We start from the raw sequence: 57,671 nt of genomic DNA, 5'->3' as shown, positions 1-57,671 counted from the left end.
TCAATGCCTGGTTACAGTATTACGATGAAGGAACAATCCTTGGAGGATTATAGTTTTCCGGATGGCGTAATTTGGAAGGATGAAGTAATGGCCAAATAACAGGAGATCAAGTAGAATAGTAAATAAGATTAATAATCCGAAGAATAATATGTCACTTTTTAGTTTAGAAAACAAAACAGCAGTAGTCACCGGTGGCGCCAGTGGTATAGGTGAAGCTATTTCCAAAGCGTTTGCAAGGCAAGGAGCCGATGTGCACATTTTGGAATTTAATTCAGAAAATGGAGAACGTGTTGTTGGGGAAATAGAAGCTAAGGGTGGGAAGGCCACTTTTCACGCTTGTGATGTTTCCAATAATGCCCAAGTGGCGCAAATAATTTCCACTATTGGCGAAGATAGGTATATAAATATTTTGGTGAACAATGCCGGAATAGCCCACGTGGGAAATTTGGAAGGTACTGCAGTAGACGATATGGATCGCATTTACAACGTAAATGTTAAGGGGGTTTATAACTGTATGCATGCGGTTATCACCAAGATGAAGGAGAAAGGCGGGGTTATTTTAAACATGGCTTCAATTGCTTCTTCAGTAGGTATTTCGGACCGTTTTGCCTATTCCATGTCCAAGGGAGCGGTACTTACTATGAGTTATTCCGTAGCAAAGGATTATTTGGATAAAGGTATTCGGTGCAATACTATTTCTCCAGCTAGAATCCATACGCCTTTTGTAGACGGATTTATAAATAAAAATTACCCGGGAAAAGAAGCGGAAATGTTCGAGAAACTGTCCCAATCCCAACCCATAGGTAGAATGGGAAAACCTGAAGAGGTGGCTAATTTGGCAGTTTATTTATGTTCGGATGAGGCTTCCTTTATTACAGGAACCGATTTCCCAATCGATGGAGGTTATATAAAGTTGAACGGATAGATTTAATTGGCACATCTTTTTTTGGACCGATTTGAAAATGGAGCTAGATATCAATTTGATGTTTTAGTTCCATTTTACAAAAAGAGAAACCAGTAACAGACCGTTACATCAATGTTTGAAATTATGAACAATCAACTATAACTAAATGAATAGATTATTTCAATACGTAGCCATAGTATCCCTGTTGACGGCCTGTTCCCAAAAATCAGGGCCCAATGCCTTGTTGATGCCAGTGTCCAAAACAATTGAAGTCAATGAAGCGGATAGTAATGATTCCATTTTGCTAAAGGCGGCCCATGTAGTGCCAACTCCAAACCAGTATATGGCCTTACAGAACGAGTTCATAGCTTTTATTCATTTTGGTCCCAATACTTTTACCCGAATGGAGTGGGGTAATGGTATGGAGGAACCAAGCATATTTAATTTGCAAAATTTGGATACCGACCAATGGTGTAAGGCCATGAAGGATGCTGGGATGAAAATGGTAATTTTCACAGCCAAGCACCATGATGGTTTTGTACTATGGCAAAGTAGGTATACTAAACACGGTGTTATGTCCTCCCCTTTTAAGGAGGGAAAAGGTGATGTCCTTAAAGAATTGTCCGAATCCTGTAAAAAATACGGTCTTAAATTAGGGGTGTATCTTTCCCCTGCCGATTTGTTTCAAATAGAAAATAAGGATGGACTTTATGGCAATTTAAGTGAGTATACCGAGAGAACCATTCCTAGGCAAGTTGAAGGAAGACCCTTTGAAAATAAAACCACTTTTTCCTTTAAAGTTGACGATTACAATGAGTATTTCTTAAACCAATTGTTTGAGTTGCTTACGGAATATGGGCCTATACATGAAGTTTGGTTTGATGGGGCACACCCGAAAAGAAAAGGTGGGCAGACCTATAACTATCTTGCCTGGAAAGAATTGATCAGGGCATTGGCACCCAAGGCGGTTATTTTTGGAAAGGAGGATATTCGCTGGTGCGGAAACGAATCCGGCGGTACCAGGGATACGGAATGGAATGTGATTCCCTATCAGGAAGACCCCGACAAAATGAACAGCTTTCCAGATTTAACTGATGAGTCTTTGGGAAGTAGGGAAGATCTTTACAATGGAAAATATCTTCATTATCAACAGGCAGAAACCAATACTTCAATTCGCGAGGGTTGGTTTTATAGGGATGATACAGACCAGAAAGTCCGTAGTACAGATGATGTGTTCGATATTTATGAGAGATCGGTTGGTGGGAACTCTACTTTTTTGTTGAACATTCCACCCAATAGGGAAGGTAAGTTTTCGCCAAGGGATGTATTGGTATTGGAAGAGGTTGGCCAACGGATCAGCGAGACCTATGGTGTTAACTTGCTATCAGATACCAAGGGACCAAATCAGGTATTGGACAATGACCTAAGTAGTTTTCAAATCATAGGCGATGATGCCAATGAAATTATCATTGAAACCCAAAACCCGATTACCTTTAATAGACTTGCTATTCAAGAGGCTATAGACACCCACAGCGAACGGGTAGAAAAACATGCCTTGGATGCTTGGGTAGACAATGCCTGGAAAGAAATTGCCACGGCCACCAATATTGGATATAAACGAATTTTACGATTCCCTGAAGTTACTACCCATAAAGTACGGATTAGAATCTTGGAATCGCGTTTTTATCCTGCTATAGCAAACATTTCAGCACATTATTACAAGGCAAGGCCGCCACAACTTAATATCGAAAGATCGGTAGATGGTTCTGTAACAATATCGCCCAAAAAGGACAATTTTGGTTGGAAACCCCATGGGGAAGATATAGCGGGAAACATAAATTCTGGTTACAAAATTCATTATACCACTGATGGCAGCGAGCCCACCTCGGCCTCTGCAATTTACAATGAAGCTTTTAAAATACCTTCAGGAGAGGTGAAGGCAGTAGCAGAAGTGAATGGACAATTGGGCAGTATTGCTTCACAGCTTTTCGGAATTATCAAAAAGGATTGGAAAGTCCTTGGAGTGGATAGTGTTGACGGGGAATATCCGGCTAAAAATGCCTTTGATGGCGATCAAAGTACATATTGGAGTTCCGCTGCAGGTTCTAAAGCACATTATATCAATATTGACCTTGGAAAGGAATATGCTGTAACCGGTTTTTCCTATACTCCTCAAACTTCTTCATCCGAAGGGATGTTGGAAAGGGGGGTGGTAAAAATTAGTTCGGATGGAAAATCGTGGAATAACGTTACGGATTTTCGCTTTGGAAATTTAATAAACGATCCAACGACCAGAACCCATATGTTCCAATCTAAAATAAGTACCAGATATATCAGAATTGAATCCAAGGAAATTGCCGGTAATGGGAAAACTGCAGCCATTGCGGAATTGGATTTTTTATTGGATTAAGAGTTTGGATAGGATATCTTTTTAATAGTTAATGAAAAAAATAGCGCTATATAATTTTGTATTTGCCCTATCCTTAATAGGGTGCTCAACAACCGTATCAGATATTTATATAACTTCCAATGGGGAGGAATTTAAGAATGGGGAACTGGTTTTTAGTTCTATTGAAGAAGGACTCAATTCCGTGGTTCAATTAAGAAAGGAAGGGGTTAAAAATGCCTTGACCATTCACTTGATGGCGGGCGATCATAGAATAAATTCACCTATAAGGATACATCCAGAATTTGGACCTTTTAAATTGATAGGGGAAGGGGCGGAAAAGACAGTGGTAAAAGGTTCCAAAGTGCTTATATCCAAATGGGAAAAGTTCAATGATCATATTTTTGTAACACAATTGCAGAAAGAGGACAAATTTGACCAGCTTTTTGTTAATGGTAATCAGCAATTATTATCCCGTTACCCCAATTATGACGAAAATGGTGGACACTGGCAAGGACACGCTGCGGATGCCATTTCCCCAGAAAGAGTAAAAACCTGGGCCAACCCAGTAGGAGCCATAGTGCACACCATGCATAGTGGAGAGTGGGGAGGATTTCATTACGTTTCCAAAGGGGTTGATGAAAATGGAGAGCTTATGTTGGCAGGAGGACATCAAAATAATAGGCCTTCAAAAATGCACAGCAAGTATCGCATGGTAGAAAATGTATTTGAAGAATTGGATGCTCCAGGGGAGTGGTTCTTGGATAAGGACTACCGACTATATTATTGGCCCACCAAGGGAATTGATCTTGGCAATGCCTTGATCGAAGGGGTGCAGTTAAAGCATTTGGTTGAAGTTGTAGGTACTGAAGAAAATCCGGTTAGGGACATTGAAATAAGTAAAATAAAATTTGAGCATACGCAGCGCACTTTTATGGAAGAATATGAGCCATTACTAAGAAGCGATTGGACCATATATAGAGGGGCGGCCATTTTTCTTGAAGGGACGCAAAATGTGAGTGTCAACAATTGTGAATTGACTAATTTGGGCGGTAATGCTATTTTGGTCAGCAACTTCAACAGGGACGTGGCCATAAAGGATAATCATATTCATGAATGTGGGGCATCGGGCATCAGTTTTGTGGGTAGTCCCGAAGCTGTGAGATCACCTTCGTTCCAATATGACGAATTTGTTACCATGGCGGAAATGGACACTATTCGCGGACCAAAATCAAATAAGTATCCTAGTAACTCGGTGGCAGATAATAATCTTATTCATCGCACTGGAAGAGTGGAAAAGCAAACGGCTGGCGTACAGATTGCCATGGCCATGGATATTACCGTAAGCCACAACAGTATTTATGATGTACCTAGGGCAGGAATCAATATTGGTGATGGCACTTGGGGCGGACATATAATTGAACATAACGATGTTTTCAATACTGTATTGGAATCTGGAGATCATGGAGCATTTAATTCATGGGGCAGGGACCGATTTTGGCATCCGAAGCGCGACACTTTAGATCAAATTGTAGCCGCTAACCCGGAGATGCCCAAATGGGACGCCATTCATACTACGGTCATAAGAAATAATAGATTTCGCTGCGATCACGGCTGGGATATAGATTTGGACGACGGATCCTCCAATTATCATATTTACAACAATGTGTGTTTAAATGGGGGAATTAAACTAAGGGAAGGATTTTTTCGCACCGTGGAAAACAACATCATGATAAATAATGGCTTCCACCCTCATGTATGGTTTAAGAATAGTGGAGATGTTTTTAAACACAATATTGTATTTACGGAACACAAGGATATAAGATTACAGGATTGGGGCAAAGAAGTGGATTATAATCTTTTTCCAGATGAGCAAACCTTGTTGCAAACCCAGAGCAAAGGGGTGGACCAACATAGTATTTTCGGTGATGTCCTGTTTACTGATGCGAAAATTGGAAACTATTCAGTAAAAGAAGAATCACCAGCCTTCAAAATTGGATTTAAAAACTTTGATATGGACAGCTTTGGGGTTGCCAATACTGCCCTAAGGTCCCTGGCCGAAACCCCTACTATACCTGTCATGTTTTTTGGCAATACCAATGAAGAGTCGGCTACATTCAACTGGATGGGCGCTAAAATTAAAAATATTCTTACCATGGCAGAACGTTCTGCCTCCGGTCTCAATAAAACTGCTGGAGTTCTTATTCTGTCTTTGGAAAAACAAAGTGTGGCCGGAAACTCCTTACTTCAGGTTGGGGATGTTATTATATCCTCTGAAGGTGATGAAATTAATTCGGTGGCCGACTTAATGAAGTCTTATCAGAATAATAATTGGAAAGGAAAATTGAATCTTACTATATTTAGAAATCAGAAGGAAAAGGAAATATCCATTTCAACAAAAAAATAAAGACAAAGCCGTATGAAGCCATTGTATAAATATATATTAATTGCCTTGTTGATCGGTGGAGCAGTCTACGGCCTTAGTTTTGAAGGTACGGAAGAAAAGGAAAAGCGCCCTAATATTATATATGTTTTGGCCGATGATCTGGGCTATGGAGATATTAGTCTCTACAATCCGGAAGGAAAGATCAGCACGCCTAACCTGGATGCTTTGGGAGCAGCGGGAATGAAATTTACGGATGCCCATACCTCTTCTTCGGTATGTACCCCAACGCGCTATGGAATAATTACCGGACGGTATAATTGGAGAAGTCCCATTAAAAGTGGTGTGCTTACAGGAAATTCCAAAGCATTGATCCCAAAAAACAGAACTACCGTAGCCTCTTTGCTTAAAAAGGAAGGCTATGAAACTGCGTTTATTGGCAAATGGCATTTGGGATGGGACTGGGCCCTAAAGGATCCTAATGTGGAATCTGGGGAAGGTTGGAATCCAGAGGATTTTGACAATATAGATTTCTCCAAGAAAGTAGGTAACTCTCCCAATACCCTTGGATTTACATATTCATACGGACATTGTGGTTCTCTGGATATGGCGCCATATGTGTATGTGGAAAATGGAATGCCTACCATGGTACCGGATACGGTTACGGAAAGTAAGACTAAATATGGATGGTGGAGAAAGGGACCAACGGCAAGCGATTTTATTTTTGACGACGTTACCCCTAACTTTTTTAGAAAATCCTTTAATTATATCAAGAATATATCAAAGGGAAAAGATCCCTTCTTTTTGTATTTGGCGCTTCCATCGCCACACACCCCAATTCTCCCCACGGAGGAATGGCAGGGAAAAAGCGATTTAAATCCTTATGGGGATTTTATGATGATGATCGATGCCTATATGGGACAATTGGCGGCGGTTATAAAGGAAGCAGGAATTGAAGAAAATACACTTGTGATCTTTACGAGCGACAATGGTTGCTCCCCTGCGGCCGATATTAACGAAATGATAGCCAAGGGGCATAGCCCCAATGGAATTTTAAGAGGTCATAAGGCCGATATTTTTGAAGGAGGACATAGAGTTCCGTTTATGGTAAAATGGCCGGCCAAAATAAAGCCCAATTCGATATCGGATAAAACCATTTGCACAACAGATTTAATGGCTACCTGTGCAGATATAGTGGGTGTTGATTTGGCAGATACTGAAGGGGAGGATAGTTTTTCAATGGTGCCTTTGTTTAAGGACCCTACTTCCAAGGAGTATAAGAGAGAGGCTACTGTGCATCATTCGATCAACGGCAGTTTTGCGATAAGAAAGGATAATTGGAAAATGATTTTTTGCCCTGGATCTGGTGGTTGGAGTGCACCCAAACCTAATTCGGAAGGGATAGAAGATCTTCCAAAATTCCAGTTGTACGATCTAAGCAAAGATCCACAGGAAAAGAATAATGTATATGGCCAGTTTCATGAAGTGGAAAGTGCAATGACCAGATTAATGGTCTCCTATATAGAAAATGGGAGAAGCAATCCAGGAGAAAAGCAAAAGAACGACCAAGAAGGATACGGAAGTAAGGACTGGAAGCAATTGGAAGTGTTTTATAATTGATTTGAAAATTGCTTTATTTGAATGTGTATTTTATGAAATTGGAAACCGAAACAAAAATTATATATAAATAGTAACTCAATAAATAGGAACAAATGAAACTAATTAGATTTGGAGAAATAGGTAAGGAAAAACCGGGTGTTCAATTGGAAAATGGTACCCGATTGGATGTATCTGCCTTCGGAAGGGATTACAATGAGGATTTCTTTGGAACAGACGGACTTGAGCAATTAAAAAAATGGTTGGCACAAAATGAAAGTAGCTGTCCTAAGGTGGGCGATAGCGTTCGTTTAGGAGCTCCTTTGGTTAGACCGTCTAAAATTGTTTGTGTGGGTCTTAACTATGCAAAACATGCAGCTGAAAGTGGTATGGCAGTACCTAAGGAACCAGTATTGTTCTTTAAGGCTACTTCTGCCATAGTAGGTCCTAATGATGATGTTATCATTCCAAAAGGAAGTGAAAAAACTGATTGGGAAGTAGAATTGGCAGTGGTAATCGGTAAAAAGGCATCTTATGTTTCGGAAGAAAATGCTTTAGATCATGTTGCCGGATATGTGCTGCACAACGACTACAGTGAGAGAGCCTTTCAAATAGAACGTGAAGGACAATGGGTGAAGGGGAAGAGCTGCGATACATTTGCGCCAGTTGGACCTTTCATCGCTACAAAAGATGAAATTAAAGATCCCAATAACCTGAACTTATGGTTAAAATTGAATGGGGAAAAGGTACAGGACAGTTCTACTTCCGACTTTATATTTAATGTGCAGGAAGTGGTTAGTTATATTAGCCAGTTTATGACCTTGTTACCAGGGGATATTATTTCAACAGGGACTCCTTTTGGAGTGGGCCTTGGATTTAATCCACCTAAATACTTAAAAGCAGGAGATGTGGTAGAATTGGGAATTGAAGGACTTGGTACTTCCAAGCAAACGGCAAAAGCCTATAGCGGGAAATAAGAACCTTAAACCAACCAACCAATCGAACCGTCATGACTTCCAACTTCCATTTCATCGTTATATGCGCTCTGCTTTCGGTATGTAGCCATCAAGTTATAGGGCAAGAATTAAAATGGACCGAAATTGAAAATGGAATTTGGAAAGCCAGTGTTGGGGAACCAGAGGATATTAGTTTGTTAAAGGCAGTTGATGTGCAGCCCAAGAAGGACGCACTTAGTCAATTGCCTTTAGCAATTTTTCCTTTTGGAAAGGATAAAATTAAAACCAAGGTCATCGATGGAAAGACCTATTTGCAATTTCCTTTATCAAGGGAGGAGCAAATATATGGTTTGGGACTCAATTTTAAGACGGTACATCAAAGAGGTCGCATAATGCAATTACATGTGGACCATTATGGTGGAAGGGATGATGGGCGTACCCATGCCCCGGTTCCGTTTTATGTTTCCTCAAAAGGGTACGGGGTTTTAATTGATGCTGCCAGATATATTACTGTATATGCCGGGACAGGTGTCCGGGTAGATGCGGATGACAAACCCGTACTACGGGATAGGAATACCGATCGGCAGTGGCAGGCCCAACCTTATTCCGATGCGGTCGAAATTTTGGTGCCGGCCAAAGGAACCGATGTTTATGTGTATGGGGGTTCCTCACCTATGGAAGCGGTACAACGCTATAATTTATTTAACGGCGGCGGTTATATTCCTCCCAAATGGGGGCTCGGATTTACCCAGAGAGTACCTACACTATATAGTCAGTACGATATTGTTAGGGAAGTCAAGGAATTTGAAGATCACGATTTTCCCTTAGATTTTATTGGTGTGGAGCCAGGTTGGCACAGTATGTCCTATCCCTGTACCTTTGAATGGGACAAGACAAGGTTTCCAGACCCGAAAAAATTCAATAAAGAATTGCTTGATCAAGGTATTCGCACCAATTTATGGTTGAATCCCTATGTGTCCCCGGTTGGGTCATTGTATCCCAAAATGAAAGATCTTTCAGCCTCCCATACGGTTTGGAATGGCATTGTTCCCGATTTGATGCTTCAGGAAACCCGTGATATTTTTAAAGCGCACTTTGTTGAAAATCATTTAAACATAGGTGTCAGCGGTTATAAAATAGATGAGGTTGATGGCTATGACTTTTGGGTGTGGCCAGACGTAGCTACATTTCCCTCTGGTTATAGTGGTGAACAAATGAGACAGGTCTACGGCCTGCTGATCCAGGATATGACCGCTAAATGGTTCAAGGAAAAGAATCAGAGAACTTACGGTCTGGTAAGGGCTTCCAATGCTGGAGCCAGTGCATTGCCCTATGTAATTTATAACGATTATTACAGTCATAAAGATTTTATAACAGCCCTAGTAAATAGCAGTTTTATTGGAGTGTTATGGACTCCCGAGGTACGTGCTTCAAAAACAGCTGAAGAGTGGTTACGCAGAATGCAATCCGTTTGTTTTTCGCCAATGGCTATGCTGAATGCATGGGCAGATGGAACCAAACCTTGGTCCTTTCCCGAAGTGGAAGCTGCCGTTAGGGACGTGGCTAACTTAAGGATGCAATTATTGCCGTATATCTACACCGCCTTTTCCCAATATCATTTTGAAGGCTTGCCTCCATTTAGGGCCATGAATTTGGTAGAGGGCTTTTCTTATGACCAGGATGTAGCTGAAGGTCAATTGGATTCAACCGACAATCCCTATAAGGTGGCCGTTAAAAGTGAAATTAAAGATCAATACATGATGGGCGACAATATGTTGGTGGCCCCTATGTTTGAAGGGGAGAAGGAAAGGAAAGTTATCCTTCCCGCTGGCAAATGGTTCGATTTTTACGCTGGCAAATTCGTTGGAGAAAATGAGATAATTTCAGTAGCTCCCGGATTGGAAAAAATACCATTATATGTGAGGGATGGCGGTATAATTCCTATGCGACCTATTCAAAGACAAGCACCTAAATTGGGTGAGAAGGTGGACCTAATCATTCGACATTATGGTACAAAGGACGGGGAGTTTACCCTTTATGATGACGATGGCTTAAGCTTCGATTTTGAAAGGGGCCAATATTCAAAGGTAGATATTCAAGTAAAAAGAGATAAAAAAGGAAACCTAAGAGGTACTATAGACAGTCCGGAAAAAGGGAAGCCTTATGGTTACAACAAAAAAGTAATTTGGGAATTTAAAACCAAATGAAATTGACAGTTAGAACGGTTTGTGAAGAGATGATATGATAAGGAAGCAGGTATTTTTTTTACTTTTAGGAATGTTTTTAATGGGCAAATCCACAGGTGCTACCTTTCAGGATTCCGTAAAAATTGCATGTATAGGAAACAGTGTCACTTATGGCTCGAAGGTGGCCAATAAGGAAAATAATGCCTATCCAGAACAATTGCAGGCCATGTTGGGCGACCAATATCAGGTTCGCAATTTCGGGGTTAGCGGGCGTACTCTTTTAAAAAAGGGAGACAAACCATATTGGGAAACAGAGGCTTATTCCAATGCTTTGGAATTTAAGCCAGATATTGTTTTTATAAAATTGGGGACCAATGACAGTAAGTTGCAGAATCGGGGTCATTTAGACGATTTTGAGGCGGATTATATTGAATTGGTCAATAGCTTTAAAAAGGAAAATAAAAGGGCACGGATTGTTCTATTGCTTCCTGTACCAGCATTTACCACGGATACTATTGGGATTTGGAACGAGGTCATCAAAAATAAGATTACACCAATTACCCGTTCGGTTGCGTTTAAGACCAATTCGGAAGTGTTGGATTTATATCAGCTTTTTATAAATCAACCTGGTTTATTACCTGATATGGTACATCCTTCTTCTTTGGGGGCAACGGTGATTGCAAAGCGATTATATGAGTCGGTAGTGCAAAAGGAAATGGAAACCATAGATGCGCTAAAATCCAAGGAAATAAAGGTACTTGAAACCGAAAATTTTTATGGTTTTCCTCTTACTAATTTTGAATTTATGGGCGCTTCATGTAAAATTGTACGGCCCAAGAAAGTGGCACCCGGTGCGCCTTGGGTATTGCGGGCAAGATTTTGGGGACATGAGCCGCAAACGGATATTGCCTTATTGGAAAGGGGATTTCATATTGCCTATTGTGATGTTGCCAATTTGTTTGGGGGTCCAAAAGCCGTGAAGCGGTGGGATGAATTTTATAGACTAATGACCCAAACAGGACTATCAAAAAAGGTGGTATTGGAGGGTATGAGTAGAGGGGGCTTGATAATTTATAATTGGGCCGATAAAAATCCTGAAAAAGTTGCCTGTGTCTATGCCGATGCCCCTGTGTTGGATGGCAAGAGCTGGCCTGGAGGATTGGGAAAAGGTAAAGGCAGTACCTCGGATTGGGAAGCATTTAAAAAGGTTTACCACTTAAAAACCGAAAAAGATATATCCAAATTTAATGGAAACCCGATACAAAAGATAGAATCTATTGCGAAAGGTGGTTATCCCATGATGCACGTATGTGGTGCAGCCGACGCCGTGGTGCCTATCGAAGAAAACACTAAGCCTTTTGAGGATGGTATCAAAGCCCATGGGGGCACAATAGAAGTGATTTACAAGAAAGGCATTGGGCATCATCCCCATAGCTTGGAGAACCCCAGTCCGATTGTCGATTTTATCCTTAGGGCCACTGATCAAAAGTTGAATTTTGCTATAGTTCCTGCTCCGAGTGCCGAATTTCGTTCAGCAGCAGGGTGGAAAGAAGGTAAAGATTGGTGGGCTCAGGCCAATGATATTGATTCCTTGTGCCTAGCATCGAAAGAAAATGATATACTACTTATTGGGAATTCCATTACCCAAGGGTGGGGTGGAAATAGGCCTAATGTCACCTATGCCCCTGGTAAAGAAGCTGCAGATCTTTATTTTAAGGATTTAAACTGGATCGGTGCCGGCATTTCAGGGGACCGGACACAACACTTATTGTATCGCTTAAATAATGCGAACTACGAATCTGCTCAACCAAAGGTGGTAATTTTGGGCATAGGTGTCAATAATTTTGGGGAAAATACAGCGGAGGAAATTTTTGATGGGATTCGTGAGGTTTTGAAAGTTGTGCTCGAAAAATTTTCACCTTCTACAAAAATAATGTTATTTGGCCCACTGCCCACAGGTCTGGATCCAAATACGGATAGACGGGAGAAATACAATAAAATTCACTCCTTGATCAAGGACTTTGGAAACGACAAAAATGTATTCTATTACAATATAATCAATGAGTTATCTGATGAAAAGGGGTTTTTAAGGGCAGATTTATATTCCCAAGATGGGATACATTTATTGCCCGAAGGATATAAGGTTTGGGGTAAATTTATTAGGGAGAATTATTTTATAGCCACTAAATAGAAATATTATGAAAAAATTATTGGGATTACTGCTTTTGCTATCCGTAGCCAATTCTTATGGAGAAATTTGGCTTCCTTCCATTCTTTCGGATAATATGGTACTCCAACAAGAGTCGAACGTTACCATATGGGGATGGACCACGGCTACCAGTGAGGAGATTACGGTTTATGGTACTTGGAATAATGAAAAAGTGACCACCAAGGCCTTTCAAGGGGTTTGGTCATTGCAATTGCCTACACCAAAAGCTGGAGGGGCCTATAGCGTTATGGTAGAAGGCCATGAAAAATTGGAGTTAAAGAATGTTCTCCTTGGAGAGGTTTGGTTGGGATCGGGCCAAAGCAATATGCAGTGGACCCCAAAAAATGGATTGGACAATGTAGAGGAGGAAATAAAAAACGCCAACTATCCAGAGATACGCTTCTTTCAGGTAGCACAGCAGATATCGGACAATCCCCAAGATCAATTGAAAGGAAAATGGGAGGTCTGTACCCCAGAAACCATGGAGAAGTTTAGTTCCGTAGCTTATCTTTTTGGTAAGGAATTACACCAAAACTTAGCTGTTCCTATAGGTATGATTAATTCCAGTTGGGGAGGCACGCCAGTGGAGGTTTGGTTGAAAAAGGAATTGATTACTGAAGATGCGGAATTAAATGAAGCCGCGAAAAAACTGAATGAAGTTGCCTGGTGGCCCAACAATCCGGGTTTGGCCTATAATGCCATGATTCACCCTATCACCAAATTCAATATAGCCGGCTGTATTTGGTATCAAGGAGAGTCCAACAGGGTAAATCCTGTTTCCTATTATAAATCTTTTCCCTTAATGATCAAATCCTGGAGGGAGGAATGGGGCAAGGAACTACCCTTTTATTTTGTGCAGATTGCCCCGTATAAATATGACGACCCTAAAGGGACGGATGCAGCCCATGTTAGGGACGCGCAATTGTATACCATGAATAATTTAGACAATACGGGAATGGTGGTTACCAATGATATTGGAAATTTGGAAAATATACACCCTACAAACAAACAAGACGTAGGGCATCGTTTGGCGCTTTGGGCCTTGGCCAAAACCTATGGAAAAGAGGGGCTGGAATATTCGGGACCGGTCTACGAGTCTATGGAAATTAGGAACAAAAAAATAGTACTTCAATTTAATCATGCCGATAAGGGATTGAAGCAGAATGGCAAGGAGTTGCGCGAATTTTATATCGCAGGGGAAGACAAGGAATTTTATCCTGCAAAGGCTAAAATTAATGGCAATACGGTAGTGGTTTCTTCTTCGAAGGTTAAAAATCCAGTGGCGGTCCGATTTGCCTTTACCAATGGCGCATTGCCCAATCTATATAATTCTGCTGGCTTGCCCGCATCTGCCTTTAGAACGGATGATTGGGAGTTGAAATAAATTTTACTAGTAACTACTAAGAATACATGAAAAAACTGTTTACCTCTATTTTACTTTTGACCATCACGGTAAATCTTGCCCAAGAACAAGTGCAGGATACCGTTTATCACAATGAAGAGAAAATGCAATGGTTCAAGGATGCCAAATTGGGTATTTTTATCCATTGGGGTTTATATTCGGTTAATGGAATAGATGAATCCTGGTCCTTTTACAATGGGTATATATCACACGAAGATTATGTAAAGCAGACCAAGGGATTTACTGCAAAAAAATACGACCCACAAGCTTGGGCCGATTTAATTAAACGCAGCGGTGCCAAATATTCGGTAATCACCTCCAAACACCACGATGGCTTTGCACTTTGGAACACCAAATATGGCGATTTTAACGCCATTCAGAGTTCAACTGCAAAAAAGGATGTGATAACTCCGTTTGTATCCGCTCTCCGAAAAAATAATTTAAAAGTGGGCATCTATTTTTCCTTACCGGACTGGTCATATAAAGACTATACGCATTTCACTAGGGATTCGATAAGGTATAAGGCAGAGGAACAACCTGAAAGATGGAACAAATTCCTGACCTATTATCAAGGGCAATTAAAGGAATTGTCGGACAACTATAATCCTGATTTGTATTGGTTTGATGGGGATTGGGAACACAATTCAGAAGAATGGCAAGTACCAAAAGTTCGGCAAATGCTTTTTTACAGAAATCCCAATACCATTTTGAATTCCAGACTACGGGAGCAAGGCGACTATGCCACTCCGGAACAAGGTATGCCCATCACTAGACCAAAGAACAAATTTTGGGAATTATGCCTTACCATGAACGATTCCTGGGGTTTTCAAAAAAATGACCATAATTATAAGACCACCGATCAAATTATCGGGATTTTTGCGGATGTCATTGGAAATGGGGGCAACCTGTTATTGGATATAGGTCCCAAAGGTGATGGCAGTATTCCAGAGGAACAGGTAGAAATATTGGAGGGACTGGGCCGTTGGACCAACAAGCATAAAGAGGCTATCTACGGTACGCGATCAGGAATCCCAAAAGAACATTTTTATGGCCCTACTACCTTGTCCAAAGACCAGAACATCCTTTATTTGTTTGTAAAGGGTAATCCCAATGGGGAAGTAGTAATCCGTGGGCTTAAAAACAAGATCAACCGCATTTGGGTTGTAGGCGAAGGCACTAAGTTATCACATCAGGTAATTGGCAAGGTTTTCTGGAGCCATTACCCTGGGATAAATTATATAAAGGTGCCAGAACATGTTTTGGATGAAAATATGACTGTCCTTGCCGTTTTGCTCGATGGCAAAGTAGATCTTTATCGCGAAGACGGTGCAGTGATAGAGAGCAATTAAGTCATCAAAAGAAAAATTAAACAGATGAAAAAATATTTATTGTGGTGTTTAGGCATTGGCCTCCTAACATTAGGATGTAAGGACAAGGGGGTATCCTCAAAGTCCAATGAAGCCCAAACGCCAAATATTGTGCTATTTTTCGTGGATGACATGGGGTGGCAAGATACATCTGTACCTTTTTGGAGCCAAAGAACCGCTTATAATGATCTTTACCAAACCCCAAATATGGAGCGTTTGGCAAAAGAGGGCATGAAATTTACTCTGGCATACGCAACTGCGGTATGTTCACCAACCCGTGTTAGTCTTATGACTGGGATGAATGCAGCAAGGCATAGGGTTACCAACTGGACCTTGCATAAAGACAAATTGCAACCTATGGAAACCAACCATAAGACACTCCAATTTCCCGAATGGAACGTAAATGGGTTAAGTCCGGTTGCCAGTACTGAAAAAGCTGTGCATGCCACTCCCTTGCCGCAATTGTTGAAGGATGCGGGGTACTATACCATACATTCCGGTAAAGCCCATTTGGGAGCTATTGGCACCCCAGGGGCAGACCCGTTAAAGCTTGGCTTTGATGTAAATATAGCCGGACATGCTGCAGGAGCTCCAGGTAGTTATTTGGGTGCCGAAAATTTTGGAAATGGTAAACAGGGTAAGGAAGTATGGGCAGTGCCTGGATTGGAAAAATACCATGGCAAGGATATATTTTTAACCGAAGCCATTACCCGAGAGGCAAAATTGGCCATGGATTCCGCCTTGGAGAAAAACCAACCCTTCTTTTTGTATATGGCTCACTACGCAGTCCATACCCCAATTATGGCAGATAGTAGGTTTGTTCAAAAATACTACGACAAAGGTCTGGATTCCACAGAGGCAAAATATGCATCATTGGTTGAAGGGATGGATAAGAGCTTGGGTGATATTATGGACTATTTGGATGAAAAAAATCTTTCGGACAATACCATTATCCTATTCATGTCAGACAATGGTGGTCTTAGTGCTGTGGCCAGGGGAGGGGAAAAACACACCCATAACAAACCCTTGAGCAGCGGTAAGGGTTCCGCCCATGAAGGTGGGATTAGAGAGCCTATGTTGGTAAAATGGCCAGGAAAAACAGCACCTAATTCTATTACTGACCAACAAGTTATTATCGAAGATTTCTACCCATCCATTTTGGAAATGGCAGGCGTTAAGAACTATACAACTGTGCAGCCGGTAGACGGAATTAGTTTTGTACCTGTGCTTTCAGGAAGTATTGCTCAAGGTGAACGCCCTTTATTTTGGCATTATCCCAACGAATGGGGTCCATCAGGTCCCGGAATTGGAGCTTCCAGTAGTACCCGGGTGGGCGACTGGAAATTTATATATTACTATATAGACGGAAGAATGGAGTTGTTTAATATCAAGGAGGATATAGGGGAAACCAAAAATTTGGTAAATGAACAGCCGGTAAAAACATTGGAGTTGGCAAAGATATTATCGGATTATTTACGAAAAGTTGAGGCCCAGATACCCTCACAAAAAGTTACTGGGGATCAGGTCGCCTATCCGGATGAGGTTTTGAATTCCCGCAATATGTAAAATACATGAAACTAAGATTGCTCTTACTTTGTTTTTTTGGTCTTGTCTTGGGTTTTGCCCAAAATGGGGAGGACGATTTATACCTATTCGATAATTTCGGTCAGGTGTCGGGAGATAATATTTTTAAAACAGAAGGTTACTATAATTGGGGAAGTTCCATCATTAAGGAAAGGGAAGGAAAATACCATCTATTTTATTCCCGATGGAAAAAAGAATACGGTTTTAATGGATGGCTTACGCACTCCGAAATTGCCCACGCAACAAGTAAAAGTCCAGCCGGACCATGGAAATATAAGGAGACTGTGCTCCGCGGCAGTGGTCAGGGTAACTGGGATGCCATAACTGCACATAACCCAAAAATAAAATATTTTGAGGGTAAATACTATTTGTACTATATAGCTACCAATATGGGAGGCAAAGGTTATACCGATGATGAAATGGTCGAAACTGCTAAAACTGGTTATACCCACCCTAACTGGAAGATTTTACGGCCCAACCAGCGTACAGGGGTGGCCGTGTCAAATTCGCTTAATGGACCTTGGTCTCGAAACGAAAAGCCTTTGGTGGAACCCTCTGGCGCAATTACCACACTTACCGTAAATCCAGCTATTGATAGGGGGAAGGATGGCAAGTATTATTTAATTGTAAAGGGTGATAAGCCCAACGAAAAGAGATTTATTAGGAACCAGGCGGTGGCGGTTGGGGAACAACCGGACGGACCGTTTACCATTCAGGGGAAACCCGTTATAGATTATATGGATACCGAAGATATGTCTATTTGGTATGATAAAAATCGAGAGCGATTCTATGGGGTTTTTCATGCCCATAATTATATTGGCTTGGTAACTTCGGAAAATGGAACCGACTGGGAAAAGGCCAATGAGTTTGTTCTTAAAAATAAAGAAATTTTATTGGAAGATGGAACTGTCATCGTCCCGGACAGAATGGAACGTCCTTTTGTTTACCATGAGAACGGTCAGCCAAAAGTGTTGTCCGTAGCGGTAAAGAAAGGGGATGAATCCTATACCGTCTTTATACCCATAATCAAAAATGAATTCCCGGTCCCCAACAAAAGACAATTGGCATGGCAGGAGGCAGAACTTGGTGTAGTATTTCACTATGACCTCCATGTGTTCGATGGGGTTAAATATGGGCAGGGTAACAATAGAATCGACCCAGTAGAAGACTATCAAATTTTTAATCCTGAAAAATTGGATACCGATCAATGGGTAAAGGCTGCCAAGGATGCCGGAGCCAATTTTGCCATTTTAACGGCCACCCATGAGACGGGGTTTGCGTTGTTTCAATCAAAGGTAAACCCATACAGTGTTAAAGCTCTAAATTGGAAAGATGGGAAAGGGGATGTAGTGGCAGATTTTGTGGCCTCATGTAGAAAATACGGCATTAAGCCAGGGATTTATATAGGAATCAGGTGGAATTCGTTTTTGGGCGTTCATGATTTTAAGGTAAATGGGGAAGGCGATTTTAAAAAGAACCGACAACAATGGTATAATAAGATGGTAGAGGGAATGGTCAAGGAAATTTGTACCAATTATGGGGAACTGTTCGAAATTTGGTTCGATGGCGGTGCGGACCATCCAAAAAATGGTGCCCCGGATGTATTGCCCATTGTAAGGCAGTATCAACCTAATTGTTTGTTCTATCATAATGGGCAATTGGCAGAAGCCCGTTGGGGCGGTTCCGAATCCGGAACGGTGGCCTATCCCAATTGGTCTACCTTTCCTTATAGGGCTACTGGAGCTGGGGAAAGTGCCAAAAGGAATATAGCCGATAACAATTTTCAATTGCTGAAAGAAGGGGATGTCAAGGGTAAGTTTTGGGTGCCTGCAATGGCGGATGCTCCTTTGAGAGGCTATAATGGCCGGCATGAATGGTTTTGGGAACCAGGGGATGAGGCCCACATATTTCCTTTGGAAAATTTAATGGATATGTACTATAAATCCGTTGGAAGAAACGCCACTTTGATCATGGGGCTTACCCCTGACCCGGAAGGAGTACTTCCAGAGCCAGATGTTCAGCGCTTAAAGGAGTGGGGAGATGAGATAAAAAGAAGATTTGCGAATCCGTTGTCAAGTACAAATGGGGAAGGGAGATTGTTGGAGTTAAGATTGAAGAAACCCATGGAAGTAAACCATGTAATACTTCAGGAGGATATTGCAAAGGGAGAAAGAATTAGGAAGTATCAAATTGAAGGTTATTCAAATGGTCGTTGGAATGTCTTGGCAAGTGGGGAGAGCATTGGCAACAAAAGAATTGAAAAATTTGATGCTATAAAATTAAGTAGATTACGAATAAAAATTATAGATTCGGACGGTTTAGGACAGATTAAGAATATGAGCGCCTATTTTGTTGAGGAATAGGGCCGTTAAATAATTAGAAAATGGATTTACAACTCAAGGATAAAATAATATTAGTTACAGGGGGGTCTAAAGGAATCGGTCTTGGTATAAGCGAACTATTGGCAGCTGAAGGTGCTATCCCGGTCATAATAGGTAGGGATAAAAAAAGTATGTTGGAGGTGGTTGCGGATATCGAAAGAAGTGGGGGAAAAGCTTCATTTGCAATGGCAGAACTTACAGATCCGGAGCAATGCAAGTTAGCCGTGGAAAGTACAGTTGAAAAATATGGAAAGATTGATGGTGTGGTCAATAACGCCGGTATCAATGACGGAGTTGGACTTGAAAATGGGAATTATGAAGATTTTTTAAGGTCTATTAATCGTAACCTTACCCACTATTATTTAATGGCCCATTATGCTTTGCCAGAACTAAAGAAAACCCAGGGGTCTATAGTAAATATAGGCTCTAAGACCTCTGTGACGGGACAAGGGGGTACTTCGGGCTATGCCGCTGCCAATGGAGGGCGCAATGCCATTACAAGGGAATGGGCCGTGGAGCTATTGCCATATAATATACGGGTAAATGCAGTTATAGTAGCTGAATGCTATACCCCGTTATACGATCGATGGATCAAAACTTTTGACAATCCAGATGAAAAATTAAAGAGTATCACCGATAAGATTCCGTTGGGACAAAGAATGACCACGGCCGAGGAAATTGCCAGTACCGTAGCCTTTTTGCTTTCCAATAGATCTAGTCACACTACCGGGCAATTGCTCTTTGTGGATGGGGGTTATACCCATTTGGACCGATCAATATCATAAAACCTTAAATAATTATTTTAAAAAAATATTTAGTATAATATAATAATCAACAATCCAATGAAAGACCAAAAACCACCAGTAGTATCTAAAAAGGTACTTATTCCCTTTATTTTAATCACCTCCTTATTTGCTCTTTGGGGGTTTGCCAATGCTGTTACCGATCCTATGGTACAAGCCTTTAAAAAGGTATTGGAACTCTCCAATTCCCAAGCTGCTTGGGTACAAATGGCATTTTATGGAGGCTACTTCTGTATGGCTCTGCCAGCCGCACTTTTTGTGCGTAAATATTCCTATAAAGTAGGCGTATTAATTGGTTTGGCCTTGTACGCTGGAGGGGCTCTATTATTTTATCCGGCTGCTATAACCGAGCAGTTCTGGTTCTTCTGTTTGGGGCTTTACGTCCTTACTTTTGGTTTGGCCTTTTTGGAAACTACTGCCAATCCCTATATTCTGGCTATGGGCGCTCCCGAAACGGCTACACAACGTCTAAATTTGGCCCAGGCCTTCAATCCCGTGGGATTATTGTTGGGATTATTGGTTGCACAGCAATTTGTACTTAAAAAATTGCAGTCAGATGATATCGCAGATTATGCTGCTTTGGATGAAGCCAAAAAAGCCTTGATCAGGACAACAGATTTAATGGTTATTCGCGATCCTTATGTTATTTTGGGACTCGTAATTTTGGCCGTCTTTGTTTTAATTGTAATTAGTAAAATGCCGCAGGCCAAGGGAGAAGGTGGTATCCCAAGTTTGGGGGATACCTTTAGCGGCTTGTTAAAGAACAAAAAATATGTGCTGGGCGTAGTGGCTCAAATTTTTTATGTGGGGGCACAGATTATGTGCTGGACGTATATTTATCAGTATGCCGAGGCCATAGGGATGTCTAGCGAGGATGCAGCCACTTACCAATTTGCGGCCTTTATCCTGTTCTTGGTGGGTAGAGCCATTGGAACCTATATGTTACGATTCATGAGCCCTGGAAAACTATTGATGTACTTTGCCATTTTTGCAACTCTGTGTTGTTTGGGCACTATTTATATTGAGGGTATAATAGGCTTGTACTTTTTGGTGGGGATTACATTTTTTATGTCCCTAATGTTCCCTACTATTTATGGAATTGCGCTTAACGGACTTAATGAGGAGGAATCCAAAATTGGTGCTGCAGGACTAGTGATGGCCATTGTAGGAGGGGCTTTAATGCCTAAATTACAGGGAATGATCATTGATGCAGGAGGTAATGCAGTAAACGACATTCGTATTATGGGGGCTACAGAGGTGAATTTTTCCTTTATCCTTCCTACTCTTTGTTTTGTTTACATTGCATGGTACGGATTGCGGGTGTTTAAAAAATATGAACTGGCAGCCTAAGCCAAATCATTTGGCTTTTATATGTCTCTAATTAATAAGTAACTATAAATAAAAGATATGAAAAGATATTGTTTGGCATTAGATCTTAAGGATGATCCGGAGTTGATCAAGGCATATGATGATTACCACAAGGAAGTTTGGCCAGAGGTTCTCCAAAGCCTTAGGGAATCCGGTATAAAGGATATGGAAATCTACCGGGTGGAGACCAGGATGTTTATGATTATCGATGCCGATGAAAGCTTTTCCTTTGAAAAAAAGGCGAAAATCGATGCCAAGTACCCAGAAAATGAGAAGTGGGAGGAAATAATGGGGAAATTTCAACAATCATTGCCTTTTGCAAAGCCGGGAGAGAAATGGGTACTTATGGAGAGGGTTTTTAAACTTTAGCCAGGGATAAAGAAAATAAGGATCATAGGATGGTACGCAAAGTTTACTTTTTGGAGTTTAAAAATATCGTTGGAACAGTCATGCTCTGTTGTTTCCTATGTCTTGTAAGTTGTAAAACAAAAAATGAGCAGAGCGCAAATGTCGTAGGGGTAGAAAAGGAGGGTTATGCCAAAGGTTCTTTCGGGTATGATAGGGAGTTTTTGATGGAACATTATAAAGACTTGGTAGTTCTGGAAAATGGGGAGTCCAGCATATTGATTTCTCCTGAACTTCAGGGTCGCGTTATGACGAGTACGGCCAAGGGAGATGAGGGAAAAAGCTTTGGTTGGATCAATCATGATCTTATCGCATCAGGAGAAAAAAAGGAACATTTTAATCCCACTGGTGGTGAAGAGCGTTTTTGGTTGGGACCGGAAGGTGGGCAGAATTCCTTATACTTCGAAAAAGATACCAAGTTTGAATTTAACAATTGGTATGTCCCTAAGGAATTGGATACCGAGGCCTTTAATTTTGTGGAAAGCGATGAAAATCAGGCCTTTTTTGAGAGGGAAATGAAACTGGTGAATTATACTGGGACGACTTTTGATTTGAAGGTTCAAAGGAATATTAAACTCTTGGATAAGGAAGATGCTTTCGAAATTCTTGGACTCAGTATTCCTGAAACCGTTAATATGGTAGGTTTTGCTTCCGAAAATAGTATAACCAATTTAGGGACTGAAAGATGGGACAAGAAAACGGGCCTTCTCTCTATTTGGATTTTGAGCATGTTCAATTCCTCGGACGAGACCACTATAATTGTTCCTTTTAAGAAAGGCGATGTAGAGCATTTGGGCAACAAGGTAACGGACGATTATTTTGGTAAGATTCCAAAAGAACGACTTCAGGTTTATGACAGCGTTTTATTTTTCAAGGCGGATGGAAAGGAACGCGGCAAGATTGGTATTTCCCCACAAAGGGCACTGCCGGTATTGGGAAGTTATGATGCTAAGAACAAAGTGCTTACCATTGCAAAATTCAGCCTTCCTGAAGGAGTAACAGATTATGTTAATTCCCAGTGGGAGTTACAGGAATTTCCCTATTCCGGTGATGCGGTAAACGCCTATAATGATGGTCCCCTTGAAGATGGCGGACAGTTAGGTCCCTTTTATGAATTGGAAAGTTCATCTCCTGCACTGGACCTTAAATCCGACGAAAAGAGTACCCATGTCCATCAAACTTTTCATTTTGAAGGGGATGACGCTGATTTGGAAAAACTGGCTAGAAATATATTGGGAGTTTCACTTAAAGAAATAGCCGAACAACAATAAATATAGACTCAGGACAACAAGTTTAGTTTACGGTTGAGCATGTTGGTGAGTGCATAAGAGAGTAATATTTAAAACAAATGCAGATTAAATGCCATGGAGAATAAAAAAGAAATAAAGATCAACACTAAATATCCTTCCGTTGTTGATCTAAGAAACAAAGCAAAAAAAAGGATTCCGCAGTTTGCTTTTGAGTATTTGGATGGGGGTTGTAACGAAGATGTAAACCTACATAAGAACACGGCCGAAATACGCGATATAGAGCTTCTTCCTTATTACTTGAGTAAACATACAGGTTCCAGTATGAAGACCGAGCTCTTCGGACATGTTTACGACGCACCTTTTGGAATTGCTCCCGTTGGCCTACAAGGGCTTATGTGGCCCAACGCTCCGGAAATTTTGGCAAAATCTGCCTTTGAGCATAATATCCCGTTTATTTTAAGTACAGTGACAACCAGTAGTATTGAACGCATTAGTGAGATTACAGAGGGTAAGGCTTGGTTTCAACTTTATCATCCTACCGAGGATAGTGTAAGGGACGATATTATTAAAAGGGCAGAAGCTGCAGAATGTCCGGTATTGGTTATTTTGTGCGATGTGCCCACCTTTGGTTTTCGTCCAAGGGATATTAGAAACGGCTTGGCTATGCCTCCCAAAATGTCGGTAAAGAATATACTTCAGGTACTTGGTAAGCCAAGTTGGGCATTTAATACCTTAAAATATGGACAGCCCAATTTCGAAACCCTTAAGCCTTATATGCCAAAAGGATTGGATTTGGCACAATTGGGGAAATTCATGGACCAGACCTTTTCAGGTAGGTTGAATGAGGAGAAGATAAAACCTATCAGGGACATGTGGAAGGGCAAATTGGTGATCAAAGGGGTTGCCAACGAAGCCGACGCTGAAAGCGCCATTAAATTGGGATTGGATGGTATCATAGTTTCCAATCATGGCGGTAGACAATTGGATGCAGGGGAATCTACCATTAAACCTTTGACAAGAATCGCTGAAAAATACGGAAAGCAAATAAAGGTAATGATGGATAGCGGCTTAAGGGGAGGACCGGATATTGCCAGGACTATGGCCAGTGGGGCCGAATTTACCTTTATGGGGCGTTCATTTATGTACGGAGTGGCAGCATTGGGTGCCAAAGGAGGGGACCATACCATATCACTTTTAAAAACAGAATTACAACAGGTAATGGAACAAATTTGCTGTGAAGAGGTTAAGGATTTTCCAAACCATCTGATTTAATGGGAACAGGCTTCATACCAAATTTACACCGATTATTTTAAGTACGCCATTACAATCCAATATTTGGACTCATGGAAAGTCGGATCGAAGATATTTTTATTTTTGATCCGGCTTATTCTGTTTTTAAGGAGCTGGATTCCAGTTGGGTCTCAAATGAAATTTGTTGAATGGCCTGGGTTGGGTCCTCTATCTGTCCTACGAGGATCCTCAATGCCTTTTGACCAATTTTCTTTATAGGTTGATGTAGATAGGGGATTGGATCTTCCAGGAAATTATAGGATGAATTTTGATCGAATACAACAACATTTATTTTCTTAAGTATCTTTCTGTCAAGTGCCAACATTTGGGTTAAACCTTCCTCTGCCAAGGTGTTTGTGTGAAAATAAATGGCATCCACTCCGGCATCCTGCACCAATTCTTTTACCACCCTTTTCATTTCCGTTTTTAAGGACCTGTGATTAATCCTTTTTATGAATTCGGCATTCTCCGGTAGTCCCGCTTGTTTAAGGGCTTCTAGATATCCTAGATGTCTTTCCTGATAATGGTGTAGAGTTGATTCGTAAAGTACAGCTCCAATTTTTTTGTTTCCTTTTCCCAACAAATAATTGGTTGCCTGCATAGAGGCCTTAAAATTGTCTACCGTAACGTAATTGGTATTAAGATCATTAAAGAACCTGTCGATCAATACAAAGGGAATGTCCGCCTTGGTAAGTTCGGCAATAATATCTTTGGAGCCCTCCGGTGCCGCTATAATAAAACCATCGACCTGCCTCATTTTAAGAAAATCCAAAACCTTGTTGAATTTCTCCACTTTTTCGTCCGATGACCCAAATATAACCGTATAATCCTGTGAAAATGCCTCGTCTTCTATGGTTCTCGCCAAATTGGAGAAAAACGGGTTGGAAATATCGGCTACAATAACTCCAATAGATCTTGTCTTATTGGTTTTAAGGCTTCTTGCATTCCAATTGGGATGATAATTCAATTCTTTGGCTACCTCCCTTATTTTTTTTGCGGTCTTTTCGGAAACCCTGTTCTCCTTACCTTTATTGCTCAATACATATGAAACCAGGGGTATGGAAACACCCACAATTTTTGCTATATCCTTTAATGATGTTTTAGGTTTCATGTATGTATTGGATTAAAATTACTAGGTTGCGACAACCTTGGATGTAACTTGTTTGTAATCTGTGAGTTAAAGATTTTTAAGGTAGATGTTACCCAGTTGTCAAAATTACGAAATTCTTGCCAAAATTCATTGTTGGCCTAAATCTTGGGGTGTAATGACAAAATCCTTACGTTCCTTTTCCATCCAGATATTCAAAATCAACTACTTATCTACTTAATGTTCATAGATTTCATCGGTCTTTTTATTGAATATGGATATAAGGAAGCCCACTATAAATATGGCAGCCGTTCCAAATACGATAGTTAAATAAGTATGGAAGGAAGCGCCAACGGAATCCTCTCCGAAAATAGTGCTTGATAGGCTCATCCAAATAATAATCAATATTCCTACCAATACCCCAAAAAGCGCACCTTTAATATTTTTGGTTTTAGAGAACAGTCCTAAAAGTAAAAGTCCCAACATACCTCCACTAAAAATAGAGGAAAGTTTCCACCAAGCGTCAAGGGCGCTTTTTACGTTGATCATGGCTATGGCAATAACAATTCCAATAACACTTATGATTGCCGATGAAATATATAGTACTCGCATACCTTCCTTATCTGAGGCGGTCTTTTTAAAATATTTATTGTAATAATCCGTAAGAAAGACGGTTGCTGAACTATTAAAACTTGTTGATATGGTGCTCATTCCTGCCGCAAATATAGAAGCGATCATAAGTCCTGTGATTCCCGCAGGGAGGGCATTAACTATAAAATATGGGAAAACACTGTCACCTTTATTTATATCCTGCAGCTCTACTGGTAGGGTGGCCGCTGAATGGTAATAGGCAAAAAGCGAGGTGCCGATAAAAAGAAATACAGCAGAAATGGGCAGATAGATCAATCCCCCTATCAATGCAGATTTTTGGGCTTCCTTGTCAGATTTCGAGGCCATATAGCGTTGAACATAATTCTGGTCTATACCATAATTTTGCAGATTGATGAATACACCGTAGACCAAGACTACCCAGAAAGTAGGTTCGGACAAGCTCAGGCTGAAACTACCAAGGCCAAATTTGTCATTTTGTGCAGCAATATCGAAAACCTGTCCAGGGCCTTCGGGCATATTAAAGAGAATAAAACCAACACAGACCAGGGCCCCAACGATTAGGATTATCCCCTGAATGGCATCCGTCCATAATACCGCTGTAATTCCGCCCAACATGGAGTATATAGATACTACCAGACCGGTAAATATTATTATGGTTACCATATCCCAACCAACTATTGCATTTAGGGTCAGGGCCAAAAGGTAGAGTATGGTTCCAATACGCATTAACTGGGTTAATAGGTAACAAAGGGACACATAGATTCTAGCCCAGGCGCCAAAACGTTGTTCCATATACGTATAGGCCGATGGACTATTGATTTTTCTGTACAACGGAACAAAATATTTTACCGCAATCAAGGAAGCAATAGGAAGGGAAAGGCTAAAAGCAAGTGCGTTCCAATTGGATTGATAGGCATTCCCTGGAAGGGCAAGATAACTTATACTACTAACGAAGGTTGCAAAAATGGACATGGTAACTACCCAGCCCGGGATGTCGTTATTGCCCATGGTATAGGACGAGGACGTTCTACTCTTTTTAAAAAATGAGCCTCCGAAAAGGGCTATTCCCCCTATGTAAATGAAGAATACAATTAGATCTAAACTGTTCATTGTAATTGGTTATTTAGGTATTGTGGTATATTTTTTAAAAGTAGGACATTCACGGTACTTAAATGTTGGCTAATTGTAAAATCCTGAATTTTATTATATCGTCAAAGCCATTTAATGTTAAGACGATATCCTGTATATAAGTTTTCGTCACATTTTTTGCTTTATCGATTAAGCAATGATAATTAATTATTTCATAATATCAAAAGAAAGTAGGTTTATTTTGAAAGAATGTTAGTAAGAGGGACTTAATTTTAACATACTGCACAATGTTGGGCTGGGATGTAAATTATTTATTACTTCATCCTCTAATTGTCCAATTTCGTAAACCTAATCTTCACCACTTCTATTTTTTGTTTGGCATCCCCTGAAATGCTAACAGTAAATGTCCATCGTGCTCTAATACAGGTGGGTAATCTAATTGTCTTCCTCCCAATAGATAACCCAGTGAGATAATGGACATGCCCACAGTCCAATATGCCTGATCATCGGTATAGATGAATAAAAATATTAGGCTTTTTTGACTGTCCATTTGCCTTTAAGGCAAAACAACAAGCACACAAAATTATCTGAATATATTTCCCTATAGTAACTTTACATAATGTCATAAAACAATAGATTATTAATGTTTTCTGAATTTCTTAATACGATGAAAAGTTAAGAAATTTGCATCATGATTATTATTAGCCCCGCCAACACCATCATCGTAGGCTGTTCTAGAAAGAAATAAGATATCCTTTCCTTTTACCATCCAATCAACATATTGAAACCCATGATTTGAAACATCGGGATGCTGTAAAATCACCTTTCTTTGATTCCATTGGACTAAATCCGGGGAAGAAAATAATGCCAAGGTATTTCTAATCTTGGCAGGATTTGTGCCTTCATTATCCTTTTTTATCTCTTCAGGGATTATATTGGCTAAGGTCCAATACAGTCCAGAAGGCTCATCGTATTTGATGATAAATTTTTTGCTACCCCCTGGGAAATCCTTAAAGCCAGAATTGATATCAAAAGAAGCATTCTTGCCATCAGCACTAATTTTAATAAATGCTGCTTTTTCCTCTAATGTGGAACGATCATCAACACGCAATATATCCCACATCTGTCCATCCTTATCTACCACAGCATTACCTTCTAACCAGCCGCCAAAATTTCCATCAAGGTAGGTTGAATCATAATATAAAATGTTACTGGAAGTCCAACTATCGGCACTTAACAAATCGGAATCTATAGGAGCTGAAAGCATAAATGCGCCATATCTTTTTCCCCATTTTTTAATTGGGCCCATCGCACTTTCCATACCTCTCCATATTCTGCCATTATTCTTAAGGATTGCCATAGGTGCACAATGATATTCCCCTTCCAAGATTAGACCGTTTGTAGCATTGCTTGGGTTGGTCCAGGTGTTCCCTCCATCTTCTGAAAGTCTGACAAGTGTATTTCCATGATGTCTGTCGGTGCCTAAAAACCAAAGCTTTCCTTGATTGACAAAAAGCTTAGACCAAAATGCGCCATCAATCTCGGCTATCTGGTTCCAGGATTTACCTTTATTTTTAGACGTGTAAATTTTGGAAGTTGCTCTCACATGTTCATTGGATTCAGGTCCAAAAAAATCATGGGAAGCAACATAATTCCCATTTGGTAGAATCGCCAAGCTAGGTGAGCCAATATATTTACCTGAAGATGCAGGGCTATAGGCCACGACTTTTCCTGGCACTTTTGAATCGTCGTATTGCTGGGCAGTTAAGGAAACACTGCTAATAAGGTAAATTAGAATTAATGTAATTTTTTTCATTTTGGTTAATTGTTAAAAGTGTTTATAATGGAAATTTTTCTGTTATTAGAGCTGAACTTTTAGGCGAGCATAAATGAGGTGAATAATAGGTGTTGGTCTTAACTTACCACTTTATTGGTGTAAATAAAAGGTTATAGCTAAGGACCTTGGCATTGATGTAATTGCGACAAGTCATCTGCAAGAATAAATACGATATTCAATTTTTCATCTTGAGCCACAATAAAAAGTTAAAACAAACAGGCCAATATAGTGTTCTCAATATTCCTCATCTTAAATAAGTTTTTTAATGTTGTCCTAGAACGTATTTATTTTTTTTACCTAGGTGTATTTCAATCAACTTTAATGTTTATTTCATCTTCAAATTGTCCAAATCCGAAATCTTAACTTTTACTACTTCTATTTTCTGTTTGGCATCTCCAGCAAAGGCTACCAATAAATGTCCATCGTGCTCCAATACATGGGGGTAATCTATGTGTCTTCCGCCTACCAGATAGCCTAGTGAGGTAAAGACCAAGCCATCATTGCTAATGGCCAAGGTTAAAGGGTCCCTTTTTTTATAATTGGAGTTGGAGACCAGGACATATCTTCCATCTTGCAACCGGAGGCCGTGAAATTTGGATCGAGCATCGGGGAAGTTGGTTTGTACTGGTGGACTCCAGGTGCGGCCATTGTCCGTTGAAAAGGAGCGATATAAAAACCCACTTTTACGATTGTCCCGAAATAGCGCCATCAGGTTTTTATTGTCGGGCAAGATCCACCAATAGGGTTCCTCCGCTTCCAGTTGTGTACTTGTTCCAAAAACAGGATAGACTTCCCATTGATCAAACCGCTCTTCTGCACCCACCATAAAATCGACACCCTTTTCAACATAATCAAAGGACCTGCGAGACATTAACCACTCTCCAGTAGGTAATCTCTTGGGCGGAAAATTATTGATCGCATTTTCCATAACTACTCCATGGTATTCCCATGATTCGGATTCTTTGTTCCATTTAAAGGCATGGAGGGCCAGCGCTGGACCAAAAAAGCCTTTAGCCTCATCCAAGGAGGCCAATGCCAAAAATTCACCTTTGTATTCCCAAAAACCTCTCGAAATCCACCTGAGGCCCTGATCTGTTCTAGTGTTGTAATTGGGCGATTCCGGGCCAGAGCCTTCAGGATATGTGGTTAGGAATTTTGGTTTTTCCCATTGCAGGCCATCGGTGCTGGTGGAATATTTAACTACCTGACCCACCCTATCTTCAACCCCTGGGCCATCGCTCCACATTATCCAATAACGATTGTCATGGTAGGCCAAATAATTGTGTTGGTTAACACCATCTGGGGTAACATCACTTACCAGAGCGTGCTCCACTGGGATTTTAGGAATTTTATCAAAATCTATTTTATGCGGATCATGGAGCCATTCTCCATGTAACATTAATTTAGATGTGGGATTGGAAACCGGATTCGGATAATCTACGGGTTTATCCTCTTTACATCCAAAGAATGTAATTGGTATAAGCAACATCAACAACATGACAACAACGGACTGTAGCTTTTTAAATATTTTATATTTCTCCATGCTTATCTTTTGGATGTCATAAGTGTTCTCTAGTATAAATATCGTAACAGTATTTCTTTGGACCATTTACTAATTACAGACTACAACTGCTTTGGGTCTATAACTACATGTTTTACGGACTGCCTTACGTAGGTATAAGTGATATGAACCAACCCATCCGAAGTCTGGATAATAGCGGGATAGGAATATCCTGATTCGGCCGGTACATTTTCCAAGGTCATTACGGGCTTCCAGTTGATGCCGTCATCGGATATGGCCAGATTAATCATATTTCTGCCCTTTGGCTCTTCTCCCTCTTTTGTGGTGTGATTATATATAAGTAACTGCCTATTGTCTTTTAGGGTCACAGCATCTGTTCCCGAGTTGGGGTTTGGAAGTTCGGTAGCGGTCATTTCGCTCCAGGTTCGGCCTTGATCCTCGGACCAACTCTGAGAGATTACATTTTGTCTCGTTCTACACAGAACTTGCATTTTACCATTGGGATAGGTAAGTATACTGGGCTGAATAGCATCAAATTCCTTTCCGTCGTTAATTGGGCCTACAACCTCCCAAGTCTTGCCATTGTCCTTGCTTATTTCAAAGTGCACCATCCAATCTACATCCCCATCTTCCAATTTATACTCGGTACTTGTGGGAGAGATTATGGTTCCGTCGGCCAGCTGAATGGGCTTGTTTTTGACTGGCCCCAACAAGTGTCCTATTTTTTCGTCGGTTCCCATTTTTTCTGGCTTGGACCATGTTTTTCCACCGTCGGGAGAAGTCATCAACATTCCCCACCAAGTCCTAGGGTCAGGTCCTTCTTTATAGAACAATAACAGCGGACCCTCTGCCGGCTGAAATAGTACTGGATTCCAAAGAGGATAGCGCAGAGTATCATTTTGTACACCATTGACCACTTCTTCCGGCCATGTCCATTTGCCATCTACCATTCGGGATACCCTAATACCAACATCTGGGTTTTTTTCATGGGTACCCGCAAAAAATGCACTCACAAGCCCAGTGGGTGTTTCCACTATGGTGGAGGCATGGCATTCCGGGGTGGGTTTGTTATCCAAAGGGTATATCAATTCCCCACTGAGGTAGGCGCCTTGCCCTGGTTGGGACAATGGGGGCAAAGTGAAATTACCCGTTATGTCGTTACCGCTTTTAAGTTCTTCTGTTGTTGCAGTTTTCTCCGTTTTGTTCTTGCAGGAGAAAATGATTAAAGTCAGTACTGTTAGAAAATAGTGAATGCTTTTCATGGTGATTTTTGTTTTATCTATTTTACGATCAATATTTGGGAACTTGTATCAGGCTATATGTTTATAATAATGAACTTTAATCTTCAATGGATGGAGGATCCCAAATGGTAGCTGCAATATAGCGTTCCGGACCGGTGTTTTTGTCCATAAAATAATAAAGGGCCACTATTTTACCGTCTGCCCGCTGCACTACTCTGGGGTAACCAAGATCTTTTCCAGAACCGTCATCACGCAGTACATAATCCTTGCTCCAAGTACGTCCATTGTTAATACTTATTTTTGCCCTGATCTCACTTTTGTCACGGTTGTTTTTGATATCCTCCTCCAATGCCCTGTATCCATAGATCAAACATATTCTTCCGTCTTTCATCTTTACCATGGCGGGGGGATTGCCCTGTCCGCAATTATCCACTGGGTTGGGCAGGGGGCTCCAAGTTAAACCATTATCCTGGGAAAGGTAGGCATCGATAAATTGTCCTGATTCTTCTCTTCTGCGAGTGGTTACCAATATTTCTTTATCGGATATTCTAACCGACGCTGGCATTATTGAAAACCCTTCTGGTTCAGGTCCGATCCAAGAAATAAGGTCCCAATTTTTTCCACCATCAATTGTTTTTACACACATAACGCGACCTTCTTTTCCATTGGCTTTGGCCGCAGTAAGAAATAGCATACACTCATTTTTACCATCAATAATATAGTCGGTCCGAGCTCCAATTCCAGGAGTATTAAAATTGGGCAAGTTATACGGACCTTCCCAATCGCGTCCCCTGTCGTAGGAATACCAAATGCGTGATTCTGCTCCATGATGATCCGTCATACGCACCGTAAAAGCCAGGTTTGGGTCGTTAAAGTTTATTGGTTTCGCGGGAATTGGTTCGGGTGCCTTTACGTCTTTTCTTATAAGACCATGGTAACTGCCGTTATCGGGAACCACGAGATCACCGTCTACCGCTCCAGGGTCTTCTACAGTCCAGTGTTGGCCGCCATCAAGACTTCGGGCCAGAACGTGGAGCTCTGGATTTTCTTTGTCAAAATTATGTCGGTCGGGTCCCAAATCCTTGTAGTGTCCCTTGGAAAAACCTACTAAAATTTCATTACCCCAATTCCATACCCCATGGTTTGCCGGCCAGCCGCCGAACATGCCTGGTTCATAATATACTTTTACATGCTTCACATTTTCCTGATCAACCTGACCATAGAAATTTGTTGTCAGGAATATTGACATAAGCATAGTAACCAAGCTGAAATTAATTTTCATTGTGTATTTGTTTAGAGGGTATGGTCATGTTTTTTAATTCAAAAATGAGGTTATTGCTTCCAGCTATCCATGGCAGTTCCTATTAATATAGGGGTCCGTAATTCTCACATGCCCTGTAATCAGCTGCTTCCTGATCCATTCCAAAAGAAGCCCAATCCTTGGGTCTAAATATTCTTTCGGGTTCAACATTATGCATATTTACAGGAATCCTAAGCATGGAACAAAGTGTTATTATTTCGTCCCCAAAATGACCATAACTGAAAGCCCCATGGTTTGCTCCCCAATTATTCATAACACTGTAGACATCCTTAAATGCTTGATCCTGATTCAATCTAGGTGCAAACCAAGTAGTGGGCCAAGTAGGATTGGTTCTCTCATCCAAAGTTTTATGTACTTCTTCAGGTAGTTCTACCGTCCATCCTTCAACTATTTGCATTACAGGCCCCAATCCTTTAACCACGTTTATTCTGCACATGGTCACTGGCATTTCGCCTTTGGTGACAAAATGGGAGGAGTACCCTCCTCCTCCAAAATATTCGTACATAGCCGGTGGCCAGTCCGTGGCTTCCAGGCATTTTGTAGCTTCCGATTCGGAAATTTCCCAGAACGGTTTCATGGCAGGTTTCCCATTTATTTGTTGTTGTCCAGTACCATCCAACGTTGAGGAACCGGAATTGATCAAGTGGATTATACCATTGGCGGCCTTGCCCTGGAGCTTATGACCAGTGACCCTTTCTATGGAAGCCGGACTCCAAAAGGTTCTTACATCGGAGAACATCTGTGCCTGGTTGGTCAATAGATAACCAAATAGCATGGAAATGCCGTTAAGGCTGTCATTTTCGGTGGCCATCATATAAGGTGGTCGAATTCCGCTCCAATCAAAGGAAGAGTTTAGGATGGCTTCCATAAAATCGCCATTAGGCATATAATCGTTCCATTGTCGCTGTCCTTGGAATCCCGCAGCAATGGCTCCGTGCCCTAATGCTTCCTCCCCGAAGCCCAATGCAGCCAATTTTGGATTACCTATCATTAAATCTCTGGAAATCAAAGTCATTTTAACAACGGTTTCCCATTCTTCATCCATACGTTCCCTAGATTTCTGTAGGTCTTTGGCATTGTAATTTTTACCTTCCTTACAGTTCTCCTTGGTCCATTTTAAAGCCTTTTCAAATTCTTCCGGATCAAATATTCCGTGCTGCATCCTACGGTTTACTTCGCTCATATCTACATATTCGTTGCGCATTCCCAGGTAATCCTGAAAAAAGCTTTCATTGACGATTGAACCAGCTATCCCCATGGAAACAGAACCTATGGATAGGTACGATTTACCGTTCATCATGGCTACAGCTAGGCCAGCCTTGGTAAATTGCAACAACAGTTTTTGAACATCTTCTGGGATGTTCTCGTCATCGCTATCCTGAACTTCCTTGCCATAGATACTGAAGGCTGGTACCCCCTTTTGTGCATGTCCGGCCAAGGCGGCCGCCAAGTATACGGCCCCTGGCCTTTCCGTACCGTTAAATCCCCAAATTGCTTTTGGGCGAGTGGGGTTCATATCTATGGTTTCCGTTCCGTAACACCAGCATGACGTTACTGTGATAGAAAGTCCTACCCCTTCTCTAAGAAATTTTTCCTCACATTTTTGTGCTTCCGGCACACGTCCAATGGTGGTGTCCGCAATTACACATTCTACTTTTGTTCCGTTATAGTTCCTAAGGTTGGTGGAAAGAAAATCGGCGACTCGTTGTGCCATGGCCATGGTGGTTTGCTCCAAAGATTCCCTAATGCCGCCCAAACGGGCATCGATTACCGGTCTTATTCCTACTTTTGGGATTGCTCCTAAATGGTTGTGCTTGTTTTGCATTGCTAAATTTTTATGTCGATTAATATTTTCTATTTTAATTTTCTGCTTTTTACTAGATGTATTAGTGGTCTGGGCATGACCTTAAGATTCTTTCAATTGTTGGGCTTCTACGAAGTCTGCCAATGTTGAGTATTGGGTATACAGGGTTTTATATTTTTCTACATTTTCGGGTTTGGGGTAGTATTCTTTTTGAAATCCGCTTCCCATGGCATCTTGGGCGTCCATGATGGAATCGTAGAGACCGGCGACCACTGCTGCTGCCATGGCGGCGCCTAGAGCACAGGTTTGTTCTGATTTAATGATCCTGATCGGAAAATTTAGGACATCCGCTAAGATTTGCATCACGAATTCCGATTTTTGGGCAACCCCGCCAATGGCAATAACACCGTCTATGCGGACACCTTCTTCCTGGAATTGTTCAATTATTTTTTTGGAGCCAAAGGCAGTGGCCTCTACCAATGCCCTAAATATATTGGGAGCAGTCGTCCCCAATGTAAGACCTTGAAGTGCTCCTTTGAGATTCTGATTTGAATTTGGGGTTCTTCTACCGTTCATCCAGTCCAATGCGATTATTCCAGACTCCTCGATCTCTATTTTACTTGCGGCCATAGAAAGCTCGGAAAGAATTCCCTCTTCCATTTCTTCCAATAGTGCCGCTTTGGTAGCTTCGTCCAATAACTTACTATCAGCAACAATTTTGTTGGCTGGCCACATCAAAATATCCCTATACCAAGCATAGAGATCACCGAAAGCGGATTGGCCCGCTTCTAGGCCGATCATGTTGGGAAGGATCGAACCATCGACCTGTCCACATATTCCGTGAATTGCCTTATTGCCAATTTCAGACTTGGGAGCTACGATCATATCACAGGTCGAAGTGCCAATAACTTTCACCATATGATAAGGTTTTATGGCACCGCCAATGGCCCCTATATGGGCATCAAAGGAACCTACGCCAATCACTACATCCTTTGGTAGGCCTAACAATTGGGACCATTCTTCAGAAATGGTTCCAGCAATTTGATCGGAAGTACAAGTATCTGTGTAAAGTCTGTCTCTTAATCCTGATAATAAGGGGTCTAATTGTGTCCAAAATTCGTCTGCAGGTAGTCCATTCCAGTCATTATGCCACATGGCCTTATGTCCGGCCGCACATCTACTCCTTTTTATAGTGCGTAGATCGGTATTTCCTGTGAGTAGGGATGGAATCCAGTCACAATGCTCCATCCAGGAGTGGGCCGCTTCACGCACTTTGCTATCTACGCGCAGGGTATGTAGGATCTTGGCCCAGAACCATTCTGAGGAATACTCCCCACCGCTGTATTTGGTATAGTCAATGCTGCTTTGGTTGTGAGCCAATGCGTTTATCTCCTCAGCTTCCCCTATGGCAGTATGATCTTTCCATAAGATAAACATGGCATGGGGATTTTCTTCAAAACCAGGGAGTAGTGCCAGGGGCACCCCTTCTCTATTGACGGCTATGGGTGTTGAACCGGTAGTGGCTACAGAAATTGCAGCAATGCCGTTTATAATTTCTGATGTAAGTGTATCGATTACTTCCTTGATAGCGTGTTTTAAGCTCTCAATATGATCCAATGGGTGTTGTCTAAATTGATTGGCTGAAGGATTACAGTACATCCCCTTGGCCCATCTTTCGTATTTGGCAATGGCGTTACCAACAATATGGCCATTACTGGAATCGATAACTATGGTCCTTACGGAATCTGTTCCAAAATCAATTCCTATGGTATATTTCCGATTCTTCATAAGCTGGTTAGAATAATGGTTAAAATAAATTTAAACGTTTAAGCAAGCAATTTAAAAAAATAAGTTCATTTTGCATCAATTATATTATTTTTTTAACAATTGAGGGTGTTTGCTACTAATACTGCATTTTTGTTCCTGTAAAACTATATTATCCAAACCATCATATAAAAATTGACTGGAAAAATGTTGAGTTTGACGAATTATTAAAAAACAATCCTTTAAGTATCGAGTTTTTTTATCAAATAAATTTTACTTTTGCAGCCGCGGTTTGAAATAATGAACTGCAAATGGCCTCATAGTTCAACGGATAGAATAGAAGTTTCCTAAACTTTAGATCCAAGTTCGATTCTTGGTGAGGTCACGAACCAAAGGTGCGCAGCACCAAAAAGCGATAGCTTTCGGCTCGAAGCCTGTGCTGAGCGTAGCCGAAGTGATTCTTGGTGAGGTCACGAATGGAAGACTCCAGTGGTGTCGAACGGTTGGATTTCAATTATTGAAAAGAGGATTGTCCTGAGTGGAATTCTAGGAATCCCACTTCTTCTAGCGTGGTAGTACTACATTATAAGTATTGCGAGTTAGACTCGCCCATTGTACTTGCAACGGGTTTAGAATTACTTAAATTTACTGCTTATGGAAAAGAACAAAATCAAAACTGTATTTGTACCAGGAGCAATAAGCCCAGAGTTTATAGCCAATTCCATTGCAAAACACCAGTCGAAAACTACCATTGGTGCCCACGATATCTTTTTAGGCCAGGTTAGGGCAGATATTATTGATGGGCAGGAAGTCACAGCCATAGAATATTCCGCCTACGAGGAAATGGCCAATCAGAAATTTCACGAAATCAGGGAAGCTACTTTTGCCAAGTTCAACTTAAGCTGCATGCACATTTATCACAGTATGGGTAGGGTAAATGTGGGGGAGATATGTTTGTTTGTTTTCGTATCCTCGGCACATAGAAAGGAAGTTTTTGATGCCTTGCACCACGTTGTTGAGGAGATTAAGAATCAGGTTCCAATTTTTGGCAAGGAGCTTTTTAAGGATGACTCCTATAAATGGAAAGTAAATAAATAGATATGGTAGATATTACCCATAAAAAATCCACTTTACGTACGGCGATTGCCCAGGCTATAGTACAGGTAAGTTCTGAAGATACCATAGCTGCCATAAAAAATAAAACGGTGCCCAAAGGTGATGTATTTGCCATGAGCAAAGCGGCCGGTTTATTGGGGGTGAAAAAGACAGCAGATCTTTTGCCGGACTGCCATCCCTTGCCTATAGAATACACCGATATTTCTTATGCTATTGATGGCCTGCAGATTACTATTTTAGTTACGGTAAAGACCATCTATAAAACTGGTGTAGAGGTAGAGGCCATGCACGGGGCCAGCATAGTGGCGCTTAATATGTACGATATGTTAAAGCCCATTGATAAAGGTATCGAAATACGGAATATTAAATTATTGAAAAAAACGGGAGGGAAGTCCGATATAGGTACCGGCCAATAACCTATTTATTAAATAATTTAACAGCTTATTAAGAAAATCTGTGCATATCTTTGTGGTATGAAAAAAACAAGGTACTTGCTTTTTTTTAAGTTTCTAGTTCTTATACTTTTCTTAGGTATAGGCCAAACTTCTTTGGCCAGCCCTGATCAGGTCTTGGACTCCAAGGTTGAGGTGACCGGGGAAATTCAAGTGGACCATCATTTGAATTATAATGGACAGTCTTCTTCCCATGACATGGTCATGGCGGAAGGTAATTACCAAATACCTCCTGTAAATGAGCTAAGACCCAATTTTAATTCAATATATCCCAGCAGTATAATTGGCCTTGTTCAGGCCAGTGGAAAAGCACTTTTAATCCTAAATAGGGGTGTCCATATTACTCCAAGTTTGGACGGACTTACCATGATCTACCCCTTTCATACCTTTTTGTAAATTATTTTATTAGTTAACATGCTATTCCAAAATAACCAATTTTGGAAGTTTTTCCGTACCCAACATTAGCTTTGGTTTGCGGGAAGTAATTAATAAGTGCAATAATTTAAAAATAAATATAATGAATATATCAATGTGGTTAGTATCCGGTTTATTGGTACTCTGTACCGTTTTACCTTTTGTGATACTTAACAAATCCGGAAAAGGGGATTTAAAAATAATGTCCAATGAAATCAAAAAATTAATGAATGAATCCAAGCTGAAATTTAATTTGAAGGAAAGTTGGGGCAATTCTTTTATTGGTCTTGATGCAGACAATAAGACGCTTGTCTTCGCTAAAGTATTTGATGGTGTAGTGGCACTGGAGAATATAGATCTTAATGATGTGCTGAATGTAAAGCTTGTTAAGAAGACCCATGTAGCAAAAACCAAGAATAAGAAGGAGACTGTCCTGGAAAGAATGGATTTGGAAATTAAGTTTTTAGATGAATCCCGGGAGCATAAAATCCTTAATTTTTATGACATAGAGAGTATCTATATCGAGGATTATGAACTGAGACGTGCCGAAAAATGGAATGCAGCCATTAATGGAGCGGTAGCAACATCTTTAAATAGAGCTAAAGTGGCATAACAATTATAAAATGGAGAAAGAATAGCCTAGGTGCTGGTGAATTAATTTTCTCCAGAGGCCTAGGCTATTTATATTTATCGAAATATCTATGATAATAGATTACAGACTGTTATTTAGCAACCCTTTTGGTCCATATTTCGTTTAAAGGATCTCCCTTACTACTTTTGCCAGTATGGTACCAATCGTTACCGTTCAATTCATAATTAAAGGACAAAGTTGCCCCAACACGGGAATTGTCCCTTGAAAAGTACATGATATTTTCTGTGTATTTTCCATTGATCGTATCATAGGTGCCACCTCCAGTGCCAAAAAACTCGAAGGTTTCGGTATTGTAAGCAATCCATTGAAAATGCCCGTTCAATAAATATTTCATGGTCTTTCGTGGTCGCGAAGTATCCCTTCTTTCTTCTCCTTGGTCCGTTACCCTCCCAGTGATAAGCCACTTTCCATCAAGATCCTGAGAGCCATGGCCAGTGGGGGTGAAGATCATTTGCTTAGGTTTCTCCAGAATAAGTGTGCCATTTTTTAACTTAAACGGTATTTTTAAGTTGGAAATTTTATCTTTTTTATAATCGGAATTAAATTCTAATTGCACCATTAGGTTGTTGTCTGTGATGGTATAGAATCCTCCCAGCGTTTTTATGAACTCTGCAGGAGATTGTCGGTAAATGGTATGTACAAAATAATCGGAGTCCAATTTCAACTCGTGGTGAAGTGTTCCATCACTACTTTTTTCCTCAAAATGATAAACGTTTGCCGGTATTTGGGCCTCAATTTTGCCAGAAAAAAACAGCAATAGAACAAGACCTGCAAAAACACTGAATTTTTTAAGCTTCATGGGTACTTGGTTTTTATTTAAAAATAGTCAAGAAAAGGTTAAAAATCAACACATTAAATTTAATTTTTAGTTAATTTTTTACAATTGATTAAATTCATTTTTAACTTCAACGTAAAATTTTTTAAAACGCTTGTTTTTTCATTTTTTTTGTTTTCATTTGTCACGTCAATTTAGCTTTAAATTTTGTTTGCCTAATAGCAACTTGTTGAGTACAATGAACCGTAATTATAATTTTGGGATTCTGGAAACAGAAAGATTCAGACCACTGAAATTTAAAGGTGTAGGTAACCAAAATTTACTTGGTATTCCAAATTTTTCTTCTATCGTGAGCAGTCAGCACGACTATTATTTTATACCGACGACCGAAAAGCAGATAATTGTTTAAAGATTTAGTTATAATTACGCATATTATTTGCAATTGGCGCTGCTATTTACTTATTTACAATTCATATATTTATTTTAATGAACACGAAGTATATTAATCTTATAGATCAAACCTATTATTTTCCACAAGAGGAATTTTCATTGGACGGTGAATATTTAAAGTTTCATGGGATTCCCTTAATGGATTTGGTAGAGGAATATGGAAGTCCTTTGAAATTTACCTATTTGCCAAAAATTTCCGAAAATATAAACAGGGCAAAGGAGTGGTTTAAAATAGCCATGGAAAAGAATAATTACAAAGGGAAATACCATTATTGTTATTGTACCAAAAGTTCTCATTTTAAACCTGTATTGAACGAGGCCTTAAAAAATGACATTCATATTGAAACTTCTTCGGCCTTTGATATTAATATTGTTGAGAAGTTAAAGGAGAAGGGCAAGATAAAGGACAATACCTTTATAATTTGTAACGGATTTAAAAGGGATCAATATATTACCAATATAGCCAATCTTATAAACGGAGGACATCAAAATTGTATTCCGATTATTGATAATTATGAGGAAATAGATCTGTTGTCCGATGCCATCAACGATACTTTTAAGGTGGGGATCAGGATTGCTTCTGAAGAAGAGCCAAAGTTCGAATTTTACACCTCGCGCTTGGGAATTGGATACAAAAATATTGTACCTTTTTATGAGAATCAAATTAAGGACAATGATAAGGTAGAGTTAAAAATGCTACACTTTTTCATTAATACCGGTATACGTGACAATGCCTATTATTGGAACGAATTGGTAAAGTGTTTAAAGGTGTACGTTAGGCTTAAAAAGATATGTCCATCGCTGGACAGTCTTAATATTGGTGGTGGTTTCCCGATAAAGAATTCTTTGGCTTTTGATTACGATTATCAGTACATGATAGATGAGATCATTAACCAAATAAACATTGCCTGTCAGGAAGCGGATGTTGCAGTTCCAAATATTTTTACCGAATTTGGAAGTTTTACGGTAGGTGAGAGCGGTGGAGCCATATATGAAATACTATATCAAAAGCAGCAGAACGACCGTGAAAAGTGGAATATGATCGACTCATCGTTTATAACCACATTACCGGATACTTGGGCCATTAACAAACGTTTTATAATGTTGGCGATAAATCGCTGGCAAGATGAATACGAACGGGTTTTGTTGGGTGGACTAACCTGTGATAGTGATGATTATTACAACAGTGAGCAAAACATGAATGCAATTTATTTGCCCAAGTACAGAAAGGATAAGCCCTTGTACATCGGGTTCTTCAATACAGGTGCCTATCAGGAGACTATTGGGGGTTATGGAGGATTGCAACATTGTTTGATACCGCATCCAAAACATATTTTAATAGATAAGGACGAAAACGGAAATATAACAACCAAATTATTTAGTGAACAACAAAAGGCAGAAGATTTGCTTAGAATTTTAGGATATGAAATGAAAACCAATGCTAGTGCTAAAGTTGGTAAGAGCGTTGATAAGGAAATTAAATCTGACCTTTAAAAATCAATAAACTTTAAACAAATGAACACAACTAACAATTACGCTGGCATACCAGACGAGTTTGCGCAATTGGAAAAGGCTAAGGTAGTATTAATCCCTGTGCCTTATGACGGAACCAGTACTTGGGGAAAAGGAGCGGACAAAGGTCCCGAGGCTTTTTTAAAGGCATCGGAAAATATGGAATTGTATGATATTGAAACCGATACAGAGGTCTATCAACAAGGAGTATATTTGGCCAATTCCGTGGATGAGGATAGCTCTCCCGAGGCCATGGTGAATGCTGTGCATAAGGTTACCAAAGAATATATTAAACGGAATAAGTTTGTTACCATTTTTGGAGGTGAACATTCCATTTCTATTGGTACCATCAGAGCCTTTAATGAGTGTTTTGACAATCTTACAGTGTTGCATATAGATGCGCATGCAGATTTAAGGAAGTCATATGATGGCACTAAATTCAATCATGCTTGTGCTGTTCACGAGGCAAGTCAGACTACCAATCTTCTTCAAGTGGGTATTCGAAGTATGGATGCCATTGAAAAAACCTTTATGGATGAAGAAAAAACTTTCTTTGCACATGATATGGTGAATGATGAGTATTGGACCGATAAGGTCATAGATCTTATGACGGACAATGTCTTTATAACTTTTGACCTGGATGCCTTGGATCCGTCCATAATGCCATCCACAGGGACACCGGAACCAGGTGGCTTGTTTTACTATGAGACCCTGGAGTTCCTAAAACAGGTATTTACAGATAAAAATGTTGTTGGCTTTGATATCGTTGAGCTTTGTCCTAATAAGTCGGATAAATCTTCAGATTTCCTAGCGGCCAAATTATATTACAAAATGTTAAGCTATAAATTTATGGGTGAGGCCGTAGAGGACGAATACGACAACACTTATGACATTGATTCCAAGGTAGGAGGCAATAATAATTCAAAATTCGACGATGACGAAGACTAAAGGAGAAATTTCCAATTTTATTGAGAAGTATTATTTACATTTTAATGCGGCCGCCTTGGTGGATGCCGCTAAGGGATATGAAGATCAACTAAAGCAAGGCTCCAAAATGTTGGTCTCTTTGGCAGGTGCCATGAGTACCGCCGAATTGGGAAAAATATTTGCTGAGGTTATCCGTCAGGATAAAGTGCATATCATATCTTGTACAGGTGCAAATTTGGAAGAGGATATTATGAACTTGGTAGCCCATTCACATTATAAGCGCGTACCCAATTATAGAGACCTTACACCGCAAGATGAGTGGGATTTGTTGGAAAAAGGTTTAAATAGGGTAACGGACACCTGTATTCCGGAGCATGAGGCATTCCGAAGGCTTCAAAAGCATATTTTTGAAATTTGGAAAAAAGCGGAAGACGCCGGAGAAAGGTATTTACCTCATGAGTTTATGTACAAGCTCTTGCTTTCAGGAGTTTTGGAGGAATATTATGAGATAGATCTTAAGGATTCCTGGATGTATGCGGCTGCGGAGAAAAATTTACCTATTGTATGCCCAGGTTGGGAAGATAGTACCATGGGAAATATATTTGCTTCCTATGTGGTAAAAGGAGAGTTAAAGGCCAGTACCATGAAGTCTGGCATTGAATATATGACCTTCTTGGCAGATTGGTATACCGACAATTCTGAAAAAGGGATTGGATTTTTTCAGATAGGAGGAGGAATCGCGGGCGATTTCCCAATTTGTGTCGTGCCTATGTTATACCAGGATCTTGAAAGGACAGATACACCGTTTTGGAGTTATTTTTGCCAAATAAGTGATTCTACCACAAGTTATGGTTCTTACTCTGGTGCAGTGCCGAACGAGAAAATAACTTGGGGTAAACTGGATATAAATACCCCTAAATTTATCATTGAAAGTGATGCAACCATTGTTGCGCCCTTAATTTTTGCGTACCTATTAGACATGTAGTATATGGACAATTTAAAAAGAGTTATTGTTGATTTTAAAAAACTTACGCCAGAAGTTTTAAAACTTTTGGTAGAGAAGTATCCTGATGGGTACGACGACCTTAATATCATCTCCTTTAAGAATGCACAAGGGGAACGTATAGAGGCCGTTGAGGTAACTACAGAGGATACCAAGTATCTGGTCAAAATAAGTGCCAAGTTGGAAAAAACCATGGCCAATTATGACGAGGATGATTACGAGGATTTTGACGATGATGATCCAGATGCTATTCCAGATGTGGACATGGAAGGAGTAGAGGGAGATGATGACGATGACTAACCGCGATGTTTGAGGTTGTTGCAGTTCATATAGCATCTTCCATTAATATTAGGCAATGTAAATCACAGTTGCCATTGGAAATAGTGTTTTCGGACAGTGATGAGCTCTATTTGAAAAATGGCGAAAAAAAATTCGTTTACATTTTTCAATACGGTCTAGTATCCTTTTTTAATCATTCTGAAGAGGAAAAAGATAAGATACTGGACGCCCTATCCAAGATTACCAAGGAATACAATATTCCCCAACTTACAGAAACTATTCAAGTAGAAATAATCGAAGGCCGCCAACAGGTGGCCTTCGATAAAGTAATCTTGCCCAGTTTTGATTCGGAGTTTATTAGATTGGTAATGTTGAACACCTCCCAATCCGTTGCCCTTGATAGGTATTCCGAAATTACACAGCAGTTGTTGGAAGAAACCAATGGGCATACCCAATATTTGGAAAATAAAGGAAAGCTGAATATTTCTGGAGTTAGGCTCAAGCGGTTCATAGGAAAGGTTATGAACATTAAAAATCAAATATCCGAAAACCTTTATATTTTTGATGAGCCCGATAGTACCTGGGAAAACGAACAATTGGACAAGCTGAACATGGAACTTAAACGGACGTTTGATTTAAAAATCAGGTATAGGAATATTTACGAGCGAATAGGAATCATAAAGGAAAATTTGGAGTTGTTTAAGGATATCTGGGACCATAGGGAAAGCAGTAAATTGGAATGGGTAATTATTATCCTGATTTTGGTCGAGGTTTTAGATCTGTTTGTGTTTAGGTTATGGAGGTAATTTTTAATTGTTCTTTTTACTACCTTAGATAAACAATCAACACTAAATTAAAGCCTTATGAAAAATGCGCCCTTCCATATGTCACTGCCCTGCTTAAGTATAAGCAAAACAGAAGACTTTTACGTAGACGTCATCGGAGCCGAATTGGGAAGGCACTCTTCCCGATGGTTGGATATTAATTTGTTTGGAAACCAGATTACCTTTACTAAAGCGGGTAATTTTAATTTTACTTTTAAGACCTACAAGTTTGAAGATACGGTGTTGCCTTCTTTTCACTTTGGTCTTATCGTGGATGAATCTACTTGGAATAAATTACATGCCAAGTTGAGCAAATCCGAATATGAACTAACAACCGAGGTCGTATTCTTAAAGGATATGATAGGTGAGCATAAGTCCTTTTTTATCCAAGATCCCAACGGACATATGTTAGAATTTAAATGTTTCAAAAAGCAAAAAGAGATGTTTTTATCTTAATGGTCCTATCCGTTTCAAGATGACCATTATAAATTTAATAAATTAATAATCCCTTAATCTTGATTACAAGGGGTTAAGTGCTTTATTTTGCACTTATTTAAAAATAAAATCTATATAAAACAGATGAAGTATAAGAACCTGGATATTATTGGCAGTGAAGAATGGTGTGTATTTGAAGATTTAGAGATTCCAGCTATCAAGGCTAGGGTAGATTCCGGGGCAAAAACATCTTCCATACAGGCAAATAATATTAAGGTATATACCAAAGGGGCGCATGAATGGGTGAAGTTTGAGGTAAATCCGTTGCAGGACAACAGGGGTATTAATATAGAATGCCGTGCAAGACTGGTAGACCGTAGGACGGTAAAGAGTTCTTCCGGGATATCCGAAGAACGTTATGTGATAAAGACCCCAGTGCGCGTTGGAGATCTTACCTTTGATATAGAACTTACCTTGGCCAATAGGGATACTATGGAATATCGTATGCTTTTGGGCCGTGAGGCCTTAAATGAAAGATTTGTGGTTAATCCTGCGGTAAGCTTTAACGTAAAGGAGTTCACGGTAAAAGAAATCAATGAGAAATACGCTTCCCATTTTAAAGAAAAAACGGGACTAAAAATAGCCTTGTTGGCCAGCAACCCATTGCTGTACAGTAACAAGAGAATAATGGAGGCTGGCGAGGCCTTGGGACACGATATGGTGTTTTTAAATGTAGAACACGCCTATATGAAATTGGATGCTAATTCGCCCGAAATCAGATATAGGGGAGGAAACATATTAAATGAGTTCGATGCAATTATTCCACGAATTAAGCCTGCGGTTACTTTTTACGGTTGTGCCCTGATCAGGCAGTTCGACAACCTAGGGGTGTATTGTCTAAATTCGGCCGAATCAATAACCCAGTCCAGGGATAAATTATTTGCATCACAGCTTTTTTCCAAAAATGATATACATATTCCTATAACGGGGTTTGCCAAGTCTCCTATGGATACCAAAGATCTGATAAGGATGGTCAATGGTGCACCATTGATTATAAAATTATTGGAGAGTACTCAAGGCAAGGGTGTGGTTTTGGCTGAAACCAATAAGGCCGCTGAAAGTGTTATTAATGCCTTTAAGAGTGTGCAAACCAATATTTTGGTGCAGGAGTTCATCAAAGAGGCCAACGGTCAGGATATACGTTGTTTTGTTGTGAATGGAAAAGTAGTGGCATCTATGCAGCGACAAGCCGAAAAAGGGGAATTCCGTGCAAACCTACATCAAGGAGGCAAGGCATCTGTTATAAAGATTACCTCCGAAGAAAGGAAATTGGCCGTAAAGGCTGCCAAAGTTCTCAATCTGGCCGTGGCAGGTGTGGATATCATCCGTTCCAATAAAGGACCTTTGCTTTTAGAGGTAAATTCTTCCCCTGGATTGGAGGGAATTGAGAACGCCACCGGTAAGGATATTGCCAATATCATGATCAGGGCTATTGAAAGTAAAATAAAATTTAGTGTGTAATCTCTAATTTTAATCTATGAAAGCAGTCCTTCAGGAAGGCAGAGCATAGTAATAATTAATTCCTTGGGTCAAGGTATTCATTAGATTGGGACTTTCTTCAAATTTATCATTGGGAACAACCTTGTGATTTCCTTAGCTTGCCATATGACGAAAGTACAGCTTGGCTCTATTTGATGATAAGCCAAATGGTTAAGATTGATTTTGCATTAAAAACTAGTTAAATAAAATCCATTTTTGGATAGCTTTTATTAAAATTTGTACCTTCGACCTATGGGAAAAGTATTGTTTTACAGCATGGTATTCATGTTGATGGGTGCCTGTAAACAAGGGGCAACCGTAGAAGCCACGAAAGAAAAGGAAGAGGAATTTTTCAGTGTGGATTCACTTCCAAAACCAAATGAAATAAATGCACAGGCCTTGGCGGATTTAAAGGAATGGCAAGAGTTCAATTCTATGGAAACTACATTTGAATCGCTTTATCGGGTTGCCAATAGGGAAGATTTGGTATTGGTTATAGAGGATTTGATCGAAAAACAAAAAACATTGGAAGCTTCTGCCTATCCGGAAACTTTTGATAAGGCCCAGATTAAAAGTAGGCAGAAGGTTTTTAAGACCTTTATTCTTAAAACAAAGGGAAACCTGGAGTACAGGGTAGATGTAAAAGAGTCTACTGTCCAAATGATCAACGCATATAATGCATTTAGAAATCAGTTCAACGTAATTGTCAACAGCAAGTTGGACACCATTCTCATTCTAAGTGAGTAGATTCTTCATATTAATATCGATTTTTATTTTCTCCTCACAGCTGAGATGTCAGGAGGTAACAGATGAAATGCTAATACAGAACACACTGGATAACTGGCACAGGGCGGCCGGAACTGCTGATTTTGAATCATATTTTAATTTAATGACCTCCGACGCCGTTTTTATTGGTACGGATGCTTCGGAGAATTGGCAGATCGATGAGTTTAAGGCTTACGCAAAGCCCCATTTTGATAAAGGCAGGGCGTGGGACTTTACTCCCTTGGACCGAAAAGTGTATATTAATGAAAAGACCGATATGGCCTGGTTTGATGAGTTGCTGAATACCCAAATGAAACTATGTCGTGGATCTGGGGTGCTAAGGAAGATATCTGGAAAATGGAAAATAGCCCACTATGTGTTGTCTATCGTCATCCCCAATGAAAATGTCTCCGAGGTAATTCAGTTAAAACAGGAAAAGGACGAAATGATTATTGAAAATTTGAGGAAGCACTAGGGCCTGTTTAAGGGAAGAGCCGTTAAGCTTTCTTAATTATTCAATTGAGTCTTTTATCATTTTTAAACAAAAAAACCACTGCTAAACAGTGGTTTTTTGTTGTTTTCCTTTATTGGGAGCCATAAGGTTGCGCCCATTAATATTTGGATTATTGCTTAGTTGCTTTAGGATCCTTATTTTCTTGTTTATCCTTTCTAGACTGTAGGGCTTGCCTACTTAGACTTGCCAAATTAAAATTGGGGTCTATTTTTAAGGCTTCATCAATAGTGGCCAAGGCACCATCTATATTGGTTTGGTCTTTATTGAATTCTACCAGGGCTTTTAAATGGATAAAGGCCGCTTTTAGGGCAACTTCGTAAGGTTGCTGTCTTTCATAGAATGCGTATTTCATATCATCTTTAGCATTCGCAATACCATATTCAATATTGGCAGCTGCACCTTCATTGTCGCCGGTCTGAATTTTAAGATCTGCCAATTCATAGGCTAAATAAGGGTTCGGACCTCTTTTGTATAAAATTTCAAATTGTTCCAGCGCCCTCTTGGGTTGGTTCAATGCCTTCAAGGAAATAGCTTTTACCTGTACCGCCAAATCGGAGTCTGATTCATTCTTGTCGATCCCGATAGTATTTAGGGCCTGTAAATGTTGATTGTCGGTGGTGTATATGTACGCCAAAGTGTCGTTGCGCTCTTTGCTGGGGGCAAGTATGTTTAAGTGCGTTATAGCGTTGATTACACCATCTATATCACCCTGTATTCTCATTTGGTCATAAAAGGCCTCATAATGTTTAAGCAAGTCACTTTTCGTCTGTGCATTGGCTGTAAATCCTGCTATTAGAAGTAGGATTAAAACTATTTTCTTCATTGTTCTATTTTTTGGTGTGCCAAAACTAGTAAATTATTTCTATCCTATTGTTAAGGAAAGCCTTAAACCTTTGATAAGCAACAAAAAAGGATGCCGACGGGCATCCTTTTTATTATGGTTGATTGGGGTCTTTTTTAAACGACTGTTAGCTTAGTATTCCTATTTTCATAGGACTTAATGAGTTTGGCATAAAATGCTATGCTCCCATTGTCTTTGTCCAAGCTAGAACTTAAAAATTCTTTTAAATTCTTAAAAAGTAAATTAGCCCTTAGAGTTGGTAGGGAAGAATTCACTTTTTTTGGGTCGTAACAGCTGTCATCCATTACAATATCCAAAATAACCCTCTTTCTATGATAGTCTATGGATACATCGGCGGCATTGTAATATTTTTTCAATATTGCAACGTGCAGGTTTTGAAATTTTTGGGACATTTTGCTTTTGGAACAGCTTTTGGAAATTAGATTTTCAATTTCGTAAAGTACTCTTCTTTTTAGACCTGAATTTTCCATAATAATTGAATTTATTCGTTTACTTAAAGGTACATACTTATCGATAAACGGCTAACAATCAGGGTTGTAATTTAACTTAAAGTGGTCGTGTTTGTTGTGAAAGTGCAAAAAAGTGTGGTGAATTAACTTACAATTGAGGTGTTAAATTGGTAGGTTTTAACATTTAAATACCTACTTTCAATAGTTTTATTTCCTATTTTATTCAAATTTCGCGTGTAAATAGGTGGTAAAAGCCCTCTTTTTATGGCTTCCGAGGTGTAATACTCTTCTTTCTTAGGATGGTGGGGAAACACTCCATTAAGTATTCGATTCTTGTAGTCCCCATTTATGACGGTTTTGATAATGCCGATACAATCGTTCAAATGAATTAGGTTTATTGGGTCATCCCCATTCCCAAGGTCAGTTTTTCCACTAAGAAATTTCACTGGATGTCTTTTAGGACCAATTAGTCCTCCAAAACGGATAACGGTGGTATCTAGTTGCCCGTCCTTTAGAAAAATATTTTCCGAAGCCAAAAGTTGCTTTCCGGACTCAGTGTTTGGAAGGGCAGGGGAGTCTTCAGTAATGATGCCGTTAATATTGCCATATACAGAGGTGCTGCTTATAAAAATAATTCTTTTTAAGGGTGAGTTTTTTATTTCACTATGTAAATGAAACATCTTTTCCGCAAAACTTTCTTTTGGAGCAGATCGTAAATTTGGAGGAACATTTATAATCAACAGATCCAGTTCGCTCAAAAATTTCTTAATGTTGCCTTCAATTCCAATCTTATTTAGAACAATAAGATATGGGATAATATTGTGCTTTTCCAAGATGGCTATTTTGGAATCCGAAGAGGTAGTTCCATAAATGGTATGTTTATCCTCCAATAGGGAAATGGCCAAGGGCAAACCCAACCATCCACACCCTAGAATGCCGATTCTCTTGCTCAAAATGTAATCTTTTTGGTAATCAATATGGCATCGTTTAAAACAAACGGCATAGGTATGTTGTCCTCTGGTCTTGGTGGCACTGTAAACAGTGGATTGTTCAAAAGATCGTTTGAGGCCTCATATAAGGTCAATTCCAATTCGCTATCCTTTGGAATTGTAATTTGTAATTCGGTATAATCGTTATTACTAACGTAGTGGGTAACCAATTTGGAGCTTTTCTTATTTTTTAGGTAGTATGCGGACAGTTCTATGTTATTTATTTTGGCCTCAAGTATTTCAACTTCATTGGTGAATATTTCCAGACGATTGATGTTTCGTTGGGGCGTAATACATATTTCCAATTTGCGGCTGTTACCTATAATGGTATCTTTAGTGGTTTCAATTTTAGGGACAGCAATGTTTTTTAGGGGTGCTGTCGATCTATAACTAAACCTAGTTGCATACTTGCTACTTAGAGATTCATCCTCTGAACTTATAGGTTTTTCGTTATTCTTATCTATGTACTGTGAAGTCCAACCAGACAATACTTTGTCATAGGTAGCCCATTCGGCAGTTTCTTTATCTGCATCGAGCAAATAAACCAGACTGGTGGGTTTGGCATTTTCATTGCTAAAGTCCGAATCAAGATGTGCGGACAGAAAAAAACCGAAGCAAAGTACTAGAAACAAAAAGGCCAAGCCGTTTTTGTTTTTCATCGAACCAAAAACTGGGAGCAATAAGAAAAAAGTTAAGGATGTTAAAAGGGTAGAGGTGATCATCATTTTAAGACCAAGACCTACAGGGAACATTTTAATCAAAGGGGCATATATCCAAATTGCCGGTAAAGCCAAAAATAGCAAGAGAAAGGGGCTGGGCCATTTTTGATGGGTTGTTATCAGTAGCGATGCCAACAATGCAAAAACGGGAACGATAAAAAAACTGGCTCCTTTTAAATACACGGCAACAAGCGTGCAAATTATTAACCAGAGAAATAAAGGGGCTACTATTAAATTTTGGGTCTTAGTAGTGTCAAATTTATGATAGGCCCAAAAACCAACGGCCACCGAAAAAAGGACAAAAGCAATAATATAGGAATAACCGTTATAGGTAAACCCATGAAGAATATCCTGGTATTGTGGGTAGATATTGGTTAGTGCTGACCACCCAAAATAGCCTACAAGGCCATTTATGACCAGAACTAAAAGCAGGGGCATAAAACCTCTTCCTATTTCCTTAATTTCCAAGGAGCCGTTCCTGAGACCTAAAATCATTAAGACTAAGAATGATATTATGGCAAGCGCCAACATAGGAAAGATCCAATCAAAAGGATAGGATACCAATCTAAAGAAAGGTATGTTGAAATAAATAGAATCGTTTAGGCTTTTTAAGTCGGTAAGATTGGAATTGCTAAAGTGCTTTAGTAATGGCATTAGGTAACTGCCCTGGTGGGCTAGGGTATTACGATCCAATCTCTCATAATTATCGCGCACGGTATGGTAGTCATAATGGTCGTCTATAAAGGCAAAGTTCAGCCCTTCTATATCCATATCCTCCCGGAACACGGTAAGATCGGTATCATTGGGCAACATTTTATATATACTATAGACCAAAGAATTGGCCGCAGGATATTTGGGATTGGCCTTTGTGAATTCTTCAATGACCTTGGCATTTCCCCTATTGGTTTCCAATAACATATAAGAGGGTCCTCCACTGCCCCTGGCTTCAAAATTCAAAACCAGTCCTACCTCCTTTACCCAAGGGTGTTTGTTCACAAAGAGATCGGCCCCGTTTAATCCTAATTCCTCGGCATCGGAAATTAGAATAATAATATCATTTTTTGGAACTTGGTTTTGTTTTAGGAAAGTGCTTACACCTTCCAAGATGGTAGCTACTCCACTGGCAGCATCACTGGCACCCAAGGAAGAATGGGGACTGCTGTCATAATGGGAGAGTAACAAAAGTGCTTTTCCCTTTTCTGTCCCTTTCATTCTGGCCAAAATATTGGTGGTGCTACTATAATTGCCCCAATCCCCAGCGGTATATCCTTTTTGGGTCGTTGTTTCCAAGCCAAGCTTGTTCAGTTCCGAAATTACATAATCCCTTACCTCTGCATGAGCCGGAAATCCAACTCCATGCGGTTTTTCAGACATGTTTTTTACATGAACCAGTGCCCTATCCGTTGAAAATGAAATATCATCAATGGTCGCATCTGGATCGTAGCTTGGCATTGAGGTCTCAAAGCTCAAATAAATGGCAAGTAAAAGAATAAGTAGGGAGACGGCAGAAGAATATTGCTTCATAGTAAGTTGTAAAAACTTAAAATTAAGAAATTATATGTGGATTACCTTAAGGAGTTGATGGTAACCTTTAATCTAGATAATTTTGGGCCATATCATATTGAGTTATGTGTAATAAATTTAGGAAATACTTATCATTTCAACTGATTAAATCTTAATTAGTTGCGTAATCTTTTAAAAAATACTATCTTTCAAATTAACCTAAAAATAAACGGTATGGGAATAAAAAGCTTTCAGGGAGTACGAAAGGTCGTAAAAAAGGAATTTGACGCTCCCATTTTAGTAGAGGACTACATGACTAAAAAATTAATCACCTTTAGTCCCGATCAATCCATATTAACGGTTATGGAGCATTTGGCAAAATACCATATTTCTGGGGGTCCTGTTTTGGACAATAACGGATTTTTGGTTGGTATTATCTCCGAAGCGGATTGTATGAAACAAATTTCGGAAAGCCGTTATTTTAATCAGCCAATATTGGACAAGAGTGTAGAGCGATTCATGACGAAGGATGTAGAGACTATTCCTTATGATATGTCTATTTTTGACGCGGCTGGGATTTTTGACAAGCACAAAAGAAGAAGATTGCCGGTAATGAAAAACGGGATTTTGGTAGGTCAAATTAGCCGTAAGGATATTGTGATAGCCGCCTTAAAATTAAGCGGACATAACTGGAAATAAAAAGCTACATTATTTTCCCACTTTCACTGCTAGGTAGCAGAGTAATAATTCTAAGAATTTTCAAATCCACAAAACTATATATCCTTCCCCTCGGGGGAGGTATTGATGTGGATATGCCTGTTATTTAATGGCATGGTCCTATTCCCTCTTCACGATCATATAATAATCATTGTCCAACGGGAGATATCCTAAATCATAAACAAAATAGTAGGTGGTTCCCTTTTTGGTAGTGTATAAATTGGTGATGTATTCAAAATCGAATCCCTTGTCCATTAAGCGGGTCTTGGTAGTCTTGGTTTTTCCTTCTGTTAAGGGGTAACTGTCCAAGATTCTATAATTTTTGCGCAAGCGGTTGTTTATATTCCGTACCAGATTTTTACTGTCCTTATTCAGTTTGTTGTTGTAGGCGTTTCTGCAATAATCCGAGCAGAATTTTTTGTCCACCCTGCCTAATATTTTATCTCCACATTCCAAGCATTTTTTTTCCATTGTTAAGTCATTTATTTTGTTCAATAAGTTCCAGTCTTTTTACTATGGAACCCATGCTTAATATGGTACCGGGGGAAAGTACGGCATTGGCTCCTATTTTGGAATTGTCCCCTACCAGTGCCCCAAACTTGTTGGTTCCGGTATTTGTTCTTTTACCAAGTGCGCTGACCCAAATGGTCTTTTCCGTTCTTTCATTATAGTGATTGGCAATAAGTGACCCTGCCTCAAAATTTACATGCCTTCCAATAATACTATCCCCTATAAAGTTGAAGTGGGCGAGAGTGGTCTTACTGCAAATTATACTTGATTTTATTTCACTGCCTGGGCCTATCCGTACCCCTTCAGCCAGAAACACCCCTCCTCGGAGGTAGGCATGACTTGCGACAAAACTGTTTTCTGAAATAATCATTGGCCCTTTTAGAATAACCCCTTTTTCAATAATGGCCGTTTTGTGGATAGCGATATCCCCTTCAAGAGAGTAATCATCTGGATCGAGTCCTGAAATAATGCCGATTAATATTGAAGAAATGGATTGGGTTGCGCCCCAAGGAGAAAGGCCCTTAAGGTCAGGGAAAGTATTGTAGAAATTTTCTATATAATCATTTATGGGAATCATTTTTGATAAAGTTCTATTGGTAAATCGTCTGGGTCAAATATAAAAGTGAACTGTTTTTCGGTTAACCCACCAACCCTGATAGGTTCTGTTTTAATTCCCTTTCCGACCATATGATCAATGCTTTTTTTCAAATCGTCCACCTCAAAAGCCAAATGTCGTAGGCCGGTTGCTTCAGGCCTAGTTGTTCTAGATGGGGGTTTTGGAAAGGAAAATAGTTCAATGATGTACTCGCCATTCAATGCCAAATCCAATTTGTAGGAGTTGCGTTCCTCCCTAAATACCTCTTGGATGGGTTGTAGACCCAAATCTTCCACATAAAATTTTTTGGATTTATTATAGTCTGAGCAAATGATGGCAATATGGTGTATTTTGTTTAAAGTCATTTTATGTAGTTGGAAAGTGTTTTAGGACCAATAAGGTACAAATTATCCGTTTACAAACGCATAATCCAAAAAGGCAAATAAGTTATTCTATATGGATTTTATACTTCGTCAATAAGCCCAAAACCCCTTCTTTGGAAAATCTGGCTTTGTGGATGCTGTTTTTCTCAGGATCTAGGGTATAGTTGATTGCAGTACTGAAATCGGTTTTTTCCAGGTTGGAATTTTCAAAGATTGCATTTTCAAGGTCACAGGATTCAAATTTGGCTTCTGTTAGTTGGGTTTTTGAAAAATCCACGGAAATCATTTTGCAATTTTGGAAAATGGTGTTCTTGAGTTTTAATTTATAAAAGGAGGATAGGTTTAAGGTACAGTTATAGAAGTTAAAGGATAGCATAAAATCGTTGCAATGGTCAAAGCGGATGCCCAATAATTTACACCCTTTAAATTCTGTTTCTTTAAAGGTGGTATTTTTTAGGTTAACATTACTTAGGTCACAATCTGTAAAAACACATTCCATAAAGACGATGTTGGATATATCCGATTTTGAAAAGGAACAAGTGTCAAACTCGCAATTCTCATATTCTCCTTTTGGCAAAGGTTTTGGGGCAAAGTTGATTCCTTTATAGGATTGATCTGTAATAAATGGATTTTTCATTCAATGGGTAATTTTATATTTCATACTAGGTTGAAATGGCCGAATGAAGCATATCTTTAATAATGGAACAGGGTGCATTTTGTTCGTGAACCCTGCATTAAAATTATGAAAAATAAGAAGAAGATAGCAAGAGCAGCAATAAGGCTATGAGAGCTGGTAAGGCCTGAACCACGAATATTTTTTTGCTCGCAGACCAAGCGCCATAAATGCCGGCAATGGCCACACAGCTTAAAAAGAAAATTGCGATGTTGGTGCTCCAAGTTGGGTCTGTAATAAAAAAAGTCCATATTAGGCCTGCTGCAAGAAAACCATTGTAGAGTCCCTGGTTTGCTGCCAGTCCTTTTGTGGGTGTAAACATATCTTCAGGTAGTGCTTTTTTAAAAGTCTTTTTGCCCAAGGTTTCCCAAGCGAACATCTCCATATATAAAATATAAAGGTGTTCAAGGGCTATTAGGGCTATAAGGATTTTTAATAGGATATCCATGTTTCAGTCTTGATTAGTGGGAATAAGATATGGTTAAATGTAAGGATATTATTGAATTGTTCATCAATTTCTTGTGCGAATACGGGACATGCAGAATTGATAAATCAGGCACATATAGTCAATTACAAACGACTACAAACGATAACAAACGAAATTAAATACTTTTCAACCGAATAACATTTGGGTCGGGTACTAAGTTTGTTGCATCAAAAATCATTAACTGTTTAACCATTCCCGAAGAGGATTCGGGATTTAAAAATTATGTATTATGAACGCACTAAGAAACAGAGTACAGTTGATTGGAAACTTGGGTAACGATCCAGAAATCATTAATCTAGACGGTGGTGGCAAATTGGCGAAATTCGCCATTGCTACCAATGAAACTTACAAAAATGCCAAAGGGGAAAAGGTAACCGATACCCAATGGCACAATGTTGTGGCTTGGGGAAAGACAGCGGAAATCGTAGAAAACTATCTCAACAAGGGAAAGGAAGTTGCCGTCGAAGGAAAATTGACCACTCGGTCTTATGAAACCAAGGAAGGAGAAAAAAGGTACATCACTGAAATCAGATGTAATGAACTCCTGATGTTGGGGAAATAGGTTTTTCTTCACAGCCTGGGAAGAATTTACCGGGTATAGCGCAGTAATAGGAAGTAATCTGTTAGGTCCGTTTAAGGGGCTATTGGGTTACTTCTTTTGTTTTTTGGGGGAATGGCCTTGACACCACTTTTTTCGCTGTTAAGTAATATAAAGTCACTAATTAATAATCGTTATTTCGATCGACCGGAGGAAGGAGAAATCACACAAGTAACTGGATTGAATTACTAGGTTAGGGGTGTGTTTTTGGGAGGTTAAACCAAAGCCGAATCTCTTGCCCCCTCCCGAAGACCTGGCCTGTCAATCCCTTCCGTCTCCTCCGCAGCTAGCGGAGGATCCACCTTCCCTTATCCAAGGGAAGGAGCCCTTGCTATCGTCATTGCTTGTCTATTTTTGGTTTTAGCCTATTCCGTCATCGGTACCGGAAGGGAGAAATTCCACAAACTGCTCAATGATTAATTAAATTTATAAGGATATAAACTTTCTGTTTCTGCTTAATAGCTTGCAATAAAGACATTGTTGGCACTAACCAAACTCCCCTCTTGAGAGGGGTTAGGGGTGTGTTTTTGGGAGGTTAAACCAAAGCCGAATCTCTTGCCCCCTCCCGAAGACCTGGCCTGTCAATCCCTTCCGTCTCCTCCGCTGCTAGCGGAGGATCCACCTTCCCTTATACTTCGGCTCCGCTCAGTACAGGTCCAAGGGAAGGAGCCCTTGCTATCGTCATTGCTTGTCTATTTTTGGTTTTAGCCTATTCCGTCATCGGTACCGGAAGGGAGAAATTCCACAAACTGCTCAATGATTAATTAAATTTATAAGGATAT

General features: G+C 39.9%; 51 protein-coding genes and 1 tRNA gene (1 of these 52 running past the window's edge). 33 read left to right on the top strand and 19 right to left on the bottom strand.

Annotated features, from left to right (window positions below):
- From H4O18_RS04800 to H4O18_RS04720, 17 genes are all read left to right on the top strand, one after another.
- On the top strand, nucleotides 1-99 hold the final stretch of the coding sequence (locus H4O18_RS04800; protein ID WP_187581977.1) for an L-fuconate dehydratase. Its footprint begins 1,224 nt before the window's first position; only the last 99 of its 1,323 coding nucleotides appear in the window; its start codon lies off the left edge, out of view; it ends in the stop codon at nucleotides 97-99.
- Nucleotides 100-148: 49 nt separating this feature from the next.
- The gene (locus H4O18_RS04795; protein ID WP_187581975.1) at nucleotides 149-925 is read left to right on the top strand and encodes an SDR family NAD(P)-dependent oxidoreductase; all 777 of its coding nucleotides are present in this window, start codon (nucleotides 149-151) and stop codon (nucleotides 923-925) included.
- Between the two features lie 226 nt (nucleotides 926-1,151).
- Nucleotides 1,152-3,314 (top strand): alpha-L-fucosidase, encoded by a 2,163-nt coding sequence (locus H4O18_RS04790; RefSeq protein ID WP_222942346.1) that lies wholly within the window; start codon nucleotides 1,152-1,154, stop codon nucleotides 3,312-3,314.
- 31 nt (nucleotides 3,315-3,345) lie between these two features.
- Entirely contained in the window at nucleotides 3,346-5,697 is a 2,352-nt protein-coding gene (locus H4O18_RS04785; RefSeq protein ID WP_187581971.1) for a PDZ domain-containing protein, read from the top strand.
- 12 nt (nucleotides 5,698-5,709) lie between these two features.
- A complete protein-coding gene (locus H4O18_RS04780) occupies nucleotides 5,710-7,293 on the top strand; it encodes a sulfatase family protein (RefSeq protein WP_187581970.1) in 1,584 nt (527 codons plus the stop codon).
- A gap of 92 nt (nucleotides 7,294-7,385) precedes the next feature.
- Entirely contained in the window at nucleotides 7,386-8,246 is an 861-nt protein-coding gene (locus tag H4O18_RS04775; RefSeq protein ID WP_187581969.1) for a fumarylacetoacetate hydrolase family protein, read from the top strand.
- A gap of 32 nt (nucleotides 8,247-8,278) precedes the next feature.
- On the top strand, nucleotides 8,279-10,432 hold the full coding sequence (locus H4O18_RS04770; protein ID WP_187581968.1) for a glycoside hydrolase family 31 protein: 2,154 nt from the start codon (nucleotides 8,279-8,281) through the stop codon (nucleotides 10,430-10,432).
- A 79-nt stretch (nucleotides 10,433-10,511) separates the two neighbouring features.
- Nucleotides 10,512-12,602, top strand: coding sequence for a GDSL-type esterase/lipase family protein (locus tag H4O18_RS04765; protein WP_187581967.1), 2,091 nt, complete (start codon nucleotides 10,512-10,514; stop codon nucleotides 12,600-12,602).
- 7 nt (nucleotides 12,603-12,609) lie between these two features.
- Entirely contained in the window at nucleotides 12,610-14,004 is a 1,395-nt protein-coding gene (locus tag H4O18_RS04760) for a sialate O-acetylesterase (protein WP_187581966.1), read from the top strand.
- Between the two features lie 26 nt (nucleotides 14,005-14,030).
- Nucleotides 14,031-15,371, top strand: a complete 1,341-nt coding sequence (locus H4O18_RS04755) for an alpha-L-fucosidase (RefSeq protein ID WP_187581965.1) — start codon at nucleotides 14,031-14,033, stop codon at nucleotides 15,369-15,371.
- Between the two features lie 24 nt (nucleotides 15,372-15,395).
- Entirely contained in the window at nucleotides 15,396-16,955 is a 1,560-nt protein-coding gene (locus H4O18_RS04750) for a sulfatase (RefSeq protein ID WP_187581964.1), read from the top strand.
- A gap of 5 nt (nucleotides 16,956-16,960) precedes the next feature.
- Nucleotides 16,961-19,336, top strand: coding sequence for an alpha-L-fucosidase (locus H4O18_RS22090; RefSeq protein WP_246474004.1), 2,376 nt, complete (start codon nucleotides 16,961-16,963; stop codon nucleotides 19,334-19,336).
- Between the two features lie 20 nt (nucleotides 19,337-19,356).
- A complete protein-coding gene (locus H4O18_RS04740; protein WP_187581963.1) occupies nucleotides 19,357-20,139 on the top strand; it encodes an L-fucose dehydrogenase in 783 nt (260 codons plus the stop codon).
- A 57-nt stretch (nucleotides 20,140-20,196) separates the two neighbouring features.
- The gene (fucP, locus tag H4O18_RS04735) at nucleotides 20,197-21,507 is read left to right on the top strand and encodes an L-fucose:H+ symporter permease (protein ID WP_187581962.1); all 1,311 of its coding nucleotides are present in this window, start codon (nucleotides 20,197-20,199) and stop codon (nucleotides 21,505-21,507) included.
- A gap of 57 nt (nucleotides 21,508-21,564) precedes the next feature.
- The gene (locus H4O18_RS04730; RefSeq protein ID WP_187581961.1) at nucleotides 21,565-21,894 is read left to right on the top strand and encodes an L-rhamnose mutarotase; all 330 of its coding nucleotides are present in this window, start codon (nucleotides 21,565-21,567) and stop codon (nucleotides 21,892-21,894) included.
- A 29-nt stretch (nucleotides 21,895-21,923) separates the two neighbouring features.
- Nucleotides 21,924-23,201: a DUF6786 family protein gene (locus H4O18_RS04725; protein WP_222942338.1), complete on the top strand. Its 1,278-nt coding sequence runs from the start codon at nucleotides 21,924-21,926 to the stop codon at nucleotides 23,199-23,201.
- Between the two features lie 93 nt (nucleotides 23,202-23,294).
- Nucleotides 23,295-24,452 (top strand): alpha-hydroxy acid oxidase, encoded by a 1,158-nt coding sequence (locus H4O18_RS04720; RefSeq protein ID WP_103442637.1) that lies wholly within the window; start codon nucleotides 23,295-23,297, stop codon nucleotides 24,450-24,452.
- A gap of 112 nt (nucleotides 24,453-24,564) precedes the next feature.
- Here the strand turns inward: H4O18_RS04720 and H4O18_RS04715 are convergent, their stop codons facing one another.
- The 9 genes from H4O18_RS04715 to H4O18_RS04680 all read right to left on the bottom strand — a co-directional run bounded on the left by H4O18_RS04715 (nucleotide 24,565) and on the right by H4O18_RS04680 (nucleotide 36,771).
- Complete coding sequence (locus H4O18_RS04715; protein ID WP_187581960.1) at nucleotides 24,565-25,581, bottom strand: LacI family DNA-binding transcriptional regulator; 1,017 nt, start codon at nucleotides 25,579-25,581, stop codon at nucleotides 24,565-24,567.
- Nucleotides 25,582-25,794: 213 nt separating this feature from the next.
- Nucleotides 25,795-27,279 carry a sodium:solute symporter family protein gene (locus H4O18_RS04710; RefSeq protein ID WP_187581959.1) on the bottom strand — a complete coding sequence of 495 codons (1,485 nt, stop codon included), beginning with the start codon at nucleotides 27,277-27,279 and terminating at the stop codon, nucleotides 25,795-25,797.
- A gap of 343 nt (nucleotides 27,280-27,622) precedes the next feature.
- Entirely contained in the window at nucleotides 27,623-27,808 is a 186-nt protein-coding gene (locus H4O18_RS21930) for a hypothetical protein (RefSeq protein ID WP_222942337.1), read from the bottom strand.
- Between the two features lie 90 nt (nucleotides 27,809-27,898).
- The gene (locus H4O18_RS04705; RefSeq protein ID WP_187581958.1) at nucleotides 27,899-29,074 is read right to left on the bottom strand and encodes a sialidase family protein; all 1,176 of its coding nucleotides are present in this window, start codon (nucleotides 29,072-29,074) and stop codon (nucleotides 27,899-27,901) included.
- 346 nt (nucleotides 29,075-29,420) lie between these two features.
- Entirely contained in the window at nucleotides 29,421-30,638 is a 1,218-nt protein-coding gene (locus H4O18_RS04700) for an exo-alpha-sialidase (RefSeq protein WP_222942336.1), read from the bottom strand.
- Between the two features lie 80 nt (nucleotides 30,639-30,718).
- Nucleotides 30,719-31,879 (bottom strand): sialidase family protein, encoded by a 1,161-nt coding sequence (locus tag H4O18_RS04695; protein ID WP_187581957.1) that lies wholly within the window; start codon nucleotides 31,877-31,879, stop codon nucleotides 30,719-30,721.
- A gap of 76 nt (nucleotides 31,880-31,955) precedes the next feature.
- Complete coding sequence (locus tag H4O18_RS04690) at nucleotides 31,956-33,140, bottom strand: exo-alpha-sialidase (RefSeq protein WP_187581956.1); 1,185 nt, start codon at nucleotides 33,138-33,140, stop codon at nucleotides 31,956-31,958.
- Nucleotides 33,141-33,222: 82 nt separating this feature from the next.
- Nucleotides 33,223-35,004 (bottom strand): L-fucose isomerase, encoded by a 1,782-nt coding sequence (locus H4O18_RS04685; protein WP_187581955.1) that lies wholly within the window; start codon nucleotides 35,002-35,004, stop codon nucleotides 33,223-33,225.
- Nucleotides 35,005-35,085: 81 nt separating this feature from the next.
- Nucleotides 35,086-36,771 carry a ribulokinase gene (locus H4O18_RS04680; protein ID WP_187581954.1) on the bottom strand — a complete coding sequence of 562 codons (1,686 nt, stop codon included), beginning with the start codon at nucleotides 36,769-36,771 and terminating at the stop codon, nucleotides 35,086-35,088.
- Nucleotides 36,772-37,060: 289 nt separating this feature from the next.
- Here H4O18_RS04680 and H4O18_RS04675 point away from each other — a divergent pair.
- The 5 genes from H4O18_RS04675 (at nucleotide 37,061) to H4O18_RS04655 (ending at nucleotide 39,342) form a co-directional block, all read left to right on the top strand.
- A tRNA-Arg gene (locus tag H4O18_RS04675) sits at nucleotides 37,061-37,132 on the top strand.
- Between the two features lie 269 nt (nucleotides 37,133-37,401).
- Complete coding sequence (locus tag H4O18_RS04670) at nucleotides 37,402-37,845, top strand: molybdenum cofactor biosynthesis protein MoaE (RefSeq protein ID WP_187581953.1); 444 nt, start codon at nucleotides 37,402-37,404, stop codon at nucleotides 37,843-37,845.
- A 2-nt stretch (nucleotides 37,846-37,847) separates the two neighbouring features.
- Nucleotides 37,848-38,279 (top strand): cyclic pyranopterin monophosphate synthase MoaC, encoded by a 432-nt coding sequence (gene moaC, locus H4O18_RS04665; RefSeq protein ID WP_187581952.1) that lies wholly within the window; start codon nucleotides 37,848-37,850, stop codon nucleotides 38,277-38,279.
- 57 nt (nucleotides 38,280-38,336) lie between these two features.
- Nucleotides 38,337-38,711 (top strand): hypothetical protein, encoded by a 375-nt coding sequence (locus H4O18_RS04660; RefSeq protein WP_187581951.1) that lies wholly within the window; start codon nucleotides 38,337-38,339, stop codon nucleotides 38,709-38,711.
- A 121-nt stretch (nucleotides 38,712-38,832) separates the two neighbouring features.
- Nucleotides 38,833-39,342, top strand: coding sequence for a hypothetical protein (locus tag H4O18_RS04655; RefSeq protein ID WP_187581950.1), 510 nt, complete (start codon nucleotides 38,833-38,835; stop codon nucleotides 39,340-39,342).
- Between the two features lie 109 nt (nucleotides 39,343-39,451).
- Here H4O18_RS04655 and H4O18_RS04650 read toward each other — a convergent pair whose 3' ends face one another.
- A complete protein-coding gene (locus tag H4O18_RS04650; RefSeq protein WP_187581949.1) occupies nucleotides 39,452-40,180 on the bottom strand; it encodes a hypothetical protein in 729 nt (242 codons plus the stop codon).
- 462 nt (nucleotides 40,181-40,642) lie between these two features.
- Between H4O18_RS04650 and H4O18_RS04645 the strand changes: the two genes are divergently transcribed.
- The 9 genes from H4O18_RS04645 (at nucleotide 40,643) to H4O18_RS04605 (ending at nucleotide 48,365) form a co-directional block, all read left to right on the top strand.
- On the top strand, nucleotides 40,643-42,100 hold the full coding sequence (locus H4O18_RS04645; RefSeq protein WP_187581948.1) for an arginine decarboxylase: 1,458 nt from the start codon (nucleotides 40,643-40,645) through the stop codon (nucleotides 42,098-42,100).
- 21 nt (nucleotides 42,101-42,121) lie between these two features.
- On the top strand, nucleotides 42,122-43,066 hold the full coding sequence (gene speB, locus H4O18_RS04640; RefSeq protein WP_187581947.1) for an agmatinase: 945 nt from the start codon (nucleotides 42,122-42,124) through the stop codon (nucleotides 43,064-43,066).
- Nucleotides 43,053-44,030, top strand: coding sequence for a deoxyhypusine synthase family protein (locus H4O18_RS04635; protein ID WP_187581946.1), 978 nt, complete (start codon nucleotides 43,053-43,055; stop codon nucleotides 44,028-44,030). The genes speB and H4O18_RS04635 overlap by 14 nt, the downstream gene beginning before the upstream one ends.
- 3 nt (nucleotides 44,031-44,033) lie before the next feature.
- Nucleotides 44,034-44,348 carry a hypothetical protein gene (locus H4O18_RS04630; RefSeq protein WP_187581945.1) on the top strand — a complete coding sequence of 105 codons (315 nt, stop codon included), beginning with the start codon at nucleotides 44,034-44,036 and terminating at the stop codon, nucleotides 44,346-44,348.
- A gap of 5 nt (nucleotides 44,349-44,353) precedes the next feature.
- Nucleotides 44,354-45,133, top strand: a complete 780-nt coding sequence (locus H4O18_RS04625; protein WP_187581944.1) for an RMD1 family protein — start codon at nucleotides 44,354-44,356, stop codon at nucleotides 45,131-45,133.
- A 57-nt stretch (nucleotides 45,134-45,190) separates the two neighbouring features.
- Nucleotides 45,191-45,607 (top strand): VOC family protein, encoded by a 417-nt coding sequence (locus H4O18_RS04620; RefSeq protein WP_187581943.1) that lies wholly within the window; start codon nucleotides 45,191-45,193, stop codon nucleotides 45,605-45,607.
- A 123-nt stretch (nucleotides 45,608-45,730) separates the two neighbouring features.
- Nucleotides 45,731-47,107 (top strand): 30S ribosomal protein S6--L-glutamate ligase, encoded by a 1,377-nt coding sequence (gene rimK / locus H4O18_RS04615; RefSeq protein WP_187581942.1) that lies wholly within the window; start codon nucleotides 45,731-45,733, stop codon nucleotides 47,105-47,107.
- Between the two features lie 270 nt (nucleotides 47,108-47,377).
- On the top strand, nucleotides 47,378-47,872 hold the full coding sequence (locus H4O18_RS04610; protein WP_187581941.1) for a hypothetical protein: 495 nt from the start codon (nucleotides 47,378-47,380) through the stop codon (nucleotides 47,870-47,872).
- Nucleotides 47,865-48,365, top strand: a complete 501-nt coding sequence (locus H4O18_RS04605; RefSeq protein WP_343065412.1) for a nuclear transport factor 2 family protein — start codon at nucleotides 47,865-47,867, stop codon at nucleotides 48,363-48,365. The genes H4O18_RS04610 and H4O18_RS04605 overlap by 8 nt, the downstream gene beginning before the upstream one ends.
- Before the next feature lie 148 nt (nucleotides 48,366-48,513).
- Here H4O18_RS04605 and H4O18_RS04600 read toward each other — a convergent pair whose 3' ends face one another.
- The 4 genes from H4O18_RS04600 to H4O18_RS04585 all read right to left on the bottom strand — a co-directional run bounded on the left by H4O18_RS04600 (nucleotide 48,514) and on the right by H4O18_RS04585 (nucleotide 52,947).
- Nucleotides 48,514-49,227: a hypothetical protein gene (locus H4O18_RS04600; protein ID WP_187581940.1), complete on the bottom strand. Its 714-nt coding sequence runs from the start codon at nucleotides 49,225-49,227 to the stop codon at nucleotides 48,514-48,516.
- A gap of 134 nt (nucleotides 49,228-49,361) precedes the next feature.
- Nucleotides 49,362-49,736 carry a hypothetical protein gene (locus H4O18_RS04595; RefSeq protein ID WP_187581939.1) on the bottom strand — a complete coding sequence of 125 codons (375 nt, stop codon included), beginning with the start codon at nucleotides 49,734-49,736 and terminating at the stop codon, nucleotides 49,362-49,364.
- A 122-nt stretch (nucleotides 49,737-49,858) separates the two neighbouring features.
- Nucleotides 49,859-50,668: a Rossmann-fold NAD(P)-binding domain-containing protein gene (locus H4O18_RS04590; protein ID WP_187581938.1), complete on the bottom strand. Its 810-nt coding sequence runs from the start codon at nucleotides 50,666-50,668 to the stop codon at nucleotides 49,859-49,861.
- The gene (locus H4O18_RS04585; protein ID WP_187581937.1) at nucleotides 50,665-52,947 is read right to left on the bottom strand and encodes a M28 family peptidase; all 2,283 of its coding nucleotides are present in this window, start codon (nucleotides 52,945-52,947) and stop codon (nucleotides 50,665-50,667) included. The genes H4O18_RS04590 and H4O18_RS04585 overlap by 4 nt, the downstream gene beginning before the upstream one ends.
- A 213-nt stretch (nucleotides 52,948-53,160) precedes the next feature.
- Here H4O18_RS04585 and H4O18_RS04580 point away from each other — a divergent pair, with 213 nt between their 5' ends.
- Nucleotides 53,161-53,625: a CBS domain-containing protein gene (locus H4O18_RS04580; protein ID WP_187581936.1), complete on the top strand. Its 465-nt coding sequence runs from the start codon at nucleotides 53,161-53,163 to the stop codon at nucleotides 53,623-53,625.
- Between the two features lie 138 nt (nucleotides 53,626-53,763).
- Here H4O18_RS04580 and H4O18_RS04575 read toward each other — a convergent pair whose 3' ends face one another.
- The 5 genes from H4O18_RS04575 to H4O18_RS04555 all read right to left on the bottom strand — a co-directional run bounded on the left by H4O18_RS04575 (nucleotide 53,764) and on the right by H4O18_RS04555 (nucleotide 56,252).
- Nucleotides 53,764-54,114 carry a hypothetical protein gene (locus H4O18_RS04575; RefSeq protein ID WP_187581935.1) on the bottom strand — a complete coding sequence of 117 codons (351 nt, stop codon included), beginning with the start codon at nucleotides 54,112-54,114 and terminating at the stop codon, nucleotides 53,764-53,766.
- A gap of 7 nt (nucleotides 54,115-54,121) precedes the next feature.
- The gene (locus H4O18_RS04570; protein WP_187581934.1) at nucleotides 54,122-54,730 is read right to left on the bottom strand and encodes an LbetaH domain-containing protein; all 609 of its coding nucleotides are present in this window, start codon (nucleotides 54,728-54,730) and stop codon (nucleotides 54,122-54,124) included.
- Nucleotides 54,727-55,113, bottom strand: coding sequence for an SMU1112c/YaeR family gloxylase I-like metalloprotein (gene gloA2, locus H4O18_RS04565; protein WP_187581933.1), 387 nt, complete (start codon nucleotides 55,111-55,113; stop codon nucleotides 54,727-54,729). The genes H4O18_RS04570 and gloA2 overlap by 4 nt, the downstream gene beginning before the upstream one ends.
- 82 nt (nucleotides 55,114-55,195) lie before the next feature.
- Entirely contained in the window at nucleotides 55,196-55,768 is a 573-nt protein-coding gene (locus H4O18_RS04560; protein WP_187581932.1) for a pentapeptide repeat-containing protein, read from the bottom strand.
- A gap of 103 nt (nucleotides 55,769-55,871) precedes the next feature.
- On the bottom strand, nucleotides 55,872-56,252 hold the full coding sequence (locus tag H4O18_RS04555; protein ID WP_187581931.1) for a DUF1304 domain-containing protein: 381 nt from the start codon (nucleotides 56,250-56,252) through the stop codon (nucleotides 55,872-55,874).
- Between the two features lie 268 nt (nucleotides 56,253-56,520).
- On the opposite strand from H4O18_RS04555, the gene H4O18_RS04550 reads away from it, so the two are divergent.
- Entirely contained in the window at nucleotides 56,521-56,853 is a 333-nt protein-coding gene (locus tag H4O18_RS04550) for a single-stranded DNA-binding protein (protein WP_031442041.1), read from the top strand.
- Nucleotides 56,854-57,671: the final 818 nt, after the last annotated feature.

It is taken from the genome of Arenibacter arenosicollis (genome assembly GCF_014397245.1).
GTDB lineage: Bacteria > Bacteroidota > Bacteroidia > Flavobacteriales > Flavobacteriaceae > Arenibacter > Arenibacter arenosicollis.
Note: the sequence above shows the minus strand (reverse complement) of the source record. Positions and strands in the feature narration are given on the sequence as shown.

What these genes read in the sequence shown, in the direction of transcription:
- H4O18_RS04795 (WP_187581975.1), top strand. Translation starts at nt 149, where the DNA reads ATGTCACTTTTTAGTTTAGAAAACAAAACAGCAGTAGTCACCGGTGGC.
- H4O18_RS04790 (WP_222942346.1), top strand. Translation starts at nt 1,152, where the DNA reads ATGCCAGTGTCCAAAACAATTGAAGTCAATGAAGCGGATAGTAATGAT.
- H4O18_RS04785 (WP_187581971.1), top strand. Translation starts at nt 3,346, where the DNA reads ATGAAAAAAATAGCGCTATATAATTTTGTATTTGCCCTATCCTTAATA.
- H4O18_RS04780 (WP_187581970.1), top strand. Translation starts at nt 5,710, where the DNA reads ATGAAGCCATTGTATAAATATATATTAATTGCCTTGTTGATCGGTGGA.
- H4O18_RS04775 (WP_187581969.1), top strand. Translation starts at nt 7,386, where the DNA reads ATGAAACTAATTAGATTTGGAGAAATAGGTAAGGAAAAACCGGGTGTT.
- H4O18_RS04770 (WP_187581968.1), top strand. Translation starts at nt 8,279, where the DNA reads ATGACTTCCAACTTCCATTTCATCGTTATATGCGCTCTGCTTTCGGTA.
- H4O18_RS04765 (WP_187581967.1), top strand. Translation starts at nt 10,512, where the DNA reads ATGGGCAAATCCACAGGTGCTACCTTTCAGGATTCCGTAAAAATTGCA.
- H4O18_RS04760 (WP_187581966.1), top strand. Translation starts at nt 12,610, where the DNA reads ATGAAAAAATTATTGGGATTACTGCTTTTGCTATCCGTAGCCAATTCT.
- H4O18_RS04755 (WP_187581965.1), top strand. Translation starts at nt 14,031, where the DNA reads ATGAAAAAACTGTTTACCTCTATTTTACTTTTGACCATCACGGTAAAT.
- H4O18_RS04750 (WP_187581964.1), top strand. Translation starts at nt 15,396, where the DNA reads ATGAAAAAATATTTATTGTGGTGTTTAGGCATTGGCCTCCTAACATTA.
- H4O18_RS22090 (WP_246474004.1), top strand. Translation starts at nt 16,961, where the DNA reads ATGAAACTAAGATTGCTCTTACTTTGTTTTTTTGGTCTTGTCTTGGGT.
- H4O18_RS04740 (WP_187581963.1), top strand. Translation starts at nt 19,357, where the DNA reads ATGGATTTACAACTCAAGGATAAAATAATATTAGTTACAGGGGGGTCT.
- fucP (WP_187581962.1), top strand. Translation starts at nt 20,197, where the DNA reads ATGAAAGACCAAAAACCACCAGTAGTATCTAAAAAGGTACTTATTCCC.
- H4O18_RS04730 (WP_187581961.1), top strand. Translation starts at nt 21,565, where the DNA reads ATGAAAAGATATTGTTTGGCATTAGATCTTAAGGATGATCCGGAGTTG.
- H4O18_RS04725 (WP_222942338.1), top strand. Translation starts at nt 21,924, where the DNA reads ATGGTACGCAAAGTTTACTTTTTGGAGTTTAAAAATATCGTTGGAACA.
- H4O18_RS04720 (WP_103442637.1), top strand. Translation starts at nt 23,295, where the DNA reads ATGGAGAATAAAAAAGAAATAAAGATCAACACTAAATATCCTTCCGTT.
- H4O18_RS04715 (WP_187581960.1), bottom strand. Translation starts at nt 25,581, where the DNA reads ATGAAACCTAAAACATCATTAAAGGATATAGCAAAAATTGTGGGTGTT.
- H4O18_RS04710 (WP_187581959.1), bottom strand. Translation starts at nt 27,279, where the DNA reads ATGAACAGTTTAGATCTAATTGTATTCTTCATTTACATAGGGGGAATA.
- H4O18_RS21930 (WP_222942337.1), bottom strand. Translation starts at nt 27,808, where the DNA reads ATGGACAGTCAAAAAAGCCTAATATTTTTATTCATCTATACCGATGAT.
- H4O18_RS04705 (WP_187581958.1), bottom strand. Translation starts at nt 29,074, where the DNA reads ATGAAAAAAATTACATTAATTCTAATTTACCTTATTAGCAGTGTTTCC.
- H4O18_RS04700 (WP_222942336.1), bottom strand. Translation starts at nt 30,638, where the DNA reads ATGGAGAAATATAAAATATTTAAAAAGCTACAGTCCGTTGTTGTCATG.
- H4O18_RS04695 (WP_187581957.1), bottom strand. Translation starts at nt 31,879, where the DNA reads ATGAAAAGCATTCACTATTTTCTAACAGTACTGACTTTAATCATTTTC.
- H4O18_RS04690 (WP_187581956.1), bottom strand. Translation starts at nt 33,140, where the DNA reads ATGAAAATTAATTTCAGCTTGGTTACTATGCTTATGTCAATATTCCTG.
- H4O18_RS04685 (WP_187581955.1), bottom strand. Translation starts at nt 35,004, where the DNA reads ATGCAAAACAAGCACAACCATTTAGGAGCAATCCCAAAAGTAGGAATA.
- H4O18_RS04680 (WP_187581954.1), bottom strand. Translation starts at nt 36,771, where the DNA reads ATGAAGAATCGGAAATATACCATAGGAATTGATTTTGGAACAGATTCC.
- H4O18_RS04670 (WP_187581953.1), top strand. Translation starts at nt 37,402, where the DNA reads ATGGAAAAGAACAAAATCAAAACTGTATTTGTACCAGGAGCAATAAGC.
- moaC (WP_187581952.1), top strand. Translation starts at nt 37,848, where the DNA reads ATGGTAGATATTACCCATAAAAAATCCACTTTACGTACGGCGATTGCC.
- H4O18_RS04660 (WP_187581951.1), top strand. Translation starts at nt 38,337, where the DNA reads ATGAAAAAAACAAGGTACTTGCTTTTTTTTAAGTTTCTAGTTCTTATA.
- H4O18_RS04655 (WP_187581950.1), top strand. Translation starts at nt 38,833, where the DNA reads ATGAATATATCAATGTGGTTAGTATCCGGTTTATTGGTACTCTGTACC.
- H4O18_RS04650 (WP_187581949.1), bottom strand. Translation starts at nt 40,180, where the DNA reads ATGAAGCTTAAAAAATTCAGTGTTTTTGCAGGTCTTGTTCTATTGCTG.
- H4O18_RS04645 (WP_187581948.1), top strand. Translation starts at nt 40,643, where the DNA reads ATGAACACGAAGTATATTAATCTTATAGATCAAACCTATTATTTTCCA.
- speB (WP_187581947.1), top strand. Translation starts at nt 42,122, where the DNA reads ATGAACACAACTAACAATTACGCTGGCATACCAGACGAGTTTGCGCAA.
- H4O18_RS04635 (WP_187581946.1), top strand. Translation starts at nt 43,053, where the DNA reads ATGACGAAGACTAAAGGAGAAATTTCCAATTTTATTGAGAAGTATTAT.
- H4O18_RS04630 (WP_187581945.1), top strand. Translation starts at nt 44,034, where the DNA reads ATGGACAATTTAAAAAGAGTTATTGTTGATTTTAAAAAACTTACGCCA.
- H4O18_RS04625 (WP_187581944.1), top strand. Translation starts at nt 44,354, where the DNA reads ATGTTTGAGGTTGTTGCAGTTCATATAGCATCTTCCATTAATATTAGG.
- H4O18_RS04620 (WP_187581943.1), top strand. Translation starts at nt 45,191, where the DNA reads ATGAAAAATGCGCCCTTCCATATGTCACTGCCCTGCTTAAGTATAAGC.
- rimK (WP_187581942.1), top strand. Translation starts at nt 45,731, where the DNA reads ATGAAGTATAAGAACCTGGATATTATTGGCAGTGAAGAATGGTGTGTA.
- H4O18_RS04610 (WP_187581941.1), top strand. Translation starts at nt 47,378, where the DNA reads ATGGGAAAAGTATTGTTTTACAGCATGGTATTCATGTTGATGGGTGCC.
- H4O18_RS04600 (WP_187581940.1), bottom strand. Translation starts at nt 49,227, where the DNA reads ATGAAGAAAATAGTTTTAATCCTACTTCTAATAGCAGGATTTACAGCC.
- H4O18_RS04595 (WP_187581939.1), bottom strand. Translation starts at nt 49,736, where the DNA reads ATGGAAAATTCAGGTCTAAAAAGAAGAGTACTTTACGAAATTGAAAAT.
- H4O18_RS04585 (WP_187581937.1), bottom strand. Translation starts at nt 52,947, where the DNA reads ATGAAGCAATATTCTTCTGCCGTCTCCCTACTTATTCTTTTACTTGCC.
- H4O18_RS04580 (WP_187581936.1), top strand. Translation starts at nt 53,161, where the DNA reads ATGGGAATAAAAAGCTTTCAGGGAGTACGAAAGGTCGTAAAAAAGGAA.
- H4O18_RS04575 (WP_187581935.1), bottom strand. Translation starts at nt 54,114, where the DNA reads ATGGAAAAAAAATGCTTGGAATGTGGAGATAAAATATTAGGCAGGGTG.
- H4O18_RS04570 (WP_187581934.1), bottom strand. Translation starts at nt 54,730, where the DNA reads ATGATTCCCATAAATGATTATATAGAAAATTTCTACAATACTTTCCCT.
- gloA2 (WP_187581933.1), bottom strand. Translation starts at nt 55,113, where the DNA reads ATGACTTTAAACAAAATACACCATATTGCCATCATTTGCTCAGACTAT.
- H4O18_RS04560 (WP_187581932.1), bottom strand. Translation starts at nt 55,768, where the DNA reads ATGAAAAATCCATTTATTACAGATCAATCCTATAAAGGAATCAACTTT.
- H4O18_RS04555 (WP_187581931.1), bottom strand. Translation starts at nt 56,252, where the DNA reads ATGGATATCCTATTAAAAATCCTTATAGCCCTAATAGCCCTTGAACAC.
- H4O18_RS04550 (WP_031442041.1), top strand. Translation starts at nt 56,521, where the DNA reads ATGAACGCACTAAGAAACAGAGTACAGTTGATTGGAAACTTGGGTAAC.